The organism is Pseudomonas sp. AU11447, assembly GCF_001672555.2.
GTDB lineage: Bacteria > Pseudomonadota > Gammaproteobacteria > Pseudomonadales > Pseudomonadaceae > Pseudomonas > Pseudomonas nitroreducens.
On sequence record NZ_LZDG02000020.1, the window covers coordinates 1 to 51,799 of the forward strand.

Below are 51,799 nucleotides of genomic sequence, written 5' to 3' on the forward strand. Positions count from 1 at the left end.
CCAAGGGCAGCGAATTCAGCAAGCTGACCGTCGAAGTCGTCAATCGGACAGTAGCGAGGATCAATCTACGCCCGCGCAAGCGCTTGGGCTGGAAGACGCCGTACGAAGTGCATACAGGGGTGAGCGTTGCACTTATGTGTTGAATTCAGGCCCAATTGATGCGGAAGTAGCCCCACCCTACAACCGCCTACGAGTTAATCATAAGGGAGCGCATATCATGCCCCGATTCGATAGTCGATTTCGCAACGCAGGCCGTGCCAATTGGTTCTTTCTCGGATTTCTTGCCATCGCCGGCTATTTCCTGATCACCGAGCATCAGGCCCACGTCGTACCCTACCTCCCATTTTTGTTGTTGTTGGCCTGCCCCTTAATGCACCTGCTGATGCATGGCGGACATGGTCATGGAGAGCATGCAGGACATGTAAGTGGAAGCCGTGATGAGCATGGCGCCCACGGTGGTTGTGGTGGTCATAGGCACAGCAACGCACGTGAAGAGCAACAGCAGGCGCCCCGACAGCAAGATCAATCGCAAGAGCGAAGACCGTGAAACTACCGTTCCTTGGCGCCAATTGTGTAGTGATGCCACCGGTTTTTGCGAGTCGAGCCCCACGCGAACGGCACAACCTTGCATAAGAATTACATTATTGTAATTTCTGCTTAAGCTTTCTAACAGGAAGAGGCGCTAGCGTATTGGGATAGCTATGCGCTTAAGTTATTTTCCGGCTGCCAGGCTGTCGAGGGCTAGGTGACTTGCAATTAACAGTGAATGCAGAGTTTGAAGATCCATCTCCTAGTCGTTTGATTCAAATCAATTTTTAACTACGTGCACAATTGGTAGCTTTACTAAGAATCTCATCAACTACGACGCCGCTCACTAATCAGGAACTTTGTCTCGTATGGCTATCATGCTGTGGTAGCGAGAGGTCACGGTGACTATCAGTCTAAGGCTCACTATGAACCAGATTAATCTGGAGGATTTTATGCATATGCACGTTAAATCACTGATTGCCGCTATGCTGATCAGCAGCCCACTGATCGCCTCGGCTACCGACGAACACCATCCGGACCAAAATGCTGCAGCCTCTGCAACGACTAAGAGCGAGACAGCTACTGCCCAAGACAAAGCTATGGCTGAGCAGGTCAAGAAGATGCAGGCCATTCACGACAAGATCGCCGCAGCCAAGACCCCGGAGGAGCGGCAATCAGCCATGCAAGAGGGTATGAAAGCTATGCGGGAGGGTCTTGGCATGATGCAGAAGGGCTGCGGCGGAGCGGGCATGGGACAGCACATGCAGATGATGGACTCGAAGATGATGGGCACGATGATGCAGATGATGGACCAACAGGCGGGAATGATGGGCCAAGGATCGGGCATGCAAGGTATGCCGATGCAGGGAATGCCCATGCAGCCGCCGACCCAGAAGCCCGCGCAGTAATCGTTCGGCGCGGCCTGGCGGGCTACACCGTGTCCAAGCTGCGCCGTGGCATCCCACTCGGCCCTGGTAAATACTCATGAACCTCAGTCTGCCACCGGCATCCTTCTGGCGAAGCAGACCCGGCATCGCCCTGGGTATGCTGCTGGTCATCGCGCTCTTCTACTTCGCTCGTGAACACTTCGCCCACATCTCCCTGCTATTGCCGTACGCGATTTTGTTGCTGTGCCCGCTGATGCACCTATTCGGTCACCACCACGGCGGGCAAGGCCATCATCACGGCGCAGAAAACATCCCCAAGGACGACGACAAAGGCTGACTCATGCACAGTCATCAACACTTGCACCAGGCGCCACCGACTGGTGCGGCGTCATCCGAAGCGAAGGACCCGGTTTGTGGCATGGCGATCAGTCCGGCCAGCCCTCATCGCATGGAGTTCGCGGGAAAGACCTGGCTGTTCTGCAGCGACAAGTGTCGGGCGAAGTTCCAGGCCGCGCCTGAGCGCTATAGCGCGACTGCACAAGTCCCGTCGACGAATGCTCCTGAAGCGGCAGCCGAGGTTTGGTACACCTGTCCGATGCATCCCGAGATTCGTCAGCTCGGCCCAGGGACCTGCCCTAAGTGCGGCATGACACTGGAGCCGGTGCTACCGGAGCTGGAGCAGGAGGAGAACCCCGAACTTAGGGACTTCTCCCGGCGCTTCTGGTGGACCCTGCCGCTGACCGTCGTCGTCACCTTGCTGGCCATGGGCGGACATGCCTTGAACCTGTTCCATGGCGCTGCGCAGAACTGGGTCGAGCTGGCGATTGCCAGCCCGGTCGTGCTCTGGGCGGGGTGGCCGTTTTACGTTCGAGGGGTACGCTCGGTCATCCAGCGCAGCCCCAACATGTGGACGCTGATCGGCCTCGGCACAGCCGCCGCCTATCTCTACAGTGTCGTGGCCACTCTCGTGCCTTCAGTGTTCCCGACAACCTTCATGATGGAAGGGCGAGTTGGTGTCTATTTCGAGGCAGCCGCGGTCATCATCTCGCTGACCCTGCTGGGCCAGATGCTCGAACTCAAGGCGCGCTCACAAACTTCGGCTGCCATCAAATCGCTGCTCGGTTTAGCACCGAAGACAGCCCGCCGCATTAACGCCGATGGCAGCGAAGAAGACATTCCACTGAGCAATGTGCATCCGGGCGACCGACTGCGCGTGCGCCCCGGCGAGAAGATCCCGGTTGATGGCGTGGTCGTGCAGGGCGAAAGCGCCGTCGATGAGTCCATGCTGACTGGCGAACCCTTGCCGGTGCTGAAACAGGTAAACGACACGCTCATCGGCGCCACCTTGAACACCCACGGCAGCTTGGTGATGCAGGCGGAGAAGGTCGGCTCAGCAACCATGCTTGCGCAGATCGTGCAGATGGTCGTGCAGGCGCAGCGCTCGAAGGCGCCGATGCAGCGCCTGGCCGATGTGATTGCCGGCTACTTTGTGATGGTCGTGATTGCTATCGCTGTCCTCACCCTGGTTGGCTGGGGAATATGGGGGCCGCAGCCCAGTTGGGTATTTGGCCTGATCAACGCGGTGGCAGTGCTGATTATTGCCTGCCCTTGCGCCCTTGGTCTGGCGACGCCCATGTCGGTGATGGTCGCCACGGGCAAAGCTGCTGGTAGTGGGGTGTTGTTCCGTGACGCGGCGGCCATCGAGAATTTACGCAAGATCGATACGCTGATCGTCGACAAGACCGGCACCCTCACCGAAGGCCGTCCCGCCTTCCAGAGCGTCGAGGCAGCAGCCGGCTTCAGCGCTGACGAGGTACTGCGCCTGGCCGCCAGCCTGGACCAAGGCAGCGAGCATCCCCTGGCTCAGGCCATCGTCGAGCAGGCTCGGACGCGGAGCCTGGCGTTGAGCGACGCGGAAGAGTTCGAGAGCGCGTCGGGGATTGGCGTGCGCGGCCGGGTTGACGGGCGGCATCTGTTGCTGGGTAACACCGCGCTGCTGGCCGACGCCGGCGTGTCCTGTGAGGCCCTGCAGGCGCGGGCTGAGCAGTTGCGCAGCGAAGGTGCGAGCATCATGTATCTGGCGCTGGACGGCACCCTGGCCGGATTACTGGCGGTCGCAGACCCGATCAAGCCGACCTCCAAAGAAGCAGTGCAATACCTGCAAGACGTCGGAGTCAGGGTCATCATGGCCACCGGCGACGGTCCGACCACCGCTCGCTCGGTGGCTCGCCAATTGGGGATCGAGGAAGTGCACGGCGAGGTCAAACCACAGGATAAGGAGCGTTTGGCTGCCAATCTGCAAGCGGCCGGACATCGTGTGGCCATGGCCGGCGACGGCATCAACGATGCACCCGCCCTGGCGAGGGCCGATGTGGGCATCGCCATGGGTACCGGGACCGACGTAGCGATGAACAGCGCCCAAGTCACCCTGGTCAAAGGCGACCTACTGGGCATCCTCCGCGCGCGCAACTTGTCCATGGCAACGGTGCGCAACATGCACCAAAACCTGGCCTTCGCCTTCGCCTACAACGCCATGGGCATACCGCTGGCCGCCGGGTTGTTCTATCCGCTGACCGGACACCTGCTGTCCCCGATTATTGCGGCTTTGGCCATGAGCGTGAGTTCGGCATCGGTCGTCTTTAACGCCTTGCGCCTGCGTAGCGTCTCGATTGATGGCCGTGTGTAGCGGGCTTGACCTTGCCACGATGTCAAGGTCGAGCATGGTTTCAGGCCCCGAAGAGGCTCAGATGAAGTCCCGGGGAAGGTTGGTTTTCTAGTTGAGGAGTCACCACGATGAAATTCGTCGATCTGAGCGTTGAAGGTATGAGCTGCGCTTCTTGTGTTCGCCATGTGAATGCCGCACTGGCGCCGGTCGCGGGGGTTACCGAGGTGTCGGTCGACCTCGCGACGGGCCGGGTGCGCGTCAGCGGCAACGCCGACGCCCAGGCGCTGACGGCCGCCCTGCAGGAGGCCGGTTATCCGGCCAAGGTCGAGGCCTCGGTCCAGGCTCCGCAAGGCACCAAGGCCCGTGGCTGCGGCGGCAGTTCCTGTGGCTGCCACTGAGAGGGAGAAAGCATCATGCGCAAGGCACTTCATCTGACGGCTCTGGCCGGCCTGCTCGTGGCGTCCTTCGCCCAGGCCTCCACATCTATCGACGTCTACCGCGATCCCAACTGCGGTTGCTGCAAGAACTGGATCAAGTACCTGGAGGCTAATGGCTTCAGCGTTAACGACCACGTCGAACCGAACATGAGCGCGCTCAAGCAGCGCCTTGGCGTGGCGCCGCGGCTGTCCTCCTGCCACACCGCGGTGATCGGCGGGAAGTTCGTCGAGGGACATGTTCCGGTAGCGCAGATCCGCGAGCTGGAGAAGCATCCGGAACTGGTCGGCATTGCCGCTCCGGGCATGCCCGCCGGCTCACCCGGTATGGAGATGGGCCAGGCCCGGCAGGCCTACCAAGTGATCGGCCTGACTCGTGATGGAACCGATGAGGTTATCGCTGACTATCCGGCGACCCAATAACCGCGAGGGACTCCGACAGGCGCGCCTTGAGCTCAATAAGACGCGCCGTTTAAAAGGGACCGCGCACCATTAAGTACGATACGGAAACTCCAAGTGGAACGCTGTCAAACCCTCTGTCGAGGTGCACCAGATGCGCCCGTGGTGGGCCTCGACGATGGAGCGTGAAATCGCTAGGCCAAGGCCTGCGTTATGCGAATCTCCCTCGCGGCGCGCGGGGTCTGCGCGGTAAAAGCGATCGAATAGCTTCTTCAGGTGCTCGGCGGGAATTGTATCGCCGGGGTTAATCACGGAAAGCGTCACGGCATCAGCACGACTCTCTATAGTCACGTCGATTGCTGCACCCGCTGGCGTGTAACGAACCGCATTCGATAACAGATTGGATATTGCTCGATGCAGCATCAGACTATCGCCTTGAATACACGCTCTGCCGTTAAGGCGAAGCTCGATGCCACGTTCCTCTGTAAGCAGGCTGTAGTATTCGAAGAGCTTTAGAATAACTTCATCGAGATGAATTTTTGCAGTATTAGGCCTGATAAGGCCATTGTCAGACTTAGCTAGGAAGAGCATGTCATCAATCATTCGTGACATGTGATTCAGGCTGTCAAGATTGGAATAGAGATTTTCCTCATAGTCCTCAATATGGCGTTTCTTGCTGAGAATCACCTCAGTATGCGTGAGCAGCGTTGTGATCGGGGTGCGGAGCTCATGGGCAATGTCAGCCGAGAAATTGGAGAGACGCACAAACGAATCGTCTAGCCTAGACAGCATGTCATTGAAAGAACTTACCAATTCTTGAAGCTCAGCGGGGACTGGAGCCAGTGGAATGCGCTCTTTCAGGGACTTTGCGGACATCGATGCTGCTACCGAAGTTACCTGGCGAATTGGTCGCAATCCACTCCTGACAACCACGACTCCTAAGGCACCACTGGCAATTGCGCTGATGGCTAGGCCTATCCAGAACCAACGCTCTAGCGTCATGAAAAAGTGTGCATGACTGGTGACGTCCAATACCAGGATTGCTTTTGCCGACTGAGGTCCAGACGGCGGCCCAACCCGCGCAGTCATGCCCCTGTACAGTCGACCATCATGCTCCCACTCCCACATGTTGGCGTTTACCTGCGAAAACTCAGCTGGTAAATCCATAATGTTTGAATCTGAAAAGAGGACTTTACCGTCAGTGGTGGTAATCACCGCTTCCAGTTCATGGTGCGCGCCAAGTAGAGCGTTCAACTCCAACGCAATGTGGCTGTTCGCCTGGCTCGCATTCGATGCCACGAGAATTTGCTGAACAGAATCGAGCTTCTCGCTGATCGTCTGCTGATCCTGCGTCCAGAAATGCCGGCGACTGAGCTCACTGAAGCCAACTCCGGTAATGATTAAAACGGACACCACCGCAAGCATGAACATCAAGCTCATGCGCGCAGTTAGAGATAGTCGTTTCATTGCTCCTCGGGCTCTTCGAGCATGTACCCCATGCCTCTAACCGTATGGATCAGCTTGGGCTCAAAATCATCATCGATCTTGGCCCGAAGCCGCCGCACCGCCACCTCGATAACGTTCGTATCGCTATCGAAGTTCATGTCCCATACCTGAGAGGCAATCAGCGATTTCGGCAGAACCTCTCCGCGCCTCCGCATCAGCAGTTCAAGCAGCGAGAACTCCTTGGCGGTCAGGTCTATCCGCGCGCCAGCGCGCATCGCCCGGCGCTTGAGGAGGTCCACCTCGAGATTGGCAATTTTCAAGGTCATTTGGGCCGGCGTCCCGGTTGCGCGCCGCAACAACGTGCGTACACGCGCCAAGAGTTCGGCAAAGGCAAACGGCTTGACCAGGTAATCATCGGCGCCCAGCTCAAGCCCCTTGACGCGATCATCCACGCCATCGCGAGCAGTCAGGAATAACACCGGAACCTCCTTTCCAGCGGCCCGCACCATGCGCAGCACCTCCCATCCGGTTAGGCCAGGCATCATGACGTCCAGGATGAGCAGGTCGTACGACTCGCCGAGGGCATGCTGGAGCGCATCAGTGCCTGAGCTGACCAAGTCAACATTGAAGCTGGCCTCACTCAGTCCTTGCTGCAGGTACAAGCCAATCTTGGGTTCGTCTTCCGCGACAAGAAGTCTCATTTTTCTGACTCATGGCTGAACAATGCTGGGAGTGTGCCGCTACTGGCCGCCACCAACCAGATACTGACAAAAATGTAATCTGAGCATAAGCCGAGGGTAAGGAAGGTAGCGCTAAGGTTTAGATGACTGCTAGAGCGAGTCATCGTCTGGGGCCATCTAAGCAGGTGAGCTGCGACGATTGGCGAGATCCCCTTAAGGCTCCTTTGGCCAAGCGGCGCCAATCCGGCGCCGTTTTTTTAGCAACCAGTGCCGTCGCTCAAGCGCTGATGCAACCTTCATGATTTTAGATTTAACTGTATTTGTATTTTAATTAACGATTCGTTTGAGAGGTGTTCTATGAAAGCCAAATTTTCGAATCTAATAGTTTGTATTTCTTTATTGGCCCTGTCGGCAGTTTCGATGGCTAGTGAGAAAGCCGCTAATTTCGACTTCGGACATCGTGGCGCGCCGGAAAAGGCAGATCGAACGATCGAAGTCAAGATTGGTGACCTTTACTTCGAGCCGTCTCGTATTGACGTGAAAGATGGCGAGACTGTCCGATTTGTTTTGAAAAATGAGGGGCTGGTGCTTCATGAATTCAACCTGGGCACCTCAGCGGCGCACTTAGCGCATCAGAAGGAAATGGTTGAGATGTTTAAGAGTGGTTATCTCACCGCAATGAAAGTTAACGATGCCGACCATGACATGGCTGGCATGGAAGGTGACATGCATGACATGAAAATGCCAAGCATGAACCACAGTGATGCCAACAGCGTCCTGATTGAGCCAGGTCAGACCAAAGAACTGGTTTGGACCTTTAGCAAGGCCTCTGGCCTGCAATTTGCCTGCAACATCCCTGGGCATTACCAGAAAGGGATGGTAGGACAGGTTGCCATTAACTAGATGAAATCAGAGCCTCTCGCGACACTAGAGCCGCTGGCGTAAAGGCGCAGTCTCAAACGGCTAGCAACAGCTGCTGGTAGCAAGCGGCCATCGATTCCACAGGCCAGACCGGCAGCGACAGGGGCAAACCCTTACAGAAATGTAATCATTGCAACTGCCTAAATATGGCAAATTTATCAATGACATCTGAGCTGCAGGTCGTCATGGGTGACATGAGACACACTTGAAGATCAGCTCAAAAATCGCTCTATAAATTGGATTGTTTGATTTCTCCTGGCAGGGTCGTAGCGGAATGCAGAATAAAACGTCAAGACGGACTTTCGTTAAGGGCCTTGCTGCGACAGGTATTCTCGGCGGGCTTGGTTTGTGGCGTACGCCAGTTTGGGCTCTTTCTAGCCCGACGCAACCGACGGTACTTGCTGGTACGGAATTTGACCTGTTCATTGGTGAGACTCCAGTAAACCTGACTGGAGCAGTTCGTACAGCAATGACTATCAACGGATCGCTTCCGGGGCCAACATTGCGTTGGCGCGAAGGGGATACCATTACGATACGCGTTCGCAACCGCCTGAAAGAAGAGACTTCCATTCATTGGCACGGAATTATTCTTCCAACCAACATGGATGGCGTTCCGGGCCTAAGCTTCCAGGGGATTGCTCCTGATGGCATGTACGAATATAAGTTTAAGGTCAAGCAGCACGGCACCTACTGGTACCATAGCCACTCTGGCTTCCAAGAACAGGTTGGTGTTTACGGTCCTTTAATCATCGACCCCAAAGAGCCGGAGAAGTTTTCTTGTGATCGTGATTATGTCGTTATGCTAAGCGACTGGTCGGATGAGAATCCCGCTCGCGTCCTTGCCAAACTGAAAAAGGATTCCGGTTACTATAACTTCCATAAGCGCACTGTCGGGGATTTCATTGATGATGTAAGCGAGAAGGGTTGGTCGAAGACTATCGCCGACCGCAAGATGTGGGCTGAAATGAAGATGAGCCCTACCGATCTCGCTGATGTCAGTGGTTATACCTATACCTATCTCGTGAACGGCCATGCGCCCGATACCAATTGGACGGGTATCTTTAAGCCCGGAGAGAAGATCCGACTGCGCTTCATCAATGCCTCTGCAATGACCTACTTCGATGTTCGAATCCCAGGACTGAAGATGACGGTCGTGGCGGCTGACGGCCAGCCGATCCAACCAGTCAGTGTCGATGAGCTGCGCATGGCTGTTGCTGAAACCTATGACGTCATCGTCGAGCCGACAGACCAGGCCGCATACACCATCTTTGCCCAATCCATGGATCGTACTGGCTACGCCCGAGGCACCCTGGCTATCAAGGAAGGGATCAGCGCCCCAGTGCCGACACTGGACCCACGCCCACAAATCACCATGGACGATATGGGGATGGGCGGCATGGAAGGCATGGATATGTCCGGCATGGATCACGGCAGCATGGCAGGCATGGACATGTCCGGCATGAGCCATGGCGACATGGCTGGCATGGATATGTCTAACCCGGGCCACAGCGAGATGCTGGGAATGGGCGCAGCAATGCAGTCCCATCCAGCGTCGGAAGCCAACAACCCCTTGGTCGATATGCAGACCATGAGCCCAACAGCGAAGCTCAGCGATCCCGGTATCGGCTTGCGCAACAATGGTCGTCGGGTGCTGACCTATGCCGATCTCAAGAGCACCTTTGACGATCCTGATGGGCGGGTCCCATCTCGCACCATTGAGTTACACCTGACCGGCCACATGGAGAAGTTCTCCTGGTCGTTTGATGGTATTGAATTCGCCGATGCCAAGCCGCTCCTCCTCAAGTACGGAGAGCGAGTTCGGATCACCCTGGTTAATGACACCATGATGACGCACCCCATCCATTTGCATGGCATGTGGAGTGATTTGGAGGATGAGCAGGGCAACTTCATGGTGAGAAAGCACACCATCGACATGCCCCCGGGGTCAAAGCGCAGTTATCGCGTAACGGCCGATGCGCTCGGTCGGTGGGCTTATCACTGCCACCTGATGTATCACATGGAGCTGGGTATGTTTCGTGAAGTGCGAGTGCAGGAATAGGAGAAGAGCATGGACTTTGAACAGACTCGCTACCCCGTTTTGGCCGGCCTTGCGATCCTTGGAATGAGTTTGCTTCCTTTGGCTGGCGTCCGTGCTGAAGAGCCGATGCAGGGCATGGATGGCTCCCAGATGGAGGGGATGGACCACTCTCAAATGCAGGGAATGGATCATTCGCAGATGCAGGATGGGGACTACTCCGATATGCAGGGGATGCAGCCCGCTGCACCGACGGAAAGCCGCACGCCAATCCCTGTGCTAACCGATGCTGACCGTGCTGCTGTGTACAAGGGCGGCATGGACCATCACATGGGTGGGCAAGCACTGAACTCACTGTTCGTCATCGATCAGTTGGAGTGGCAGGACGCAAATCAAGGCAGCGCCCTCAGTTGGGAGGCGAACGGATGGGTCGGCGGCAATGTCGATCGCCTCTGGTTGCGCTCTGAAGGAGAGCGGCTCAATGGTGTTACTGAGAAGGCCGAGTTGCAGGCCCTATGGGGACACTCAGTCGGTCCTTGGTGGGATGTGGTCGGCGGCGTGCGGCAGGACTTCAAACCTGGCTCTCCGCAAACCTGGGCCGCCGTCGGCATCCAAGGCTTGGCTCTGTATGACTTCGAAACCCAGGCCACCGCATTCTTGGGAGAAGGCGGTCAAAGCGCACTGAGACTCAAGGGAGACTACGACATCCTCTTGACCAATCGCTTGATCCTGCAGCCGACAGCTGAAGTGAACCTCTACGGCCAGAATGACCCGCGGCGCGGCACGGGGTCAGGCATCTCAGATTCAGAAGTCGGGATGCGGCTTCGTTATGAGGTCTACCGAGAGTTCGCGCCATACATAGGCGTCACCTGGAATCACCTCTACGGAAAAACAGCGGACTACGCCAGCGAAGAGGGCGCGGACTCTAACGATACGCGTCTGGTCGTCGGCGTACGTATGTGGTTCTAACCGACCATCCGCTGCACTCGTCGTACCTCAATAGATAAATAAACGTAGCGGTCTATGCCGCGAGGAGTCTTGCATGCAAAAATTTAAAGCTCTCATTGCTGTAGCTGCGCTCGGCGCCGGAATGTTGCTGAGTGCGGCTGTCCAGGCACACCCGAAACTGCTTTCCTCCTCTCCTGCTGAGGGGAGCACTGTCGCGGCGCCGGCCAAGATCGAACTGCACTTCTCGGAGAAGCTGTTGACGCAGCTCTCAGGTGCCAAGATCGTCATGACAGAAATGCCCGGTATGGCCATGTCGTCCCCCATGGGCGTAAAAGCTGCTGTCTCGGGTAGTGCTGATCCGACCGTCATGCTGATCACGCCTGCAGCTCCTCTTACCACCGGAACTTATAAAGTCCAATGGCGAGCCGTGTCCTCTGATACGCATCCGATTACTGGCGCTGTAACCTTCAAGGTGAAGTAAGCCATGGGCGACCCCGTCACTATCGCTCTACGTTTCGCCCTGTATATCGACTTGATTATGCTTTTCGGTCTGGCGTTGTTCGGGCTTTACAGCCTCAAGGGACAAGAGCGGATTAGCGGGGCAGTCTTCAACTTTGAGTCGATATTGCTGTGGGCCGCCTTGATCGGCATCTTGCTATCTGTGGCAGCAATGCTGCAGATGGCAAAGGTAATGAGTGGTGTTTCCAGTTTTTCCGAACTACACCACCATATTCTGCAGATGATCTTGACCGGCACCGATGTGGGTTTGACCTGGATGGTTAGAGTCGCGGCCCTGCTGCTGGCTGCGGTGGCCGCGATTTTCAGCAAGCGCGCACCCACTTTGAGTCTGGTCCTGACTTCCGCATTGGGCGCCATAGCGCTCGCTACCTTGGCCTGGACTGGGCATGGCGCCATGGATGAAGGTCTCTTGCGCTATGTACATTTTACCAGCGACATCACCCATCTTCTCGGTGCTGGCGGCTGGCTTGGCGCATTGGTGGCGTTCGTGTTGTTGCTCCGCTCCAAGAAACTTGATGGGGAGCAGCATCTGCGCTTACTGTCTCGGACGTTGACTGGTTTCGAGTCAGCAGGGGCGTTGATCGTCGCCAGCTTGGCCATCACCGGTATTGCCAACTACGTACTCATTGTTGGTCCAGAGATCAGCGGTGTGATGAAGAGCACTTACGGCTCATTGCTAGCGCTAAAGATCGCGCTCTTTGGAGGCATGTTAGTCCTCGCCGCGGCGAACCGCTTTCGCCTCAGCCCGCTGCTTGATCGCTCCTTAGAGACGGGGCGTTATGCCCCGGCTATTAGCGCACTGCGACGTAGCATCGTTCTGGAGTTTGCTGTGGCGATTGCCATTGTCAGTCTCGTTGCTTGGCTCGGGACACTGAGTCCTGAAATGGATATGGCAGTCGAGTGACATAGATACTGCCAGTAGCAGACTATTCTTCTTATTCTGTTTACTGGCAGTGGTCTATCTAACGTCAGCTTTCTCTTCGTATAAACTTTTTTTGCCCGGCAATCGGTCAATACCATCCTGTCGCCTATTTCAGGCAGGATGCCATCTCAAGAAAATTGCGACCCCAGCCAATTCTCACCAAACTTTGTGAGCCGGAAAGGCACGCGCCACTGTGTAACCCGCTCACAGCAAAGTAGTTAAAAATTACTGGAATGTAATTTTCGGCTCATCCTTATATCAGGATCGTCTAGGTAGTATTCACTTGAGCATGCTGCTCAAGTGCTATAGACCCACTGTTCCCATAAGGATGCAATACATGAAACCTCTGAAAGTTATTTTCGCAATCGCTACTCTGGCCGCTTCTTCCCTGGCAATGGCTGAAAGTGGCGGCGATCGAACCTTTGCCAAAATGGAACTGGCTCGACAGACTTCTTCTGGAGCGACTCTTGTGGCTCAAAAATCGGATGGCAGTGCGCCTGCAGCGGAGTTACAGAGAAGCGCAATCAAGCACGAAAAGTGCTAAGCAATTCTGTCGCGGGATGATCAAGTAACCCGACTGCTACCAAGAGAAATGTAGGGCCCGCCCTGTCTGATGGGGCTCAATCTCAACCGAGAGACTGGTCGCTTGTCATTAGGCGCGATTTTTGACCTTAGCATCCTCGACGAACGTTCGGACTCTTTCCGCGTGCGCGCCGCTCGTAGAGTGGCGCGGACACCTATTGAGCATGAGTTTTCGCCTGGCCTTCTGCATAGCCCCAACTTCACTTTGCTATCGCTCCACTAACAAGGTGCGCTTCTGCATAGGGGAACACAATCTGCGGATTGGGCTGGACAAGACTTTTATCCTTTTCGGCGTAATGTAAACGGCTTAGCAAGTCTTTAATGACATTCAGTCTTGCAACGCGCTTTTCATTTGCCCGTACGACACTCCAAGGCACCACATCGTTACTGCGAGCGAACATTTCGTTTCGAGCCTTGCTGTACTTCTTCCACAGACTCACAGCCCTTTCATCGATAGGGCTGACCTTCCACTGCTTCAAGGGATCGCTGCGGCGCGACTCAAGACGGCGCTTCTGCTCATCCTTGGAAATGTCGAGGTAATACTTGACCAAGTGAATCCCCGAGCGCACAAGCATGCCTTCAAATTCCGAAACACTCGACAAGAACTCCTCGTACTCCTCATCGGTACAGAAGCCCATAACGTGTTCCACACCCGCTCGGTTGTACCAACTACGGTTGAACAGGGTGAGCTCGCTTGTAGTGGGAAGCTCCGCAACATAGCGCTGAAAGTACCAGGCACCGCGGTCTCGATCTGACGGCTTCCCAAGTGCGACTACACGCGTATCCCGTGGACTGAGATGCTCAACGATGCGCTTGATGGTCCCATCCTTTCCTGAAGCATCACGCCCCTCAAAAATGACCAAAATCTTTTCGCTGCAACAGCAGAGGAAATGCCGCTGCAGCTTTACCAACTCAATCTGAAGAAGACGCAGCTCCTGCTCATACTCGTCTACCGAGAGGACGCTGGCCGCTTTTTTTTCCCGTTGATTGCGCGCTTTCGCTTTCATGATTTTGCTCTGATTGGGGGCTGTCAGACACGGTCCCGCTGATAGCGCTTCGCTGCTTTAACGCAGCCCGGAGCCATTGCAGACATCCGGCGACACGCGCTGCCATTCTTCAACTGACTAGCCGTTGCGCCAAGGCCGAACTTTTACCTCTTCAATTCACCTATGACACGAACCACGCTAATGCTCGTGGTCTGGCCTGAGTTCGACTAAGCGAGTGAGGCAATCCTGAGTATCACGAACCCATGATGCCAGAGCATCGAGGTCCAGCTGCACGGAGTCTGCTTCAGCCCAGATGCATGCGTTCTCGGTCGATACGGCCAGGGCAGCACCTTCGACAATGGTCAGCGCCATTGCGTGAAGTCTCAGTAGCCCGTCCCGCAGTGCGATGACACCCCCCATTTCAGCGAGGCACGCATCCAGACCTTCTACTAGGCGTCGGAGTTGGGACGTGTCAAAGCTGTCGCGTAGCTGATCCAGTGCAGCGGCATCCACCTCACCATAGGGCGTGACGCGAAACGAAGCGGGAGGGATGTTGATCATGGGGTTTCCTCCATGGAAGCCTGGTTGGGCGTTCCGCCCCGGAGCGAGCCGGCAGCTTGCTGGAACACTGAGTCCTTGATCCAGGCTTCCGGAGGGCGGTTGAGCTTGAGGTTGAACTCGCCGAACCGCTTCACATTGTTGGTGAGGTAAGGGCTGAGGAAAGACACATCCTCATCGGTAAACCGCCACCCGTCACGCGCCAGTTTTTTCAGGATACACATCATGTCCACGGTGTTCTGCAGGATCACCGACGAGGCCACCATGTCGTTGTAGCGCAGCCTTTTCTGCTGTTCGTCCGGGTCATTCTCGGCGATCACATCGCCACCGAATGACAGCCACTTGGAGAAACCGTTGTAGGACTCGATCTTGTTGGTGTTGGCGGTAACTTCCTGGCGCAGCTCGCGGCTGCCAATCCAGTTGAGCAAGAAGATCGTCCGGATCACGCTGCCCAGCGCCTGAGCCGCATGGTAAAGCTTGTTGCGCCGGCTGTAGGAGCCCAGCTTGCGTAGCAACATGGGCGAGGAAATCTTGCCGGCCTGGATCGACAGCGCCACCTGCATCAAGTCCTGCCAATGGGTTGCAATCAGGTGCCAGTCGGCCGTATCGGTAAATAGGCGGTTGATGTGCTTGTAGGAAGCACCTCGCTCCGGCCGACACATCACCAGGTCGCGCCAGTTGCGGATTCGAGGCATTAGGTTGATGCCCAGCAGGTGAGTGAAGGCAAACACCGTGGCGGACTGACCCTGAGTATCAGAGTACACGGTGTCGGCTTCCACGCTGAGATCGGCCTTTAGTAGGCCCTCGATCACGTAAATCGCTTCCCAGATACCGGGCGGGATGAAGTGCTGGAACACCGCGATGTAATTGTTGGCCACATGCCGGTAGGCTACCGCGCCCAGCTTCCGATAGCGGAAGTGGAAACCCGCTAGCAGGTTGTCGTCATAGAAGTCGAACTGAGTGCCATCGGCTGCCACCGCCTTGCCGTCCCCCCAGAGCTTGGGCAGATCGAGCTGCAGGTAAAGTTCCACCAGCTCGCGGTTGGCTTTGTCCAACTTCTCCAACGAGAGATGCCGGCGATTGGTGTAGGAAAGCATGTGTGGTGTGACATTGCCGGCCAGATGTCGGGCCGCCTGGTTGGGACCTAGATTGCACCCCATAGCGAAGATGGTCATCAAATAGCGCTCAGCCGGCGCCTTGAGTTTGGGGTCGTTGCCGGACATCGGGCCGAAATGCCGGCTGAACTGTATCCAGTGCTCGATGTTGGCCATGATGTCGAGTACATGCCGCGCCGGCATGCGTTGAACAATTGCGGTTTGCAAGGAGATGGCCGAGGGTGGGATATCCCGGGCTATCACGCGGCGCAGTACCGGTTCGCCAGCGTCGTTGATCGACACATCGCCGCGGCAGGAGGGGAACTTGTCGTCCAACTGCTGTGCACTTTCCTCCAACTGGGACTTGAGGGCCGCGACAAACGCCTTGGCCGTACCTGGCAGGCCGACCTTCTCGCAATAAGCTGGTAGGCGCTCCAAGCATACGCTCCACGGCAGGAGCTGCTCGCGGTAATCCGCGAACGATTCGGAGCCCTTGACGCACAGATCGCCGGAACGCAGCTCGCTGGCCAGATACGAAAAGACGCACACCTCCAGGTAACGGCGATTGGTTGGCGGCCCTTCACTGGCCGGCCGGCGTACGACCTTAGCCCAGCGCTCTGAAGCAAAGGACAGGTCCACGTGCTCATCGATCCATTCGCGGTGCAAGTTCTCATTGTCTTGAATCAAGTGCAGGGCCTGGATCAAGGAGCGATCCTGGGTGGTAGGCTCCAACTGGAGCAAATGGCTCAGGCGGAACAAAAGCGAACGATGGGATTTGAAGTGTCGCCAAATCAGCGGCAGGTAGTTATTTCCACCCGTGGCCTGAACTTCCGCGCAGGCTTCGCGAAACTGGTCCAGTTTGCCCTCCGGGCAAAGGTATTCACGGATCAGGCTGCCAGCTTCCTGGTCATCCGGCTCCTGAGCCAGGATTTGCAACACACCGGCCAAGGTGGCTACCAGACGCTCGAGCTTCTGCCGTTGCCGCACCTGGATTTGCTCAAGCTCCTCCTTGGCGCGCTTGTGAATGGTGGAAATTCGCCGGATGAACATCTCCGCCAGGTGATCCCGCGTACGTACCCGCATCCGGTAGATCAGCGCCAGCATCAGGGTGTAGCGTTTAGGCAGTGAGCAGTCCTTCAGTTCCGAAACGTCGGCAGCGGCGGCCTGAGCAGAGAAATGCCGAATCTTCGTCTCAACGATTCCCTCGAAAATGGTGTCCAGGTCGCCAAAGCTATCCAGCCAGGCAAGGTGGTCAATCAACACCTCAAGATGCTTGCGAGACGGCTTCTTGGGTGCCTGCTTGAGGGCGTTGAAGTCGCTTTGCCGGCGCCCGAAATCAGTGTCGAGCAGCTCCTTGAGCCGGTAGATCACCTCGATAGGTGTTCTGGCTACTACCAGATTGAATGTGGCTTCCTGTGCATTCGCCAGAGCCGTCTCAGCGGCATTGTTCAGGGTTGAATAGGCGGGCAGCTCATAGCCGCGCTGAATCAATTCCTCGATCATCGCATTGATAAGGTCAACCCGCTGCTCGAGCACTTGGGCACATTCTTCCGCAATCTGCGCAGTGAGCGCTAAGCCATCACTATTGTAGAAGGGGGTCACCTGAAGAAACTGGCGAATGGCGACCTGATGGCGATAAAGCGTGCGGGCATTGCTGTAACGGGGAACGGTGCGGGTGCCGAAGCGCATGCATTGGCGAACGTGATCGATAATTCCTTGGGGAATCTCGTCTAAGGGGACAAAGTAGTGCAGCTGTTGGAAAACCTTGAGTTGAACAGCCAGCCCAACCGATAGAGCAGGACTCTTGGCGGAACGGCTGATCCATTCGGCTTCCGCCTCGGAGAGGGTGTAGCTTCGATGAAGTTCCTTGGCCGCGACTTGGTTCGGCAGAACAGGATACGCAGTGCGCTCGACTGAAGCCATTAGCATGTCCCCCCAGACAAACTAACGACCTAGCATAGCCCTGGATCATGGGCTAGCGGGTTGGCGAAAAAGTTTTCCGAAAGACCACTTTAAAATCAAAAGCTTAGAAGCCAAATGTCCTAATTTTGCCTTTATCTCGGCATGACCCCTGCTGCGGATGCTCGTGGCGAATCCGCACGGCCAGGCGATCCAGATTGCTGCGGCCGGCAGCGCTCAGGTCAGCTCGGTCGAAGGCGAAGCTGGCGTCGGCGGACAGCGTGACCCGCTGCACCGTCGGGACAGGCTGGACGGTGGGACTGGTCGCCGGCTGGAGCTGAGCGAGGCAGTCAGCCGGGGAAAACAGGAAGCTCTGGGCTTGCAGGTCCTTGTCGAACAGCACCTTGTACTGGCAGACCAGGTCGGCTTGGCCAGCACGCCGGAAGCGCAGGATGTAGTCCCACTCGCGCACCGCGAAAAGACCTTCGTGGAAGTGCGGCGTACCAAGCAGTTCGTACAGTTGTGCCTTGCTCATGCCTGGCTGGATCTTCTCCAGGTTCTCAAGGCTCGCGTAGCTGCCTTGTGGGCGGTAGGACTCGCTGATTGCGGGGAATTTGGGCGCGGCGCTATGGCCCTGCTCGTCGACCTGGCTGAGGGTGCCGCAGGCAGCCAGCAACAGGCCGGCGCAAGTCGTGACCAGTGCGCGTATGGCGACAGTACTGAAAGTATTCATGTTGATCTCCTGGAGCTGGCCCGGCCGAAGCCGGGCCTGGATGGAAAGATTCACCACTGGTAACCGAGGCCGACGGCAACGCCGGTTTCACCCTGGCTGGTCGTGCTGCCCTGCAGCTTGGTGACCCATTTGCCGTTGTCGGAAATCTTCGATACGCCGACTGCCAGCGCCCCTTGGCCACGGAAGTTGCCAAGCCCGACCGTGGCCATGCTGGCTCCCGGCGAGTACGGCTGTGGCAGCGTGGCCATGGCCATCGCGCCGGCGATGCCCGAGCTGAGGATGTCGTCCTGTTTCTTCAGGTCATGGCGCAGCGCGTTGTAGCGGGAGTCGGTGTAGTCGTAGAACTGGTCGGAGATATCGCCCATGCTCCGCTGCAACTGGCCGACGTTCACGGCGTCGGTCGGCGCGGTGCCGGCGGCCACGTTGGTGACCTGCCGCTCGGCGCCGGCGCTGCCGACGGAGACGCTGTTGTCGCGCTCAGCCACCGAGTTCGCGCCGATGGCAACCGAGTTGCGCCCTTTTGCCTTGGCGTTGGAGCCGATCGCGGTGCTGTTGTCGGCCACCGCTTCGGCGCCGGCGCCGCCGGCCACCGAGTCACTGCCGACAGCCTTCGGCTTGGGCAGGTGGCTACTGTTGTTGACCTGGAACATGCCGTCGGTGCCGTTCTGTACGTTGCTCACATCGCCCTCGACATGCGTCACCCGGTTGTCGAGGTTGCTGACGTTGGTGGTGACGTTGGCGACCTGGGTGTTGACGTTGTGGATGGAGTCGTCGGTGTACTGCTTGGACTCCGTCACGGCGCCGTCGAGTTGGCGCAGGTTGACCGCGTCGGTGGCCTCCTTGCCATCGGCCACGTTGCTGATGGTGCGGGTTTCGCCTGTTGCGCCATTGCCCACCGAGACGGTTCCGACGCTGGCGTTGGCTGCGTTGGAGTACTTGCCGGTGTAGCTTTCGGCGCCGCGGCCGTTGTCGCTGGCGCCCTGCCCCAGCGCCACGCTGCCATCTGCCGAAGCGCTGGCACCGTCGCCAACGGCAACTGCGCCCTTGCCGCTGGCCTGGGCATTGGGACCGACGGCGATCGAATCGGTACCACTGGCGACTGAGTCGGCCTTGCTCGAGTTGGCGTGGAAGTACTTGATGCCGCCGCCATTGTTGATGCTGGTGATGCTGCCCTCGACGGTGGTGACGCGGCCGTCGATGTTGGTGACCTGGGCGTTCGTCTCATTGAGCTGGGACATGTTCACCGCGTCACTGTCGCCCTCCCCGCGTGCGACATTGGTAATCCTGGTGCCGCCGGTCCTGGTTACGCTGTTGTAGGTGCTGCCACCCATGGTCACGCTGTTGTAGTTGATGCTGCCGTCGCCGTTCAGGTCGTACTTGACCGAGCCTTCGGTTGCCGCGCCCGACACCTGCTTGAGTTGGGCGACGTTCACCGCATCGGAGTCATCCGCGCCGGCCGAGAGGCCGGTGATGCGACGGGCGCCGACATTCACTTCGCCGTTGGCGGTGCCGCCCACCAGATAGGCCTGATGTCCCAGCGTGATGCCGTCAGCGACGGAGCCGGAGCCCAGCGCGACGCTGCCGTCATGACTGGATACCGCGCCCATGCCGATGGCCACCGAATCCAAGCCGGTGGCGGAGGAGTCGGTGCCGGTGGAGTTGGCGTGGAAGTACTTGGTGCCGGTGTTGTAGATGTTCTTGACGTTGTCGCCGAGGTTGGTCACATCGCCTTGCAGCGTGGTCACGTCGCCTTCCACATTGGTCACCCGACCATCGAGGTGGGTGATCTGGGTGGTGTTGGCGTCGACCTGCTGATTGGTGTCGTGCAGTTGCGAGCCATTGATAGCGTCCGTCGAAGTGGCGTTGACTGCACCTGCCGCTACGTTGGTCAGCACCTGGGCGGCCCCCGGCGCATAGGCATCGCCGCCGGCGGCAATCAACGACAGTTGATCCGTACCGGTACGCTGCACCGGGCCGATCGTCCCATTGTCGATGTTGGTCGTGAGGTTGCTGATATTGCTGGTGACGTTGCTGATGTTGGTGGTGTTCTGGTCCACCTGCTGGTTGGTCGCATTGAGCTGCGAACCGTTGACGGCGTCAGTTGAACTGGCGCTGATGTCGCCGGGCGCCACATTGATGATTTTCTGGTTTCCGGCGTCGATACCGACGGTGGTGACGCTCGGCCCGCCGATGATGGTCAGGCCGTCGTTGCTGATCGTGGTGTTGCCGGTGGTCACCGAATCGAACTGCGGGTTGTCGGCCATCTGCAGTTGCAGGTGGCCGTTGGCATCCACCTCGGTCTTCAGGTTGGCGCCCGAGTAGGAACCTGCAGTAGTGGCCGCGCCTTCGATAATGAAGCTGTCACCCAGCTTCTTGTCGACCGCGCCGGAATTGCCGACGAAGGTGATCGGGGTGTTGGCCAGCTCGCTCAACTGCGAGACGTTGACCGCGTCGCTGTCGTTCACCCCGTTGGCCACGTTGGTGATGGTCGTACCGCCGGTGTGCGTGCTGTTGTCGTAGGTATCACCGCCGAGGGTGATGCTGTTGTGGGTGCTGTTGTCGTACATCACGGCATCGGCAGTGGCACTACCGACCACGCCCTTGAGCTGTGCCACGTTGACCGCATCGCTGTCGCGGGTGCCGGCTGCCAGGCTGGTGATCTGACGGAACTTGCCGGTAGCCGCATCGCCGACGGATATCGCACCCAGGGTGCTGGTGGTGGCGCCGATCGCGTCGGCCTGCTCCCGGCTGGCACTGCCGGGGACATAGCCGGGGGCGCCGGCCGACGTACCCGCTACCGAGCCTGAGCCGAGTGCTACGCCATCCTGGGCCAGCGCCTGGGCGGCGGTCCCGAGCGCCATTGCGTTCTGCTTGCTGGCCACGGCGTTGTTGCCGATCGCGACGGAATCCACGGCGACCGCCTGGGTGCCGGTGGCGGCGCCGGCTGCATCAGTACCGACATTGCCGATGGCCAGGGAGTTTGTCCCGTCGATCTTGTTGTTGAGACCAATGCGGCCACCGTTCACGTACAGCTCATTACCCAGCGTCAGCGAGTTGGTCCCGTCGCTCTGGGTGCCGGTGCCGTAGAAGAGAACCCGGCCGGTCTGGCTCGACTTGTCACCGGCCTTGCAGTTGCTGTTGTTGCCGTCGTACTTCCAGCCCTGATCGCCGCTCACACCGGTATCGTGGACGAACACGCAGCCTGAGTCGGTGCTGTCGTTGACGTAGATGCCGGCGTTTCCGGCAATGCCTTTTTCATAGGTCGAGCCGCCGGCGGCAAGGGCGTCGCCGAGGAAAATACTGCCGAGGGCGCCCAGGCCGAGGACCGCCAGCGCGCGGCCGCCCTTGCCCGACTGCCGGGCGAATTCACAGGCCACACACCAGCAATGCTGGGTCTTGGACCAGACGAGACGATAGATCCTGTTCACGAGGGGACTCCTTCCAGGGGATTGCCCTGGCATGGGTAGGGAAAATCAGCGAGAAGACAGTTGCAGGGCCCGGCTGGACTGGATCAGCAGCTGGCGCTCCATGGCCGCAGGGCGTGATTGCGCCAGGGCGAGCTGGTACAGGCGTAGGGCGGCCTGGTGGTCCTGGCGGACGTAGTCGAGGTAGGCGCCGGCGAACAGCCCGGCTTCGGTACGCAGGTCGCGCTTGACCGTCTCGGGGGCCTGCAGGGCGTCGATCTCGGCGAGCACTGCCGAGCTGTCGGTCTTGCCCTGGTAGAGGGCGACAAGGGCGCGCTGCTGGGCGGTGACGGGCTTGATGCCACGGGCGATTTTCTGCACCCGGGCCCTGGCAGCGTCAGGTTTGAGTCCGGCATCGCTGGCACCCCGTGCGCCGAGCCAGAGGCTCCACAGGCCGGCGTAGGCTTGCACCTGGGGGCTGGGCGAGCGCTTCTGGAGAGCGGCAAATGCGCTGCGGGCCAGGTCGAAACGCGCCAGAGCGGTCAGGTTTACCGCCGACGGAACCGCAATGACGGCCTCCTGGTCACTGCCCTTGAGGGCGTCATAGAACTGCCGGGCGCGTATGTGACGGCCGTTGGCGTCTTCCAGAAAGGCCTGCTCGGCCAGCGCTCGAGTACCGCCCTGCCCTTTGGCGCCGGCTTCGCGGAGCAGCGCCTGGGCGGCGCCGAGATCGCCTTCGAGCAACTGTTGATGGGCCAGCATCACCAGCGGCTGCGCCGGTTTTTGAGGTGCTGTCGCAGGGGCGGCCAGCGCAGAGCCGGCCGCCATCAGCAGGGCAATGGCGAGCGTCGAGAATGCGCCTGGACGGCGCGGGGAAATGGTTACAGAGGTGGGAATCATGCTGGCAACTCCGGAGAAGTGATCGGGTTGCGCACATGCTAGGAAGGCGGGGCTCGGAGCGAACTCAGAGTCCTTCAGGCAGCACCATCAGAGTTCTTCGATAGTCACTCCAGGCTGGCCAGGAGTAGTTCGAGTTCGAGGAGGACGGTGACCTCCTCATCTTCGCACTCATAGCTGAAACGCCCCTTGAGGTGTTCAGCCAGGCGCTCGGCGTGACAACGGTCGATGACGCTCTGCGGTGCCCTCCGGCCGCGGATTTTCAGCTGAGCGCCAATCCGCCCGTATTCCCGCGGGGAGATGTCCAGGCGCAGGGTGACGGGTGCGTCGCTGTCCGCTCGGAACAGCGCCAGGGCGCTCGTCATCCATTCCGCGAAGACGCGCACGTCCAGCCAGACCCGGTCGATATCGACGTTGGGCGCGCCGAAAAGGCTCGCCGGTTGCCCGGTCAGGCCGCGCCCGATCAAGGCGCGCAGCCCGCAGGATTCCGGTGCGGATGGCACCTGACCATCCTCCAGGTCGCAGATGCGCCGCAGGCGCGCCAGTCGCGCGGTCAGATCGGCAAGGCCCGGCGTAGCCGGATGCAGCCCCAGGCCGGCCAACCGCTCGGCAAGTTCGCTGAGCGATGACATGTAGAACTCGGTCCGCTGCCTCAGCCGCGCCTCGGCGCCGAGCGCCCGGTCGCGCAACTCGATCAGGTGGTCCTCGCTGGAGGTGATGTCCTGCAATCCCCCGAGCATCCCGGCTGGCTGGCCGCTGGAGTCGCGGTAAGGCACCATCCAGTAGTGCAGCACGCGCGGCGCGCCGAATATCTCCACCCGGTTGGTCACGGCGATGGGTACACCATCATTGACCAGCCGCCGAAAGGACTCGGGAATCGTCTTGCGCAGGGCGGGCGGAAACCAGCGCGCATCGGCAAGTCCCGAGTTCAGCGCCTCTTCCGCGGTAAGCCGGTAGTAGTCGAGAAAACGCTGGTTGCAGAACAGCAAGCGGCCCTCGATGGTGCGGACGAACATCGGGTTGGGCGCAGCATCCACCAGACCGCGCAACATGCCCAGCTCCGGCGGCAAGGCCGCCGCTGACAGGGCGCCGGCGTTGCTCTCCTGCCCCGCCAGCAGGCCATTGCGGCGTGCGATTTCGGCCAGCTCCACGTTGGAACCCACATGCAGCTTCTCGAGAAGGTGGCCCTTGTAGGTACTGACCGTCTTGAAGCTGATCCGCAACTGCTCGGCAATGCTCAGGTTGGAGTGGCCCTCGGCGATCAGTTGCAGTACTGCCAATTCGCGGGGCGTGAGGTTCGCCAGTTCGCCCCCACTCCCCGGCTGCATGTATTCCCTCGCGAAATGCGCACGGCCGGACAGCACATCCACAATGGCCTTGCGCAGTTCCTTGAGGTCCTCGTCCTTGCTGACAAAACCGCTGGCGCCGGCCTGGAAGCACAGCGGCGCAAAGTGCCCGGGATTCTGCCGGCTGTAGACCAGCAGCTTCTGCGCAGGGTCCCGCGCGCGTAGCCGGCGCAGCAGGTCCAGGCCGCCCGCACCGGGCAGCGCCATCTCGAGAATGACCAGGTCCGGATGCGTCTCGCGGGCGAGCGACAGTGCCGAGGGGACGTCGACAGCCTCGTCGACGGCTCCGTGCCCCATGTCTTCCAGCAGGTCACGCAAAGCGCTGCGCACTATGGGTGTCGGGTCCACGAGAAGCACGGTGACCATTCCCTATCCTCCTTCCGGACGCTTTCGCCGTGCGATGAGCATAGGCGAGCCTGGCGCCAGGCCCGGCGGGAACACGCATGGGGTCATGGAAACGGCACGTCTCCACCCAGGAAGATGACTGCGCCCGGTGCTGCCGCGCTTGGCAGCACTGATGCTCAACCTGCGCAGCGATTCCTGAGAAAGCTGCGACACCGCAAGGAACTCCTTCAGTCATCTGCCCCAGAAATCGTCCTGCATCGCCGGGCGACTGGGCGAGCTGGTCAGTGCGCACCTCAAGACCTTGATCGACTTTCCGCCCGCACAGTCTGCCCGCGCGTTCGACCGCGCTACCCTGGTCAGGGAGACGTTGCAGGCTCGAAAGAAAGCCAGGCGAGTGAGCAGCGATTATCGCTCCGAACAGGCCTGGCCAGTCGGTGGTTTGCTGTCCTGCGGTTGCCACGGAACTGCGCCGCCGTCACTTCAAGCCCTGGTCCGGTAGTTGCCCTCCATCGACAGCAGCTGCCGGGGCCGCTGGGCACGGCTCAAGGGCTGGCCGGCCCATGCTGGTCTTCTTTTTCCTCACGCTCGGCGACCTTTTGTGGCGAGCCATCCTGCGCATTCTCCTCACCCATTTCCTCATAGGTCTTGCGCAGCTTCTGCAGTTCCTCGCTGCCCATGTCGTCCAGCCCCATCAGCACGCGGTGGGCGTGGTGGGTGGTACGCAGCAACTCGTCGATCTTGATGTGCAGCGCGTCGGTGTCGCGGTTCTGGGTGCTCTGGATAAGGAAGACCATGAGGAAGGTGATGATGGTGGTCGAGGTATTGATGACCAGCTGCCACGTATCGTTGAAGTGAAAGAACGGCCCGCTGAGTGCCCAGGCCACCAGCAGCACGCAGGCCAGGGCGAAGGTCAGTGGGCGGCCGGCCCATTGCGAAAGGGACTGGGCAAAGCGTGAAAAGCCCGCCCGCCCTTCTTCCCTGTTGCTGGTTGCGTGGGGTCGTGCGAAGGGGGAGTTGCTTTCCGTTGATCCGCCGCTGAGGGGGCGCCCCGCTGGGGCTGAGAGTGGACTGGCGAATCACCGCGCGATCCTGGTCCGATCATGGCATGCACTCCGCTGAAGTGGGGCCTGCCCGGTAGAGACGTGGCAGCCCGGGGAGTTCAGAAAACTGCTCTGAGCCCGCACTGCCAGTGGTGTAGCGATCGGTATTGAAGCCCTGCGCTGCCATTGTTCCCGGCCGATGCGAAACACCGCGCATCGGCCAGGCGACAAACGTCAGAAACGCGGGTCGTCGGTGGGTTTGGTGCCGTAATAGTCGTGGATCTGCTGGCTCCAGGTCGGGTCCTGCATGTCCGGCCAGTCGTGTTTATCGAACCCTGGCGCACTGGACAGGCGTTCCTTGTCGACGTCCAGGACGAAGCGCTTGTTGACGGTGTCCAGGCGCAGCGCGCTCCAGGGCACCGCAAAGAGTTTCTCGCCCATGCCGAGGAACCCGCCGTAGGACAGCACCGCATAGGCGACACGGCCACTCTGCGTATCGAGCATGATCTCCTTGATGTCGCCCAGGTCTTCGTCGCGGGTGTTGTAGACATCGTTGCCGATCAGGGTGTCGGCGCCCATCAGGCGCGGACCCGGTCCACGACTGGAGTCGGCCTCGACGGCGACGGGGCGATTCTTGTACATGCCATAGGTATCGCGATCTTCGTAGTTCATGACGGGCTCCTGGCCATTGGCCACGGAAGGCTGGAACAGCTTCGCACCGGGGCGGTCGACTCTGCTCCAGGTGCACACGGAACGGGTTGGGCCGTGCGCATCCAGCGCGGGACCGGGTGCTAGCCCGGCTCCGGCAGCTTCGGGTGAAGTGCCAGACTGGTCCAGCAAGTTCCACGCCCGGTTTGTCCCTGAACGAAGGAGGACGCCGTAGAGCCGCTGGGCCAGGAATTGATCGCACGGTGCAATCAGCAGAACGCCCGATCCACCCTTGCGGCCTGTGCAAAACACCCGAGCGGTACGGCGAGCGGAACGGATTGCTGGGTGCCTTCGGCAGCCATCGCTATCCCGGCTGCGCACCGCCGAATTGGCCGTAAGGCACAGGACAATTCGGTTTGAACCGCAAACCGCAACGCAAGGTCGGCATGGCATAGAGGCTCCGAAAGGGGGAATGCCATGAAACACGACCGCTCGCACGCCCTGTCTCATCTGCTGCGCGACTTCGAACTGCCGCAGGAGGCTTCGCAGCAATTGCCCTTTATCGGCGCCGTGCTGCGCCAGTTGATCGACGACGGTCTGGACCGTCTGCCCTTGCCCGCCAGCGGCGCAACCCTGCAGCGCTGGCAGGCCCTGGCGGCCGTGGCAGGCAGCGATCTGTCCCTGCTCAAGCTCTACGAGGGCCACACCGATGCCCTGGCCATCCTGGCAGAGCTGGACAGCGAGCCCCTGGGCGGAGTCTGGGCCGTCTGGGCGGCCGACCCTCCAAGCCCTTGTGTCGAAGTAGTGGCTCGCGAAGCGGGCCATGTACGCATCAGCGGGAGCAAACCCTGGTGTTCCGGCGCGGCCGTGGTGGATCACGCACTGGTCACGGTGAAGGATGAACAGCAGCGTTCCCAACTGGTCGCCGTTTCCCTCGCCCAACCCGGCGCAAGCGTTGGAAACGGCGGTTGGAATGCCGTGGGAATGGCAGCCACCGGCAGTGTGGCGGTGGCCTTCGACCAGGCGCTGGCCCGCTGTGTCGGCGGCCCGCAGGAGTATCTGGAGCGGCCTGGCTTCTGGCATGGCGGCGCGGGCATCGCCGCTTGCTGGTATGGCGCCGCGGGTCGACTGGCGGATTATCTTCGCCAGGGTCATAGCGATGACCCTCACGCCATGGCGCACCTGGGAGCCGTCGATGCAGCCCTCGCCGGGGCCGCCGGTGCTCTTCGCGAATGCGCCGCGTGGATCGACGAGAACCCCGCCGCCCCTGCGGAGCTGGCCGCCCGCCGGGTTCGAGCCCAGGTCGAAGGGGCTGTCGAGGCCGTGCAATGGCATGTCGGCCGGGCACTCGGGGCAACGCCGTTCTGCCGCGACCGACGCTTTGCACGCTTGGCCGCAGACCTGCCGGTCTTCCTCCGGCAGAGCCACGGAGAGCGCGACCTGGCACACCTGGGCATGCACCTGAAACGTCTCGAAATCGAGTCGTGGGCGCTATGAGCCAGGCCCAGAACCTCATAGCCGGTACCCGCGGCACGCCATCTTCGGTGTGGCGGGCATGCATCCAGCTCGATCGCCTGCCGCGCCTCCGTTGCGAAGAACTGGTGCCGCCGGGGCGCAGGCTGGTCGTCGTCGCTCCGCATCCGGACGATGAAGTGCTCGGCTGCGGAGGGCTCCTTGCCAGCCTGGCGCGACAGGGCGGCGCAGGCCTGCTGGTTTCCGTGACGGACGGCGAAGCCAGCCATCGCGGTTCTTCACAGTGGACAGCCGACACGCTGAGGCAGACACGAATCGCCGAAAGCCGCAGCGCCCTCGCCCGCCTCGGCATCGATCTCGGCGAATGGCAATGGCGACGCTTGCGGTTGCCCGACGGCGGCGTCGCGGCGGCAGAGCTTCGCGACCAGTTGCGCGCCTTGCTGCGCCCCGGCGATCGACTGGTCAGCACCTGGCGAGAGGATGGCCATTGCGATCATGAGCAGGTCGGGCTCGCCTGCGCGCAATTGGCCGCAGAGTGTGGCGCGCGGCATTTCGAGACTCCGATCTGGGCGTGGCACTGGGCCTTTCCCGGTGATCCGCGCCTGCCCTGGAGCCGAGCACGACGCCTGGACCTGGATGACGATGCCCTGCAGCGCAAGCGTCAGGCGCTCGAAGCCCACGCCAGCCAGTTGCAAGGTAGCGCGCCGATCCTCAGTGCCCAGTTGCTGGAAACCCTGCTGCAGCCCTTCGAGGTGTATTTCCAGTGAACGGCGACACTCCGCTCCTGCCGGCCGAGCATTTCGACCGGATGTACCGGGATGACCCGGACCCCTGGTCGTTCCGTACCTCCTGGTACGAGAAGCGCAAGCGCGACCTGCTGCTCGCCTGCCTCCCCCGCCTGCGCTTTCGCAGCGGCTATGAACCGGCCTGCGCCAATGGCGAAACCAGTGCCGAGCTGGCCCGGCGGGTTGAGCACCTGCTGTGCGCCGATTACAGCGCGGAGGCTGTCGCGCTGGCCCGCCAGCGACTTGCTGCACTGAGCAATGTGCGGGTGCTGCAGCAAGCATTGCCCGAGCAATGGCCGCAGGCGAAGTTCGAGCTCATCGTGCTCGGCGAGCTGGGCTACTACCTTGGCGTGCCAGCCTGGCAGCGGACTTGCCGGAAAGCGGCGGCGAGCCTGGCGGAGGGAGGCGTACTGCTGGCCTGTCACTGGCGGCACCCGATCGAAGGCTGCACGCTGACCGGCGATGAGGTCCATGAGGCGATCACCCTGGCGATGGGCTTTGCGCCCAGCGTGCAGCATCTGGAGGCCGACTTCCGCCTGGAACTCTGGTTCAGCGAGGCCCCCGGATGATTGGCATCCTCGTACCGGCGCACAACGAAGCTGCGCTGCTGGGAGCCTGCCTGCGCTCCCTGCAGCAGGCGGCCTTGCATCCCGGCCTGGACGGCGAGCCGGTCTGCATCCTCGCGGTGCTGGATGCCTGCTCCGACGATAGCGAATCCGTCGCCGCCTCGCTGGGCGTCGCCGTGCTGCAGGTCCACGCGCGCAATGTCGGTCATGCGCGCAGGGCCGGTGCCGCCTGGCTGCTCGCCCAGGGCGCACGCTGGCTCGCCTGCACCGATGCCGACACCTGCGTCAGCGATGACTGGCTGGTTCGCCAGCTGGCCTTCGGCGCCGAGGCCGTCTGCGGCACGGTGCAGGTATCGGACTGGTCGGGCCACGACGAACAGGTGCGCCTTCGCCATGAAGAGCATTACCAGTGCCGCGAGGACCATCGCCACATCCACGGAGCCAACCTCGGCATCTGCGCTCGGGCTTATCAGCGGGCCGGGGGATTCCGTCCCCTGCCCTGCAACGAGGATGTCTGCCTGGTTCGTGATCTGGAGCGAAGCGGCGCGCGGATCGTCTGGACCCACCAGACCTGCGTCACCACCAGCGCCCGCCTCGATTACCGGGCCATCGGCGGCTTCGGCGAGTTCCTTGCCAACCTGGCGGCACCCTGAGCAGGCGAGCTCAACTGCTGCCCTTCGATCAGGGCAAACACAACCCACTCCGTGAAGCGCAGCGGCAAGGCGTATTGCAACCGGCTGCACGCCCGATCGTGCATTCTGCTGGTTGCACATCGCCAGCCGCCGGTGCGTTTTTTCTTTGCCTTCAGACACTTGATTCCAGACGAGGGACTGGTACGGACCCTGCTTGCAGCTTTATCGGGGCTTTCTTTCCGGCTGCGCCTTTTACCCCTGCCTGAGTGACCACAGCAACGAGCAGCTCCGGAACCATCCCGGACCTGGGTTCGCTGCCTGGCGTCTGTCTGCAGGGAAGCAGCAAAAGGCCGCGGCTGACCACCGAGCCTGTTGGCGGAAAGACGAAACTTCGCCCTTCGCGCCCCTGTCACCCGAAGGACGGCACCCACCCACGGAGACCCGCAGGGCCGGCAGGTAAAGCCACGCCCCCGCTGACACAGAGAGGAACGAACGATGCGCAACCAGCTGGCCGATGTGCGTCTGGAAGACGCCACACTCAACCTCACCGCGGTACCCTCGGCCGATGGTGCGCCGCCGCAGCGACGCAAACGGATTCTCTTCGTCTCCTCTGAATTTTCAGACTTCGTCAAGGCCGGCGGCCTGGGCGATGTCTCCTCTGCCCTGCCCCGGGCCCTGCTGGGCGACCACGATATCCGCGTGCTGATTCCCGGCTACCCACAGGTGCTCAAGGGCGCCGTGGCGTGCAAGATGGTTGGCCGCCTGCCCGGCCTTGCAGCGTTGCCCGCCTGTGATATCGGCGAGCTCAAGCTCGCCGACGGGCTGGTGGTATACGCGGTGATCTGCCCGGAACTCTACGACCGCCCCGGCACCCCCTATGTGGACCAGAACGGCCATGAATGGGCCGACAACCATATTCGTTTTGCGCGGCTGAGCCTCGCCGCCGCCGACCTGGCCGCCGGCATGAGCGAGCTGGGCTGGAGCCCTGACCTGCTGCACGTGAACGACTGGCCCACGGCCCTGGCTCCGGCCTACATGGCCTGGCGTGGACAGACGACACCCAGCGTTCTGACCATCCACAACCTCGGTTATCAGGGCGCCTGCCCGCTGGGCTGCTGCGCCGAACTGGGCCTGCCGGAAGCGGCCGGCCTGCCGGAGAGCATGGAATTCTACGGCAAGCTGTCCTTCCTCAAGGCCGGCATCAGCCACTCCAGCCACATCACCACGGTCAGCGAAACCTACGCCCGCGAGATCACCGGAGAAGAGTTCGGCTGCGGCATGCAGGGGGTGCTCTCCCAGCGCCGCGACCGTGGCCAGCTCAGCGGCATTACCCACGGCATCGACGCCGGCTGGGACCCGTCCTGCGACCCGCACCTGATCGAGGGCTTCGATGTCACCCGGCTGGCCGGCAAGCGCCGCAACGCCGAGTACGTCGAGAAGCACTTCGGCCTGCTGCCCGGCCGCGGTCCGCTGTTTGCCGTGGTGTCGCGGCTGGTGCACCAGAAAGGCATCGACCTGACCCTGGCGATTGCCGACGAGATGGTCGCCGCTGGCGGGCGGCTGGTGTCCATCGGCTGCGGCGAACCGGAGCTGGAACTGGCCATGCGCGAACTGGCGGAGCGCTATCCCGGTCGGGTCGGCGTGCAGATCGCCTTCGACGAAACCCTGGCCCGGCGCATCTATGCCGCCAGCGACTTCCTGCTCATGCCCTCGCGTTACGAGCCCTGCGGCCTCAGCCAGATGTATGCCCAGCGCTTCGGCTCGCTGCCGATTGCCCGGCACACCGGCGGCCTGGCCGACACCATCGTCGATGGCGTCACCGGCCTACTGTTCCGCGAAGAGACCCCGGCCAGCTACTACGACGCCGTGCGCCGTGCGCTGAATATCTACCGCTATCCGGAATTGATGCACGCCATGCGCTGCAAGGCCATGGAGTCGCCGCTGACCTGGGACGACGCCGTTCGCCCCTACACCGCCCTCTACCAGCGCCTGCTGCACGCGCCCGCGCAGGCCGTACGATGACGCCACGGCATGGAGCGCAGGTCCTGCCCGGCGGCAAGGTGAGGTTCGCGCTGTGGGCCCCGGATGCGCAGCGGGTGGAAGTCGAACTGGGCGGCGGCCGCCTGTATCCGCTGGAGGCAGCGCAGGACGGTTGGTTCAGCGCCGAGTTGGCGGCCGTTGCCGGGCAGACCTATCGCTACCGCATCGACCATGAGCTGAGCGTGGCGGACCCGGCCTCCCGCGACCAGGCCGGCGGCGTCGAGGGCGAAAGCCGGGTAGTCGACCCCACCGCATTCCGCTGGCGGCACCCGCAATGGCGCGGCCGGCCCTGGCATGAAACGGTGCTTTACGAAACCCACGTCGGCCTGTTCGATGGCTACGCCGCGCTCCAGGGGCGGCTGGCGGCACTGGCAGAACTGGGCGTCACCGCCATCGAACTGATGCCGCTGAATGCCTTTCCCGGTCGGCGCAACTGGGGCTACGACGGCGTGCTGCCCTACGCGCCCTCCTGCGCCTATGGCGATCCGGACCGTTTGCGCCAGTTCATCGACGAGGCGCACGGCCTCGGGCTGATGGTCTTCGTCGACGTGGTCTACAACCACTTCGGCCCGCAGGGCAATTACCTGGGGCGCTACGCCAGCGCCTTCTTCCGCCGCGACCAGCAGACTCCCTGGGGCCCGGCCATCGACTTCCGCGATCCGGCGGTGCGCGAGTTCTTCATCGGCAACGCCGAGATGTGGGTGCGTGAATACCGCGTCGACGGCCTGCGCCTGGATGCCGTGCACGCCATTGCCGACAAGGACTTCCTCCGCGATCTCGCTACCCGTGCCCGCCACGCCGCCGAAGGCCGCGAACTGCACCTGGTATTGGAGAACGAACACAACGAGGCAAGCCTGCTGCGCCGCAGCACTGAGGCAAACAACGACGGCTTCGACGCGCAATGGAACGACGACCTGCACCATTGCCTGCACGTGTTGCTCACCGGCGAGGATGAAGGCTACTACGCCGACTTTGCCCACGACCCCATCGGCCGCCTGTGCCGCTGCCTGAGCGAAGGCTTCGCCTTCCAGGGCGAGACCGACTACCGCGGCATCGCCCGTGGCGAACCCAGCGGTGCGCTGCCGCCGCAGGCGTTCGTGGCCTTCACCCAGAACCACGACCAGATCGGCAACCGCGCCCTGGGCGAGCGCCTGACCTGCCTGGCGCACACCGACCCGCTGCGCGCCGCCACCGCGCTGGTGCTGCTCAGCCCGATGATCCCGATGCTGTTCATGGGCGAGGAATGGGGCGAGAGGCAGCCCTTCCTGTTCTTCACCGACTACCAGGGCGACCTCGCCCGCGCCGTCACCGAGGGCCGCCGCGAAGAGTTCAAACGCTTCAGTCGGTTCGCCTCGCCCGGTGCCGCGGCCTGGATTCCCGACCCCAACGACTACCAGACCTTCGTCGCCTCGCGTCCGCGACCGGACCAGGGCGATGACGCCTGGCGCGAGCACTACCGGCAATTGCTGCAGGTACGCCAGCGCTGGCTGGTGCCACAGCTGCCCGGCAGCCGCGCGCTGGAGGCGAAGCCACTGGGCGAGCGCGCCCTGAGCGCGCGCTGGCAGCTGGGCGACGGCAGCCAGTGGCGCCTGGACCTCAACCTGGGAACGGACGACGTCGCCGTCGAGCCGCCGGCCGAAAGCGCCCAGTTGCTGTTCTGCTGCGGGCAGAGTGCGGCGCATTACCGTCATGGCTGGCTCGGCGCGGCGTCGCTGGTCGCCAGCCTGGAGGCGCGCCGATGAGCGATGCACAGCTGGAGCGTCTGGCGGCTGAAGCCGGGCTGATGATCGACTGGGTCGACGCCGATAATCGTCCCCAGCGACTCAGCGCCGAGGTGCAGCGCAGTGTGCTGCAGGCCCTGGGCTTCGCGGCGCAGAGTCCGGAGCAGATCCGCCAGAGCCTGAACGAGCTGGAGCAGCGCCGCGCCCAGGTGCCGCCGCTGCTGACCGCCGACTGCGGTCGGCCAGTCAGCGTGCCGGTCGCGCCAGGCACCGGTTACAAGCTGTTCAACGAGGACGACAGCGGCCACAGCGAAGGTCATGTCGACGAGCACGGGCAGATTCCAGCCCTCGAACACTGCGGCTACTACCCGCTGCACCTGGGCCCGCATGAGCTGATCCTCGCCGTGGCGCCGCCGCGCTGCCCTTCGGTTGCGCAGTTTTGCGGCGGCCGTCGGCACGTCTGGGGCCTGGCGGCACAGCTGTACTCGCTGCGCAGCGAGGCGGACGGCGGTGCCGGCGACCTCTGCGCACTCGCCCAACTGGTTCGTGCTGCCGCCGGGCAAGGCGCCGACGCAGTGGCGATCAGCCCGGTGCACGCCATGTTCCCTGCGGCGCGGGAAATCTACAGCCCCTACTCGCCCTCCAGCCGACTGCTGTTCAACGAACTCTATGCCGCTCCCGCCCTGGTGCTGGGCGACGAGCCGGTACGCCAGGCATTCGTTGCCGCCGGCCTGGAGGCCGAGCGGGAGCGCCTGGAACACTTGCCGCTGATCGACTGGCAGGCCGTCGCCCGCCTGCGCGATCGCTTGCTGGCACAACTCTATGGGCAGTTCCAGCAGCACAGCGGCGCCCTGCAGGAGGACTTTCTCGCCTTCCGCAACCAGGGTGGCGCCGAGCTGCTTCAGCACTGCTGCTTCCAGGTCCTGCAGTTGCGTCGCGTCGCGGCCGGCGATGGGCTCGACTGGCGCTCGTGGCCTGAGCCCTACCGCCATGCGGCAAGCGCCGAGGTCGGCCGCTTCATGGTCGAGGAGGAACAGGCGATCAGCCAGCAGGCCTTCGGCCAATGGCTGGTCGCCCGCGGCCTGCAGCAGGTGCAGCGACAGGCGCGCGAGGCCGGCATGGGCATCGGCCTGATCGCCGACCTCGCGGTAGGCGCCGAACCTTCCGGCAGCCAGGCCTGGATGCGCCAGGACGAGCTGCTCACCGGCGTCAGCGTCGGCTGCCCGCCGGACATCCTCAACCGCAGCGGGCAGAACTGGGGGATCTGCGCCTTTTCCCCGGACGGCCTGCGGCGCAACGGTTACCGCGCCTTCATCGAGATGTTGCGGGCCAACCTGCGCTACGTCGGTGGCCTGCGTATCGACCATATCCTCGGCCTGCGCCGGCTCTGGGTGATCCCGGCGGGAGCCGCGCCGCAGGACGGCGCCTACCTGGACTACCCCATCCAGGACCTGCTGCGGCTGGTCTGCCTCGAAGCGCAGCGGGCCCGCGCCATCATCATCGGCGAGGACCTCGGCACGGTACCGCCGGGGCTGCGCGAGGCGCTGGCCGAACGGGGCATCCTGGGCATGCGCGTGCTGCTGTTCGAGCAGCAGCACGGCCACTTCATCGCTCCGCGCCACTGGCCCGATGCTGCGCTGGCCACCAGCACCACCCACGACCTGCCGACCCTGGAGGGATGGCAGAGAGGTCGGGACATCGACTGGCGCGAACAGCTCGGCCAGCGCAGCCCCGAGAGTGCTGCCCAGGAGCGCAACAACCGCCAGTACGAAACCTTCGCCCTGCGTCGCGCCCTTGGCGAAAGCGCCATCCAGGCCGATGCACTGCTGGATGGCGCCATCGAGTTCCTCGGCCGCACACCGGCGCCCCTGGTGCTGCTGCCGTTGGAGGATGCACTGGGCTGCGTCGAGCAACCGAACCTGCCTGGGCCGGGCGACAGGCACCCGAACTGGCGGCGCCGCTTCGAGGAAAACGCCGCCCGGCTGCTTGATGCCCCACCGGTACGCGCCCGCCTGGAACGCCTGCGTCGGGCCCGCAACGGGGGCCGCGAGCATGAGTGAAATCCGCGCCACCCTGCGCCTGCAATTCAATCGCGAGTTCACCCTCGACGACGCCCTCCCCTGGCTGGGCTACTTCGCCCGCCTGGGGATCAGCCACCTCTACGCCTCGCCCTTGCTGGCGGCGCAACCGGGCTCGATGCATGGCTACGACGCCGTGGACCCGAGCCGCATCAGCGATGAACTGGGCGGCGAGCCGGCGCTGCGGCGGCTGGTGGACGGGCTGCGGCAGCACGGCATGGGCCTGATCGTGGATACCGTGGCCAACCACATGCGTATCGGCGACGCCAATCCCTGGTGGCAGGACGTACTCGAATGGGGGCTGGACAGCCCTTACGCGCATTTCTTCGACATCCGCTGGCACAGCGACGACCCGCTGCTCGACCAGCAGGTGCTGTTGCCCTGCCTCGGCGAGGACTATGTCGATGAAGTGAGCGGCGGGCGCATCCGCCTGGATTACGACGGCGCCAGCGCGCGCTTCCTGCTGCGCTATGGCGAGCAGCGTTTCCCGGTCTGCCCCTCCAGCTACGGCATGATCCTCTGCCACACCGACAGCTTCGAGCTGCTGGCCCTGGCACCGCGTTTCGTCGAACTGCACCATCACCCCATGGCCCGCCACCTCGCCCAGGGCCTGTGCCGCCAGGCCGCCACCGCGCTGGCCGAAAGCTCCCGGCTGGAGGACCTGCTGGATTCCTATCGCGCCGACTGGCACAGCCTCCACCGGCTCATCGAGCAGCAGCACTATCGCCTGGCCAACTGGCGCGTGGCGGCGGACGACATCAACTGGCGGCGCTTCTTCGACATCAACGAACTGGTCGGCCTGCGCGCCGAACGCCCCGACGTCTTCGAGGCCAGCCACGCCTACCTGCTGAAACTGATGGCCGAAGGGCTGATCGATGGCCTGCGCATCGACCACGTGGATGGTCTCGCCGACCCGCGCGGCTATTGCCGGCGCCTGTGGCGCGCCACCCACGGCGCGCCGGTCTTCGTGGAGAAGATCCTCGCCCCCGGCGAGACCCTGCCGGCGGACTGGAAGGTCCGGGGCAGCACCGGCTATGACTTCATGAATCAGCTTTCGCTGCTGCAGCACGACGCGCGCGGCGAGCCGGTGCTTCGCCATCTGTGGCTGGAATTCAGCGGCCGCCAGGACGGCTTCGCCGAGGAAATCCGCCAGGCCCGCGAGCGCGTGCTGAACTCGCTGTTCGCCGGCGACGTCGAAGGCCTCGCCCTACAGCTCTGGCAGATCGCCCGCTTCGAGCTGGCCAGCCGCGACATTCCGCTGGGTTCGATCAGGCGCGCGCTGTTCCAGCTGCTCGTCGCCTTCCCGGTCTACCGCACCTATACCCATGCCCTGGGCCGCTCGACGCAGGACCAGCGCTTCTTCTCCCAGGCCCTGGAACAGGCCCGGCAGCAACTGGAACCGATGGACCAGCGCACCCTCGTCTGGCTCGACCGCATCCTGGGCGGCGAACCCCTGCGCAGCCTGCCGCCGGGACCATTGCGGCAGCTGCGCAAGCTGGCCCTGGACCGTTTCCAGCAGCTCACCCCGCCTATCGCCGCCAAGTCCCTGGAAGACACCGCCTGCTATCGCTCGGCGGCGGCGTTGGGGCGCAACGACGTCGGCTCCGACCCGCAGCAGATGGCGGGAGATGTGGCGGCTTTCCATCGGGCCTGCCAGGAGCGCCTGCGCGACGTTCCCAGCGCCCTGCTCGCCAGCGCCACCCACGACCATAAGCGCGGCGAAGACTGCCGCGCGCGCCTGGCGGTGCTCAGCGAGCGCGCTGAATGGTTCGCCGAGCAGGCCTGGAGCTGGTGGAAACTGGCCGCTCCACTGCGCCGGCAGACTGCCCGTGGCCCCGCGCCCAGTGGCGGCGACGAGCTGATTCTGTACCAGTGCCTGCTCGGCAGTTGGCCGCTGGAGCTGGCCGCCGATGACGAAGCGGGCCTGCGCGATTACCACCAGCGCATCGAGCAGTGGCAGCTCAAGGCTATTCGCGAAGCCAAGCTGGACAGCGACTGGAGCTCGCCCAACGAAGCCTACGAGCGGGGCTGCAGCGAATTCCTCGAAGCGCTGCTGCTCGGTGCGCCCGGCTTGCCGCTGCGCCAGGCCATCGCCAGGGCGGCGTCCAGCCTCATGCCCGCAGGCGCACTGAACGCCCTGGCGCAGTGCGTGTTGCGCAATACCGTGCCGGGTGTGCCCGACCTCTACCAGGGCTGCGAATTCTGGGACTTCAGCCTGGTCGACCCGGACAACCGGCGCATCCCCGACTTCCTTGCCCGCGAAGCGGCTCTGGATGGCCCGCCGGACTGGCCCGCGCTGCTGCGCGACTGGCGCAACGGCCAGATCAAGCAGGCGCTGCTGGCCTGCGCCCTCGGTCTGCGCCAACGCTGGCCGACGCTGTTCGCTGCCGGCGACTACCTGCCGCTGGAAGTGCGCGGCGAATTTGCCGCCGAGGTGGTGGCCTTCGTCCGCAGCCATGCCGGCCAGCATCTGCTGGTGGTGGTACCGCGCTGCGCCGCCGCGTTGCTGGGCCAATCTCCCCTGCCCCTGGTCGATGCGCAAGGTTGGCGGGACACCCGCCTGCACCTGCCTTCTTCCCTGGCCGCCATCCGCTGGAGCGGGCTGGCCGGCCCCCTCGAACCGCACGACGGGGAGCCGCTGCTGGCCGAGCTGCTGGCCGAGGTCCCGGTCAACCTGCTGATATCCGGAGGTGAACGATGAAAATCGACGAGCGAAGAGTCCGGGAGCTGGCCCACCAGATCTGGGAGTCCGAAGGACGCCCCGACGGCCAGCACGAACGCCACTGGCGCATGGCTCTCAGCCTTGCCGCCGCCGAAGCGGGCAAGTCCGTCCCTGAAAGCGATGAGCCGGTGCAGCCGCGCTTCGAGGGCGAGCAGGAGCCGGAAAAGCCGGCAATCCTGCAGGAGCCGCCACGACGCAAGGGCCGACTGCCCAAGGCAACCCCCGAAACCCCCGACGCACCGCAAACCTCCGGTGAAACCGTGGCACCGACGCCGCCGCCCGCCGAGCGCAGCTCGCCGCCCAAAGCCAGGCCGACCAGCAGCGCGCCGACCGTCACACCGACCGACAAGCAGCGCAAGAGCAAGCCCTCCGCGGCCGGGAAAGCCACGCCCAAACCCTCGGGCGTGCGGCCGCCGACATCGAAGCCATCCCAATCCGACTGATCCCTGGAGCCAGCCATGACCCGACGTGCACAGTCCCGCGTTACCGAAGGGCGCCCTTTTCCCCTGGGCGCCACCTGGGACGGCCTGGGCGTCAATTTCGCGCTGTTCTCCGCCCATGCCACCAAGGTCGAGCTGTGCCTGTTCGACGCGCAGGGCAAGCGCGAACTGGAACGCATCGAGCTGCCCGAATACAGCGACGAGATCTGGCACGGTTACCTGCCCGACGCCCATCCCGGGCAGATCTACGGCTACCGCGTGCATGGCCCCTACGAGCCGGACGCCGGCCACCGTTTCAACCCCAACAAGCTGCTGATCGACCCTTACGCGCGGCAACTGGTGGGCGAGCTGCGCTGGTCCGAAACGCTGTTCGGCTACACCATCGGCTCGGCGGACGCGGACCTGAGTTTCGACGAGCGCGACAGCGCCGCCTACGTGCCCAAGTGCAAGGTCATCGACCCGGCCTTTACCTGGGGTGAGCAGCAGCCGGTGCGCGTGCCCTGGGATGAAACGGTGATCTACGAGGCCCACCTGCGCGGCCTGAGCATGCGCCACCCGGAGGTGCCCGACCGCCTGCGCGGCACCTGCGCCGGGCTGATGAACAGCGGCCTGCTGGGGCACCTGCGGCAACTGGGCGTCACCAGCCTCGAACTGCTGCCGGTGCATGGTTTCCTCGACGACAAGCACCTGCTGGAAAAGGGCATGAGCAACTACTGGGGCTACAACAGCATCGCCTTCTTCGCGCCCCAGGCCCGCTACCTCGCCAGCGGGCATATCAACGAGTTCAAGGAAATGGTCGCGCACCTGCACGACGCCGGCATCGAACTGATCCTCGACGTGGTCTACAACCACACTGCCGAGGGCAACGAACTCGGCCCGACCCTGTGCATGCGCGGCATCGACAACATTTCCTACTACCGCCTGCAGGCCGACAACCGCCGCTACTACGTCAACGACTCCGGTACCGGCAACACCCTCGACCTGAGCCACCCTTGCGTGTTGCAGATGGTCACCGACTCGCTGCGCTACTGGGCCACCGAAATGCGCGTGGACGGCTTCCGCTTCGACCTCGCCTCGATCCTCGGCCGCTATGCCGACGGTTTCGAAGAGCGCCACAGCTTCCTCGTCGCCTGCCGCCAGGACCCGGTACTGAGCCATCGCAAGCTGATCGCCGAACCCTGGGACTGCGGCCCCGGCGGCTATCAGGTCGGTGGATTCCCGCCGGGCTGGGTGGAATGGAACGACCGTTTCCGCGATACCGTGCGCAGCTTCTGGCGCGGCGACGAAGGCCAGTTGCCCGACCTTGCCCGGCGCCTCACCGCCTCCGGCGACCTGTACGACCAGCGCGGGCGGCGCCCCTATGCCTCGGTCAATTTCATCACCGCCCATGACGGTTTCACCCTGCGCGACGTAGTCAGCTACAACCACAAGCACAACCAGGCCAACGGTGAGGACAACCGCGATGGCCACGACGACAACCGTTCCTGGAACCACGGTGTCGAAGGCCCTACCGACGATGCCGGAATTCGCCGCCTGCGCGTGCAGCAGATGAAGAACCTGCTGGCCACCCTGCTGCTCTCCCAGGGCACGCCGATGCTGCTGGCCGGCGACGAGTTCAGCCGCACCCAGCAGGGCAACAACAACGTCTACTGCCAGGACAACGAACTGGGCTGGGTGGACTGGAACCTCGACGACGAGGGCCGCGAACTGCTGGCCTTCACCCACCGCCTGATCCGCCTGCGCCAGGCCTATCCGATCCTGCGGCGCGGGCGCTTCCTGGTCGGCGAATACAACGAGGAGCTGGGCGTACGCGATGTCACCTGGCTTGCGCCCGAAAGCGAGGAAATGACCGAGGACCATTGGCACGACCCGCAGCGCCGCAGCCTGGGCATGCTCATGGATGGCCGCGCCCAGCCCACCGGCATTCGCCGCAGCGGTGGCGACGCCACCTTGCTGCTGCTGGTCAATGCCGGGCACGAATGCCTGGACTTCATCCTCCCGAAAACCGCACAAGGCCGCGACTGGCAGTTCCTGCTGGACACCGCCGAGCTGCCGCGGGAACACGAGCACAGCTGGGCATTCGGTACCGCCTACCCGCTGGGTGCGCGCGCCCTGGCGCTGTTCACCCTGCGTCGCAGCGAGGACTGACCGCTGGGCGATCCCGCGGAACGCTGCCCAGCGAACCCCGGTCGGACGTTCAGGAACCGGGCATCAGCGACCCGGAAAACAACCACCGCCGAAGGAGAACCCGATGCCACCAGCCGCCTCCCGCCCAAGCCTCCGCCACCCGGCCGGCTGAGCCTATGAAGGCCCTGCACATCGGCATTTCCGGCTGGCGCTATGCGCCCTGGCGCGGCGACTTCTACCCGCAGGGGCTGCGCCAGAAGGACGAGCTGCGCTACGCCTCCCGCGCGTTCAACAGCATCGAGTTGAACGGCTCCTTCTACTCGCTGCAGAAGCCCGAGTATTACCGCCGGTGGGCGCAGGACACGCCCGACGGTTTCGTCTTCAGCCTCAAGGGCCCGCGCTACATCACCCACATCAGGCGCCTGCGCGATGCCGAGGAAGGCCTCGCCAACTTCTTCGCCTCCGGCCCGCTGGAGCTGGGCGAGAAGCTCGGGCCGCTGCTCTGGCAACTGCCGCCCAGCCTGCACTACGACGAGGACGTGGTGGAGACCTTTCTGGCACTGCTGCCGCGCACCAGCGAGGCCGCGCTGGACCTGGCGAAAGCCTCCGCCAGCCGCCGGCCGCCGCACTGGCCCCAGCCGCTGAAGCGGCGCCCGTTGCGTCACGCCATGGAAGTTCGCCATGCCAGCTTCGCCTGCGCGCAATTCGCCCGGCAGCTGCGTCAGCACGGTGTCGCCCTGGTCTTCGCCGATGCGCCGCGCAAGTGGCCTTACGGCGAAGACCTCACCGCCAGGGACTTCGTCTACCTGCGCCTGCACGGTGACAAGGAACTCTACGCCAGCGGCTATGGCGACGCCGCCCTCCAGCGCTGGAGCGAGCGTGTAGCCCGCTGGCGGCGCGGGGTGCAACCCGCCGACGCGGAGCTGTTCGACGGCGCCACCCGCGGCGATCGCCGGCAGCGCGAGGTGTTCTGCTATTTCGACAACGACATCAAGGTCCGCGCGCCCTACGACGCCAGCAAGCTGATGAGGTTGCTCGATCTGCAGATCACGGCGCGACAGGAACCCGGCCAACCGGCGGGAGACTGGGCATGAGCCAGGCCGAACGCGCCCCTCTGGTGCCCGCCGCCGTACAGGGCAATACGTTGCTGCGGGTGCTCACGGTGAACACCCACAAGGGTTTCAACGCCTTCAACCGCCGCTTCATCCTCCACGAACTACGCGATGCGGTACGCGCCACCTCGGCGGACCTGGTGTTTCTCCAGGAAGTCCACGGCGAACACCAGTTGCACGCCGAACGCCATCCGAACTGGCCCAGCGGACCACAGTACGAGTTCCTCGCCGACAGCATGTGGCCGGCCTTCGCCTACGGACGCAACGCGGTCTATCCCGAAGGCCACCACGGCAACGCCCTGCTCTCGCGCCTGCCGATCCGCAGCTGGGACAATCGCGACGTCTCCGAGGCCGGCACCGAGGAGCGCGGCCTGCTCCACGCACAGATCGACCTGCCCGGCGAGCGTGCCCTGCACGCGGTGTGCGTGCACCTGGGCCTGCACGAAGCACAGCGGCAACGGCAACTGCGGCTGCTCTGCGCCCTGATAGGCGAACTGCCGGCCAACGACCCGGTGGTGGTCGCGGGCGACTTCAATGACTGGCGCTGCCGCGCCACCGGCGTTCTGGCCGGCTGCGGCCTGCAGCCGGCATTCCCGGCCAGTGGCGGCGAGCCGCGCAGTTTCCCGGCGCGTTGGCCCCTGTTGCGGCTGGACCGCATCTATGTGCGGCACCTGCGGGTCACCCTGAGCGAGGTGCTCAACCGCAAGCCCTGGCCGCATCTGTCCGATCACCTGCCGCTGCTCGCCGAGATTTCGCTATGAACGAGGTATGGCGCAACGGCAACCGGGTCGAACTGCTGATCAATGGCGAGGATTTCTTCCCCAGCGTCTTTCGCGCCATCGAGCAGGCGCGGCACGAGGTGCTGCTGGAAACCTTCATCCTGCGCGACGACAAGGTGGGCCGCGCGCTGCGCCAGGTGCTGATCGATGCAGCCGGGCGCGGCGTGCGCGTCGAAGTGATCGCGGACGGTTACGGCACGCCGGACCTGGACGCGAGCTACCTGGGCGGCCTGCTGGACGCCGGCGTACGCCTGCACCTGTTCGACCCGCAGCCGCTGCTGCTGGGCATGCGCACCAACCTGTTCCGCCGCCTGCACCGCAAGCACGTGGTGGTCGATGGCGCGCTGGCCTTCGTCGGCGGGATCAATTTCTGCGCCGACCACCTGGCCGACTTCGGCCCCATGGCCAAGCAGGACTACGCAGTGCGCATCGAGGGCCCCGGCGTGGAAGACGTCCGCCGCGCCTGCCTGGAGTTGCTCAGCCAGTACGGTGACATTCCCGCCGCCGACGCCGTGCATCCCGGCGGCGTGGCCGGCCCTTGCCGAACCTGCCTGGCGATCCGCGATAACCTCTACCGCCGCACCGAGATCGAGCAGCACTACCTGCGCGCCATCGGCCAGGCGAAGGAGCGGCTGCTGATCGCCAACGCCTACTTCTTCCCCGGCTACCGCCTGTTGCGCGCCCTGCGCGATGCAGCCAGGCGCGGGGTCAGGGTACGGCTGATCCTCCAGGGCCTGCCGGACATGCCGCTGGTGCGGCTGTGCAGCAAGCTGCTCTACGACACCCTGCTGCGCGATGGCGTGGAAATCCACGAATACTGCGACCGCCCGCTGCACGGCAAGGTCGCAGTGGCCGACCGCCGCTGGGCAACGGTGGGCTCGAGCAACCTCGACCCGCTGAGCCTGTCGCTGAACCTGGAAGGCAACCTGATGATCGAGGACGGCGACTTCTGCGCCGGGCTGGACGACCACCTGGAGCAGCTGGCCAACCAGAGTTGCCGCCGCGTCACCCGCCAGTATGCGCGGCGCGGCTACTGGTGGCGGGCGCCACTGGTATTCGCCAGCTTCCACTTCCTGCGCCACTTCCCGGCGATCGCCGGGCAATTGCCGGCGCACCGGCAGATTCTCAGCCCCGCCAGCCTCGACGAAGAACCCGGCCAGTCGCAGGTGCAGCCATGAACCGCAAGCGCTTCTGGAAGCGCGCCAACCGCGTTTTCAACATTGCCCTGCTGATCGCCCTGCCGGTGCTGCTGTTCCTGCTGCTGCGCGCCACTGACTGGGACGAGGTGTTCCGCCTGCTGCGCGAGTACAAACCCAGCACCCTGGCGCTGGGCATGCTGATTGCCTTCTGCAGCTACGCCATCTTCAGCAGCTTCGACGTGCTCAGCCGCTTCTATATCGGCCATCCGCTGCCGGTGCGGCGGGTGTTCACCGTGGCCTTCGTCTGCAATGCCTTCAACCTCAACCTCAGCTCCTGGGTCGGCGCCATCGCCCTGCGCTACCGCCTCTACGGGCGACTGGGCATGAGTACCGGGGACATCACGCGCATCCTCACCTTCAGCCTGATCACCAACTGGTACGGCTATCTGCTGCTGGCCGGCGGGCTGTTCGTCTGCGGCTTCCCCGACCTGCCGCAGAGCTGGTCCCTCGGCCAGGGTGGCTTGCGGGCCATCGGCGTTCTGCTGCTGGTGCTGGGCGCCGCCTACCTGCTGGCCTGCCGCTTTGCCCGCCGCCGCGCCTGGGGTTGGAAACGCTACCGGCTAAAGTTGCCGAGCTGGCGGCTGGCCGCCCTGCAGGGAATTTTCGGGGCCAGCAACTGGTCGATGATGGCGCTGCTGATCTACAGCCTGCTGCCCGCTTCGGCGAGCTACCCGGAGGTACTGGCAACCCTGATGATCAGCAGCATCGCCGGTGTCGTCCTGCACGTGCCGGCCGGGCTGGGGGTGATTGAGACCGTGTTCATCACCGTGCTGCGCGACCACTTCTCCCGCGGCGAACTGGTGGCGGCACTGATCGGCTATCGGCTGCTGTATTTCCTCATACCACTACTGCTGGCCTGCGCGGTCTACCTGTGGCTGGAGCGCCACGCGAAGAAGCTCAAGCGCCGGGATGAGCGCCGGGAGGCGGCGCGCGCTTCGTGACGCCGGTGCGATTCGACGATACGCAGCCTCCCCAAGGGAGTGCTAGAAAGTCCTGCCGGCTGACGCCGAAGATTCATCTTGCCCAAACGAGCCCTCTCCCGCTTGCGGGAGAGGGGCTCCTGAGCGAACGCTATCCGCGATCGTTTTGAGGCCGCGCTAGGGCTGGCCATGCCCTTCGGGCCGGAGGATCAGGCAGCCCAGCGGCGGCAGGTCCAGCGCCAGGGACTGGGCCTGCCCATGGGATGCCTGCGGATCGCTTTCCACCACCCCGCGACTGCCCGCGCCGGAGCCGCCAAAGGAGTCGGCGTCGCTGTTGAGCAGCACCTCCCAGCGCCCCGGCAGTGGCACGCCAACGAGATAGTGCGGGCGTGGCACCGGCGTGAAATTGTGCACGACCAGTACCGGCGCGCCGTCGCCGGCCAGGCGCAGCCACGCGTAGACACTGTTGCGCTGGTCGTCGCCGATCAGCCAGTGGAAGCCCTCGGCCCGGTCGTCGAAGGCGTGCAGCGCGGGTTCCGCGCGCAGCAGCCGGTTGAGCTCGCGGATCAGCGCCTGCGCGCCGAAGTGCTCGGCGTAGCGCAGCAGGTACCAGTCCAGTTGGCCGTCGTGGTCCCACTCGCGCCACTGGCCGAACTCGCAGCCCATGAACAGCAGCTTCTTGCCCGGATGGGTCCACATCAAGGCCAGGTACAGGCGCAGGTTGGCGAACTGTTGCCAGCGGTCGCCCGGCATCTTGCCCAGCAGCGAGCCCTTGCCGTGTACCACCTCGTCGTGGGAGATCGGCAGGATGAAGTGCTCGGAGAAGGCGTAGTGCAGGCCGAAGGTCAGCTTCTGGTGGTGGTAGCCGCGGTTGATCGGGTCTTCGCGGATGTACGCCAGGCTGTCGTGCATCCAGCCCATGTTCCACTTGTAGGCAAAGCCCAGGCCGCCTTCCTCGGTGGAGCGGCTGACGCCCGGCCAGGCGGTGGATTCCTCGGCGATCACCAGCGCGCCCGGCGCCTCGGCCTGGACCACGCTGTTGAGGTGACGGAGGAATTCGATGGCTTCGAGATTCTCGCGGCCACCGTGCTGGTTGGGGATCCATTCGCCGTCCTTGCGCGAATAATCGCGATAGAGCATCGACGCCACGGCATCCACCCGCAGCCCGTCGATGTGGTACTCGCGCAGCCAATGCAGCGCCGAGGCCAGCATGAAACCGTGCACCTCGTTGCGGCCGAGGTTGTAGATGTAGGTATCCCAGTCCTGGTGGAAGCCCTCGAAGGGATGCGCGTATTCGTACAGCGCGGTGCCGTCGAAGTGCGCCAGGCCGTGGGCGTCGGTGGGGAAATGCGCCGGCACCCAGTCGAGGATCACGCCGACTCCGGCCTGGTGGCAGCGCTCGACGAAGCGCGCGAAGTCCGCCGGGCTGCCGTAGCGAGCGGTGGGCGCGAACAGCGAGAGCGGCTGGTAGCCCCAGGAGCCGCCGAAGGGGTGCTCCATGATCGGCATGAGTTCGATGTGGGTGAAGCCCAGGTCACTGATGTAGGGGATCAGTCGGTCGGCCAGCTCATCCCAGGTCGGCGCGCGGTTCTCCACCCATTGCCAGGAGCCGGCGTGCAGTTCGTAGATCGACAACGGCCGGTCCACGCCCTGGCGCTCGCCACGCTGCTGCATCCACGACTGGTCCTGCCAGGGGAACGGCGTCGGGTCCGGCACCCGCGAGCCGGTGGCAGGCGGCATTTCGGTGGCCAGCGCCATGGGGTCGGCCTTCAGCGGCAGCAGGCCGTCCGGACCGAGCAGTTCGTACTTGTAGACCTCGCCCGGTTGCAGGCGCGGGATGAACAGCTCCCAGACGCCAGCGGGATAGCGCAGGCGCATCAGGTGGCGGCGGCCGTCCCAGCCATTGAAATCGCCGACCACCGACACCCGCCGCGCATTCGGCGCCCAGACGGCGAAGCGCACGCCGGGCACGCCGTCGATCTGCATCGCCTGGGCGCCCAGGCATTTGCCCAGTTGGCGGTGGTTGCCCTCGGCGAACAGGTAGAGGTCCAGTTCGCTGATCGACGGCCCGAACGCGTAGGGGTCTTCACTTACCTGCTCGTGCTCCGGCCAATGGATCCGCAGGCGATACGGCACCTTGGCCGGCAGGCGGGCGACGAACAGCCCGCTGGCGTCCAGCGCATCCATGGCGGCGAGGGTTTCGTCCTGCGGCGACAGCAATTCCACTGCCAGCGCACCCGGCAGCCAGGCGCGCACCTGCTCGCCGCCTTCGTCGCGGTGCGGGCCGAGGAAGGCAAAGGGATCGGCGTGATCGCCACGCTGCAGGTGGTCCAGGTCGCTGCGCAGGGTCATGTGCGTCCTCCGAGTAAGTGTCGTGCCAGTTCGAACAGCCCTTGCAGGGGGACTTCCAGCCAGTCGGGGCGGTGGCCGGCTTCGTAGAGCACTTCGTAGGCGGCCTTTTCCAGGCTGAATAGCGCCAGTGCGGCGCCCTCCCCCTCACGGCCGTGCCACTCGTGGGGCAGGCCGGCAGCGGCCGCCCGGTAGGCTTCGAGGAAGGCGTCGCGGGCGTCGCGACGGTAGCGCAGGGCCAGTTCTGCCCTGGCCGCCTGGACCTCGGCCGGCGCCTCGGTGCCCTGGGCGCTGCGCAGGGCCATGGCGGCGGCGTAGTCGAAGGAGCGCAGTACGCCGGTGACGTCCTTCAACGGGCTGTGGCGCTGGCGGCGTTCGACCAGCGGGCGATTTGGCTCGCCTTCGAAATCGATCAGGAAGGCATCGCCCTGCACCACCAGGACCTGGCCCAGGTGCAGGTCGCCATGGACGCGGATCATCACGCCGCCCTCCGCCAGCCGCGCCAGGTTGCCGATGGCCTGCAGCAGTTCTCCGCGATGCTCCAGCAGCCAGTCGGCCATCGCGCCGCCCTGCTCGTCCAGGCTCGCGCGTGCGTGGCGCAGGGTCTCCAGCGCCTGTTCGAGTTGCGCGCCGATGCTGTTGCTCCAGGCCCCGCTGTCGACAGCTCCACTGCGGTGCAGGCCGAACTCCGGCTCGTCGGTGGCTTCGGCCAGCAGCTGGTGCATTTCACCCAGGCGCTGGCCAAGCCGTCCGGCGAACAGGCGCAGTTCCTCCATGACATCGAACTCCGGCCCGGGTGTTTCCACTGCCGGCGGCAGGCCGTCGCGCATGGCGCGCTCCAGCTGGTTCAGGGTCCAGCTCCAGGCATCGCCCTGGTTGCTCAGGTAGCCCTGCAGCAGCAACAGCGTGTGCGGCTGGCCCAGGGCGTCGATGCGGCGCACCTCGCCCAGCAGCGGCGCGATGTTGGCAAAGCCGCGGCGGCTCAGGTAACCGCCCATCTCGGCTTCCGGGTGCACGCCGGGGAACACCCGGCGCAGCAGCTTGAGCAGCAGCTTGTTGCCGATCAGCGCGGAGCTGTTGGACTGGTCGACGCTGAGCACGCGGATTTCCGCTTCATCGTCGATGTCGCCGTACTGCAGCAGCCCCGGCTGCGGCAGGAACTGCAGCTCGCCCGCAGGGCCCTGCATCGTCGAGTTCTCGCGCAACAGGCGCAGCACCAGGCGGCTGAACGCCGGCAGGGCGAAGGCGTCGGTGAGCAGGCCGACCTTGCGCCCGCGGCGCAGCCGGGCCAGGGCCAGTTGCTGGGGCAGATCGTTGCCGGCGGCGCCCTTCTCCGGCACGGCGGCCAGCGGCAATTGGTAATGCTCGGCGCCGTCCGCGCCATTGACTTCCACTTCCGCCAGCAGCGGTGCGGCATCGGCCTCACCCAGCGGCATGGCATAGAGCAGACGGGCGCTGCCGGCCTCCAGCCGCCCCCTGGCGAACCAGCGGCGCTTGGGCAGGTAGCGTGGCAGCGAGTCGCTCTCCAGCAGCTCGCGCGGCGCACCGCTGGCGATCTCCGCCAGGCGCTGGGCCAGTACCAGGGTCGGCAGTTCGGGCATGCGTTCCACCGGCTTCACGTGCCACGCCGGCATCTGTTGGCTGTCGGCCAGGTAGAACCAGTAGAAGCCATAGGGCGGCAGGGTCAGCAGGTAGGTCATGCGCCCGATCGGTGGGAAGGACGAACCACCGAGCATTTCCACCGGGACTCGGCCGTCAAAGGCCGACAGGTCCAGCTCGACCGCCTGGGCGGCACTGGACAGGTTGGCGACACAGAGGATGCTCTCCTCGCTGGAGCCCTCGCCCTCCGGGCGGTACTGGCGCAAGTACGCAAGAATGCGCCGGTTGGGCGGTGACAGCATGCTGATGCTGCCGCGGCCGAAGGCCTTCTGCTGCTTGCGGACACCCAGCATGCGGCGCATCCAGTTGAGCAGCGAATGCGGGTCGCGCGCCTGGGCCTCGACGTTGACGCTCTGGTAGCCGTAGAGCGAGTCGAGTATCGGCGGCAGCACGAGGCTGGCGGGGTCCGCGCGGGAGAAGCCGCCATTGCGGTCCACCGACCATTGCATCGGTGTGCGCACGCCGTCGCGGTCGCCCAGGTAGATGTTGTCGCCCATGCCGATCTCGTCGCCGTAGTACAGGGTCGGCGTGCCGGGCATCGACAGCAGCAGGCTGTGGAGCAGTTCGATGCGCCGGCGATCGCGCTCCACCAGCGGGGCGAGACGGCGGCGAATACCCAGGTTGATGCGCGCGCGGCGGTCGGCGGCGTAGTAGTTCCAGAGGTAGTCGCGCTCGTCGTCGGTGACCATCTCCAGGGTCAGCTCATCGTGGTTGCGCAGGAAGATCGCCCATTGGCAGTTGTCCGGAATCGACGGCGTCTGGCGCAGGATATCGGTGATCGGGAAGCGGTCTTCCTGGGCGATGGCCATGTACATGCGCGGCATCAGCGGGAAGTGGAAGGCCATGTGGCATTCGTCACCGGTGCTGCCCTCGGTGGCACCGTCCATTGCGCCGAAATACGGCCTCGTGTCCTCCGGCCACTGGTTGGCCTCGGCCAGCAGCATGCGGTCCGGGTAATGCGCATCCAGCTCGGCGCGGATGCGCTTGAGCACCACGTGGGTCTCGGGAAGGTTCTCGTTGTTGGTGCCGTCGCGTTCGATCAGGTACGGGATGGCGTCCAGGCGCAGGCCGTCGACGCCCATGTCCAGCCAGTAGCGCATGACCCCGAGCACTGCGCGCAGCACCTGGGGATTGTCGAAATTGAGGTCCGGCTGGTGCGAGTAGAAGCGGTGCCAGAAGTACTGCTCGGCCACCGGGTCCCAGCTCCAGTTGGACTGTTCGCTGTCGATGAAGATGATCCGCGTCTGCTCGTACTTGCTGTCATCGTCGGACCAGACGTACCAGTTGCGCGCCTGCGAGCCCTTCTTCGCCCGCCGCGCGCGCTGGAACCAGGGGTGCTGGTCGGAGGTATGGTTGATCACCAGTTCCGTGATCACCCGCAGGCCGCGCTGGTGCGCCGCGTCGATGAAGCGGCGGGCGTCGGCCAGGGTGCCGTAGTCCGGATGGACGCCCTTGTACATGGCGATGTCGTAGCCATCGTCACGCCGTGGCGAGGGGTAGAACGGCAACAGCCAGAGGGTGTTCACGCCCAGCTCGGCGATGTAGTCGAGCTTCTCCATCAGGCCGCGGAAATCGCCGATGCCGTCGTTGTTGGCATCGAAGAAGGACTTTACGTGCAACTGGTAGATGACCGCGTCCTTGTACCAGAGCGGGTCATCGAGAAAGGGGCGGGTCTTGCGCTTGGCCATGGTCGCGCTCCTGGAAGTCATTGCTCGGGATGCAGGCGCCAGATGCCGAACGGCAGGTGCCAGGGCTCGATACGCATCCATTGGCGCTTGCCGTGCCAGGTCCAGCGGTGACCATTCATCAGGTCTTCGCCGCCCATGGGCGCGTCATCGGGCAGGCCGAATTCCCACAGCGGCAGCTCGAAGTCCGCCTCCTGGGCGTTCTCCGGATCGAGGCTGACCGCCACCAGGATGAAGTTGGCCAGGTCGGCGCTGCGCTTGCCGAACAGCAGGATGTTGTCGTTGAAGACGGGGTAGGCCTGGAAGCCCAGGTGGCTGTGCAGCGCCGGGTTCTCGCGGCGGATGCGGTTGAGCCGGGTGATCTCGCCGACGATGTTGCCGGGCGCGTGGTAGTCGCGCTGGCGCAGCTGGTACTTCTCGGAATCGAAGTACTCCTCCTTGCCCGGCACCGGGTCGGCCTCGCACAGCTCGTAGCCCGAATACATCCCCCACAGCCCCGAGCCCATGGTCGCCAGGGCGGCGCGAATGAGGAAGCCAGCGCGGCCGGAGCGTTGCAGGAAGTAGGGATTGATATCCGGTGTGTTGACGAAGAAGTTCGGCCGGTAGCAGTCGCGCAGCGGCGGCTGATTCAGTTCGGTGAGGTATTCTTCCAGCTCCGCCTTGGTGTTGCGCCAGGTGAAGTAGGTGTAGCTCTGGCTGAAGCCGACCTTGCCCAGGCGCGCCATCATCGCCGGCCGGGTGAAGGCCTCGGCGAGGAAGATCACCTGCGGGTGCTCGCGGCGCACTTCGGCGATCAGCCATTCCCAGAACGGCAGCGGCTTGGTGTGCGGGTTGTCGACGCGGAACAGGTTGACGCCCTGCTCCACCCAGCCCTGCACCACACCCAGCAGGCCGAGCCAGAGATCGGGAATGGCGTCGGCGGCGTAGAAGTCGACGTTGACGATGTCCTCGTACTTCTTCGGCGGATTCTCCGCGTGGCGGATGCTGCCGTCCGCGCGCCAGCTGAACCAGCCGGGGTGCTCGCGCAGCCAGGGGTGGTCCGGCGAGCACTGGATGGCGAAATCCAGGGCGATCTCCAGGCCGTGCCCGCGGGCGGCGTCCACCAGTGCGCGGAAGTCGTCCAGGCTGCCCAGCTCGTGGTGCACGGCGTCATGGCCGCCCTCCTCGCTGCCGATGGCGTAGGGGCTGCCAGGGTCGTCGGGGCCGGCCTGCAGGCTGTTGTTGCGGCCCTTGCGGTGGGTGCGGCCGATGGGATGGATGGGCGGGAAATACAGCACGTCGAAGCCCATGGCGGCAATCTCCGGCAGCCGCCGGTGAACATCGGCAAAGGTGCCGTGCTGGCCGGGTGTCGGGCTTTCCGAGCGCGGGAACAGCTCGTACCAACTGGCGAACCCGGCCAGCGGACGCTCCACGTCCAGCTCGAAGGTAAGGCTGCGGGTCAGGTGCGGACGGTGTTCGGCGCGCTGCATCAGCTCCAGGGTCCGCGGGGCCATGAACAGGCCGAAGCGCGCTTCCCGCTCGGTAGTGTCCTGCAGGCTGCGGAGGATTTCGCCCAGCTCCGCCGCGCCCTCCTGTGGCGCGTTGTGCAGCSTGGCA

Annotated in this window: 40 protein-coding genes and 1 pseudogene; 27 read left to right on the top strand and 14 right to left on the bottom strand. The window is 63.6% G+C overall.

Annotated elements, in window-relative coordinates; translation table 11 throughout:
• From A6723_RS31635 to A6723_RS04950, 7 genes and pseudogenes are all read left to right on the top strand, one after another.
• A pseudogene (locus A6723_RS31635) lies at positions 1-143 on the top strand (IS30 family transposase); the annotation flags it as partial.
• A gap of 71 nt (positions 144-214) precedes the next feature.
• A complete protein-coding gene (locus tag A6723_RS32555) occupies positions 215-547 on the top strand; it encodes a DUF2933 domain-containing protein (protein ID WP_371914041.1) in 333 nt (110 codons plus the stop codon).
• 433 nt (positions 548-980) lie between these two features.
• Positions 981-1,436, top strand: coding sequence for a hypothetical protein (locus tag A6723_RS04930; protein WP_054906875.1), 456 nt, complete (start codon positions 981-983; stop codon positions 1,434-1,436).
• A 76-nt stretch (positions 1,437-1,512) separates the two neighbouring features.
• Positions 1,513-1,752, top strand: coding sequence for a DUF2933 domain-containing protein (locus tag A6723_RS04935; protein ID WP_054906874.1), 240 nt, complete (start codon positions 1,513-1,515; stop codon positions 1,750-1,752).
• Between the two features lie 3 nt (positions 1,753-1,755).
• Entirely contained in the window at positions 1,756-4,101 is a 2,346-nt protein-coding gene (locus A6723_RS04940; protein ID WP_225617148.1) for a heavy metal translocating P-type ATPase, read from the top strand.
• Between the two features lie 107 nt (positions 4,102-4,208).
• Positions 4,209-4,478, top strand: a complete 270-nt coding sequence (locus A6723_RS04945; protein WP_054906872.1) for a heavy-metal-associated domain-containing protein — start codon at positions 4,209-4,211, stop codon at positions 4,476-4,478.
• Between the two features lie 12 nt (positions 4,479-4,490).
• Positions 4,491-4,937 (top strand): DUF411 domain-containing protein, encoded by a 447-nt coding sequence (locus A6723_RS04950; RefSeq protein ID WP_225617246.1) that lies wholly within the window; start codon positions 4,491-4,493, stop codon positions 4,935-4,937.
• A gap of 69 nt (positions 4,938-5,006) precedes the next feature.
• On the opposite strand, the gene A6723_RS04955 is transcribed toward A6723_RS04950, so the two are convergent.
• Both A6723_RS04955 and A6723_RS04960 read right to left on the bottom strand, forming a co-directional pair.
• On the bottom strand, positions 5,007-6,380 hold the full coding sequence (locus tag A6723_RS04955) for a heavy metal sensor histidine kinase (RefSeq protein ID WP_054906870.1): 1,374 nt from the start codon (positions 6,378-6,380) through the stop codon (positions 5,007-5,009).
• The gene (locus A6723_RS04960; protein WP_054906869.1) at positions 6,377-7,060 is read right to left on the bottom strand and encodes a heavy metal response regulator transcription factor; all 684 of its coding nucleotides are present in this window, start codon (positions 7,058-7,060) and stop codon (positions 6,377-6,379) included. Before A6723_RS04960 ends, A6723_RS04955 begins: the two co-directional genes overlap by 4 nt.
• A 336-nt stretch (positions 7,061-7,396) precedes the next feature.
• On the opposite strand from A6723_RS04960, the gene A6723_RS04965 reads away from it, so the two are divergent.
• The 6 genes from A6723_RS04965 to A6723_RS31110 all read left to right on the top strand — a co-directional run bounded on the left by A6723_RS04965 (position 7,397) and on the right by A6723_RS31110 (position 12,928).
• Positions 7,397-7,942: a plastocyanin/azurin family copper-binding protein gene (locus A6723_RS04965; protein ID WP_054906868.1), complete on the top strand. Its 546-nt coding sequence runs from the start codon at positions 7,397-7,399 to the stop codon at positions 7,940-7,942.
• Between the two features lie 292 nt (positions 7,943-8,234).
• Positions 8,235-10,019, top strand: coding sequence for a copper resistance system multicopper oxidase (locus A6723_RS04970; protein ID WP_054906867.1), 1,785 nt, complete (start codon positions 8,235-8,237; stop codon positions 10,017-10,019).
• A gap of 63 nt (positions 10,020-10,082) precedes the next feature.
• Positions 10,083-10,964 (top strand): copper resistance protein B, encoded by an 882-nt coding sequence (locus tag A6723_RS04975; RefSeq protein ID WP_256233608.1) that lies wholly within the window; start codon positions 10,083-10,085, stop codon positions 10,962-10,964.
• A gap of 73 nt (positions 10,965-11,037) precedes the next feature.
• A complete protein-coding gene (gene copC, locus A6723_RS04980; RefSeq protein WP_054906865.1) occupies positions 11,038-11,424 on the top strand; it encodes a copper homeostasis periplasmic binding protein CopC in 387 nt (128 codons plus the stop codon).
• Positions 11,425-11,427: 3 nt separating this feature from the next.
• Positions 11,428-12,366, top strand: coding sequence for a copper homeostasis membrane protein CopD (gene copD / locus A6723_RS04985; RefSeq protein ID WP_054906864.1), 939 nt, complete (start codon positions 11,428-11,430; stop codon positions 12,364-12,366).
• Between the two features lie 355 nt (positions 12,367-12,721).
• Entirely contained in the window at positions 12,722-12,928 is a 207-nt protein-coding gene (locus A6723_RS31110) for a co-regulatory protein PtrA N-terminal domain-containing protein (RefSeq protein WP_079744283.1), read from the top strand.
• Between the two features lie 238 nt (positions 12,929-13,166).
• Here A6723_RS31110 and ppk2 read toward each other — a convergent pair whose 3' ends face one another.
• The 9 genes from ppk2 to A6723_RS05030 form a co-directional block, all read right to left on the bottom strand.
• Positions 13,167-13,973, bottom strand: coding sequence for a polyphosphate kinase 2 (gene ppk2, locus A6723_RS04990; protein WP_019486719.1), 807 nt, complete (start codon positions 13,971-13,973; stop codon positions 13,167-13,169).
• A gap of 177 nt (positions 13,974-14,150) precedes the next feature.
• Complete coding sequence (gene tnpC / locus A6723_RS04995; RefSeq protein WP_019486718.1) at positions 14,151-14,513, bottom strand: Tn3 family transposase post-transcriptional regulator TnpC; 363 nt, start codon at positions 14,511-14,513, stop codon at positions 14,151-14,153.
• Positions 14,510-17,527 (bottom strand): Tn3 family transposase, encoded by a 3,018-nt coding sequence (locus tag A6723_RS05000; RefSeq protein ID WP_019486717.1) that lies wholly within the window; start codon positions 17,525-17,527, stop codon positions 14,510-14,512. The genes tnpC and A6723_RS05000 overlap by 4 nt, the downstream gene beginning before the upstream one ends.
• A gap of 103 nt (positions 17,528-17,630) precedes the next feature.
• The gene (gene bamE / locus A6723_RS05005; protein WP_054906863.1) at positions 17,631-18,236 is read right to left on the bottom strand and encodes an outer membrane protein assembly factor BamE; all 606 of its coding nucleotides are present in this window, start codon (positions 18,234-18,236) and stop codon (positions 17,631-17,633) included.
• Positions 18,237-18,286: 50 nt separating this feature from the next.
• Entirely contained in the window at positions 18,287-21,664 is a 3,378-nt protein-coding gene (locus tag A6723_RS31115) for a YadA-like family protein (RefSeq protein ID WP_054906862.1), read from the bottom strand.
• Between the two features lie 45 nt (positions 21,665-21,709).
• Positions 21,710-22,540, bottom strand: coding sequence for a hypothetical protein (locus A6723_RS05015; RefSeq protein WP_054906861.1), 831 nt, complete (start codon positions 22,538-22,540; stop codon positions 21,710-21,712).
• Between the two features lie 104 nt (positions 22,541-22,644).
• Entirely contained in the window at positions 22,645-24,249 is a 1,605-nt protein-coding gene (locus A6723_RS05020) for a response regulator (protein ID WP_054906860.1), read from the bottom strand.
• 521 nt (positions 24,250-24,770) lie between these two features.
• Positions 24,771-25,142 carry a low affinity iron permease family protein gene (locus A6723_RS05025; protein WP_054906859.1) on the bottom strand — a complete coding sequence of 124 codons (372 nt, stop codon included), beginning with the start codon at positions 25,140-25,142 and terminating at the stop codon, positions 24,771-24,773.
• Positions 25,143-25,502: 360 nt separating this feature from the next.
• Complete coding sequence (locus tag A6723_RS05030) at positions 25,503-25,940, bottom strand: PRC-barrel domain-containing protein (protein WP_024762568.1); 438 nt, start codon at positions 25,938-25,940, stop codon at positions 25,503-25,505.
• A gap of 453 nt (positions 25,941-26,393) precedes the next feature.
• Here A6723_RS05030 and A6723_RS05035 point away from each other — a divergent pair, with 453 nt between their 5' ends.
• The 14 genes from A6723_RS05035 to A6723_RS05100 all read left to right on the top strand — a co-directional run bounded on the left by A6723_RS05035 (position 26,394) and on the right by A6723_RS05100 (position 44,531).
• Positions 26,394-27,413: an acyl-CoA dehydrogenase family protein gene (locus A6723_RS05035; RefSeq protein WP_175405524.1), complete on the top strand. Its 1,020-nt coding sequence runs from the start codon at positions 26,394-26,396 to the stop codon at positions 27,411-27,413.
• Positions 27,410-28,156, top strand: coding sequence for a PIG-L deacetylase family protein (locus tag A6723_RS05040; RefSeq protein ID WP_054906858.1), 747 nt, complete (start codon positions 27,410-27,412; stop codon positions 28,154-28,156). Before A6723_RS05035 ends, A6723_RS05040 begins: the two co-directional genes overlap by 4 nt.
• A complete protein-coding gene (locus tag A6723_RS05045; protein ID WP_306304362.1) occupies positions 28,153-28,743 on the top strand; it encodes a class I SAM-dependent methyltransferase in 591 nt (196 codons plus the stop codon). Before A6723_RS05040 ends, A6723_RS05045 begins: the two co-directional genes overlap by 4 nt.
• Positions 28,740-29,393 (top strand): glycosyltransferase family 2 protein, encoded by a 654-nt coding sequence (locus A6723_RS05050; protein ID WP_054906857.1) that lies wholly within the window; start codon positions 28,740-28,742, stop codon positions 29,391-29,393. The genes A6723_RS05045 and A6723_RS05050 overlap by 4 nt, the downstream gene beginning before the upstream one ends.
• A 474-nt stretch (positions 29,394-29,867) precedes the next feature.
• A complete protein-coding gene (gene glgA / locus A6723_RS05055) occupies positions 29,868-31,394 on the top strand; it encodes a glycogen synthase GlgA (protein WP_054906856.1) in 1,527 nt (508 codons plus the stop codon).
• Positions 31,391-33,154 carry a malto-oligosyltrehalose trehalohydrolase gene (treZ, locus tag A6723_RS05060; protein ID WP_054906855.1) on the top strand — a complete coding sequence of 588 codons (1,764 nt, stop codon included), beginning with the start codon at positions 31,391-31,393 and terminating at the stop codon, positions 33,152-33,154. Before glgA ends, treZ begins: the two co-directional genes overlap by 4 nt.
• Complete coding sequence (malQ, locus tag A6723_RS05065) at positions 33,151-35,193, top strand: 4-alpha-glucanotransferase (RefSeq protein WP_054906854.1); 2,043 nt, start codon at positions 33,151-33,153, stop codon at positions 35,191-35,193. The genes treZ and malQ overlap by 4 nt, the downstream gene beginning before the upstream one ends.
• Entirely contained in the window at positions 35,186-37,912 is a 2,727-nt protein-coding gene (gene treY / locus A6723_RS05070; protein ID WP_064979564.1) for a malto-oligosyltrehalose synthase, read from the top strand. The genes malQ and treY overlap by 8 nt, the downstream gene beginning before the upstream one ends.
• On the top strand, positions 37,909-38,376 hold the full coding sequence (locus tag A6723_RS05075; RefSeq protein ID WP_064979565.1) for a DUF2934 domain-containing protein: 468 nt from the start codon (positions 37,909-37,911) through the stop codon (positions 38,374-38,376). Before treY ends, A6723_RS05075 begins: the two co-directional genes overlap by 4 nt.
• 15 nt (positions 38,377-38,391) lie before the next feature.
• Positions 38,392-40,521 (top strand): glycogen debranching protein GlgX, encoded by a 2,130-nt coding sequence (glgX, locus tag A6723_RS05080; protein ID WP_054911238.1) that lies wholly within the window; start codon positions 38,392-38,394, stop codon positions 40,519-40,521.
• Positions 40,522-40,676: 155 nt separating this feature from the next.
• A complete protein-coding gene (locus tag A6723_RS05085) occupies positions 40,677-41,594 on the top strand; it encodes a DUF72 domain-containing protein (RefSeq protein WP_054911239.1) in 918 nt (305 codons plus the stop codon).
• Positions 41,591-42,373: an endonuclease/exonuclease/phosphatase family protein gene (locus A6723_RS05090; RefSeq protein WP_054911240.1), complete on the top strand. Its 783-nt coding sequence runs from the start codon at positions 41,591-41,593 to the stop codon at positions 42,371-42,373. The genes A6723_RS05085 and A6723_RS05090 overlap by 4 nt, the downstream gene beginning before the upstream one ends.
• A complete protein-coding gene (gene clsB, locus A6723_RS05095) occupies positions 42,370-43,569 on the top strand; it encodes a cardiolipin synthase ClsB (RefSeq protein WP_064979567.1) in 1,200 nt (399 codons plus the stop codon). The genes A6723_RS05090 and clsB overlap by 4 nt, the downstream gene beginning before the upstream one ends.
• Positions 43,566-44,531 (top strand): lysylphosphatidylglycerol synthase domain-containing protein, encoded by a 966-nt coding sequence (locus A6723_RS05100; protein ID WP_054911241.1) that lies wholly within the window; start codon positions 43,566-43,568, stop codon positions 44,529-44,531. Before clsB ends, A6723_RS05100 begins: the two co-directional genes overlap by 4 nt.
• 156 nt (positions 44,532-44,687) lie before the next feature.
• On the opposite strand, the gene glgB is transcribed toward A6723_RS05100, so the two are convergent.
• The 3 genes from glgB to A6723_RS05115 all read right to left on the bottom strand — a co-directional run.
• Positions 44,688-46,862: a 1,4-alpha-glucan branching protein GlgB gene (gene glgB, locus A6723_RS05105; RefSeq protein ID WP_054911242.1), complete on the bottom strand. Its 2,175-nt coding sequence runs from the start codon at positions 46,860-46,862 to the stop codon at positions 44,688-44,690.
• Positions 46,859-50,206 (bottom strand): maltose alpha-D-glucosyltransferase, encoded by a 3,348-nt coding sequence (gene treS / locus A6723_RS05110; protein ID WP_064979568.1) that lies wholly within the window; start codon positions 50,204-50,206, stop codon positions 46,859-46,861. The genes glgB and treS overlap by 4 nt, the downstream gene beginning before the upstream one ends.
• A 17-nt stretch (positions 50,207-50,223) precedes the next feature.
• Positions 50,224-51,799, bottom strand: a 1,576-nt coding sequence (locus A6723_RS05115; RefSeq protein ID WP_256546887.1) for an alpha-1,4-glucan--maltose-1-phosphate maltosyltransferase, incomplete at its 5' end; no start/stop codon positions are given.

Bases quoted from the DNA above. Each gene is read 5' to 3' on its own strand.
- A6723_RS04930 (WP_054906875.1), top strand. From the start codon at position 981: ATGCATATGCACGTTAAATCACTGATTGCCGCTATGCTGATCAGCAGC.
- A6723_RS04935 (WP_054906874.1), top strand. From the start codon at position 1,513: ATGAACCTCAGTCTGCCACCGGCATCCTTCTGGCGAAGCAGACCCGGC.
- A6723_RS04940 (WP_225617148.1), top strand. From the start codon at position 1,756: ATGCACAGTCATCAACACTTGCACCAGGCGCCACCGACTGGTGCGGCG.
- A6723_RS04945 (WP_054906872.1), top strand. From the start codon at position 4,209: ATGAAATTCGTCGATCTGAGCGTTGAAGGTATGAGCTGCGCTTCTTGT.
- A6723_RS04955 (WP_054906870.1), bottom strand. From the start codon at position 6,380: ATGAAACGACTATCTCTAACTGCGCGCATGAGCTTGATGTTCATGCTT.
- A6723_RS04960 (WP_054906869.1), bottom strand. From the start codon at position 7,060: ATGAGACTTCTTGTCGCGGAAGACGAACCCAAGATTGGCTTGTACCTG.
- A6723_RS04965 (WP_054906868.1), top strand. From the start codon at position 7,397: ATGAAAGCCAAATTTTCGAATCTAATAGTTTGTATTTCTTTATTGGCC.
- A6723_RS04970 (WP_054906867.1), top strand. From the start codon at position 8,235: ATGCAGAATAAAACGTCAAGACGGACTTTCGTTAAGGGCCTTGCTGCG.
- A6723_RS04975 (WP_256233608.1), top strand. From the start codon at position 10,083: ATGAGTTTGCTTCCTTTGGCTGGCGTCCGTGCTGAAGAGCCGATGCAG.
- copC (WP_054906865.1), top strand. From the start codon at position 11,038: ATGCAAAAATTTAAAGCTCTCATTGCTGTAGCTGCGCTCGGCGCCGGA.
- copD (WP_054906864.1), top strand. From the start codon at position 11,428: ATGGGCGACCCCGTCACTATCGCTCTACGTTTCGCCCTGTATATCGAC.
- A6723_RS31110 (WP_079744283.1), top strand. From the start codon at position 12,722: ATGAAACCTCTGAAAGTTATTTTCGCAATCGCTACTCTGGCCGCTTCT.
- ppk2 (WP_019486719.1), bottom strand. From the start codon at position 13,973: ATGAAAGCGAAAGCGCGCAATCAACGGGAAAAAAAAGCGGCCAGCGTC.
- tnpC (WP_019486718.1), bottom strand. From the start codon at position 14,513: ATGATCAACATCCCTCCCGCTTCGTTTCGCGTCACGCCCTATGGTGAG.
- A6723_RS05000 (WP_019486717.1), bottom strand. From the start codon at position 17,527: ATGGCTTCAGTCGAGCGCACTGCGTATCCTGTTCTGCCGAACCAAGTC.
- bamE (WP_054906863.1), bottom strand. From the start codon at position 18,236: ATGAATACTTTCAGTACTGTCGCCATACGCGCACTGGTCACGACTTGC.
- A6723_RS05015 (WP_054906861.1), bottom strand. From the start codon at position 22,540: ATGATTCCCACCTCTGTAACCATTTCCCCGCGCCGTCCAGGCGCATTC.
- A6723_RS05020 (WP_054906860.1), bottom strand. From the start codon at position 24,249: ATGGTCACCGTGCTTCTCGTGGACCCGACACCCATAGTGCGCAGCGCT.
- A6723_RS05030 (WP_024762568.1), bottom strand. From the start codon at position 25,940: ATGAACTACGAAGATCGCGATACCTATGGCATGTACAAGAATCGCCCC.
- A6723_RS05035 (WP_175405524.1), top strand. From the start codon at position 26,394: ATGAAACACGACCGCTCGCACGCCCTGTCTCATCTGCTGCGCGACTTC.
- A6723_RS05040 (WP_054906858.1), top strand. From the start codon at position 27,410: ATGAGCCAGGCCCAGAACCTCATAGCCGGTACCCGCGGCACGCCATCT.
- A6723_RS05050 (WP_054906857.1), top strand. From the start codon at position 28,740: ATGATTGGCATCCTCGTACCGGCGCACAACGAAGCTGCGCTGCTGGGA.
- glgA (WP_054906856.1), top strand. From the start codon at position 29,868: ATGCGCAACCAGCTGGCCGATGTGCGTCTGGAAGACGCCACACTCAAC.
- treZ (WP_054906855.1), top strand. From the start codon at position 31,391: ATGACGCCACGGCATGGAGCGCAGGTCCTGCCCGGCGGCAAGGTGAGG.
- malQ (WP_054906854.1), top strand. From the start codon at position 33,151: ATGAGCGATGCACAGCTGGAGCGTCTGGCGGCTGAAGCCGGGCTGATG.
- treY (WP_064979564.1), top strand. From the start codon at position 35,186: ATGAGTGAAATCCGCGCCACCCTGCGCCTGCAATTCAATCGCGAGTTC.
- A6723_RS05075 (WP_064979565.1), top strand. From the start codon at position 37,909: ATGAAAATCGACGAGCGAAGAGTCCGGGAGCTGGCCCACCAGATCTGG.
- glgX (WP_054911238.1), top strand. From the start codon at position 38,392: ATGACCCGACGTGCACAGTCCCGCGTTACCGAAGGGCGCCCTTTTCCC.
- A6723_RS05085 (WP_054911239.1), top strand. From the start codon at position 40,677: ATGAAGGCCCTGCACATCGGCATTTCCGGCTGGCGCTATGCGCCCTGG.
- A6723_RS05090 (WP_054911240.1), top strand. From the start codon at position 41,591: ATGAGCCAGGCCGAACGCGCCCCTCTGGTGCCCGCCGCCGTACAGGGC.
- clsB (WP_064979567.1), top strand. From the start codon at position 42,370: ATGAACGAGGTATGGCGCAACGGCAACCGGGTCGAACTGCTGATCAAT.
- A6723_RS05100 (WP_054911241.1), top strand. From the start codon at position 43,566: ATGAACCGCAAGCGCTTCTGGAAGCGCGCCAACCGCGTTTTCAACATT.
- glgB (WP_054911242.1), bottom strand. From the start codon at position 46,862: ATGACCCTGCGCAGCGACCTGGACCACCTGCAGCGTGGCGATCACGCC.
- treS (WP_064979568.1), bottom strand. From the start codon at position 50,206: ATGGCCAAGCGCAAGACCCGCCCCTTTCTCGATGACCCGCTCTGGTAC.